Here is a 56,085-nt window from a genome sequence, read left to right as displayed (position 1 = left end):
CTGACAGCGGAACAAATCGGGCCGGACTTCCCCGAAGAATACAAGGAAAAGATCCTGTCTATCCGCCGGTCGCAGGCGGTTTGGCTGCGCGCGCATCTTGGTCGTGAATTTGTTCCGGTTACGCCCGATCAATACATCCCAAGGCTGACTGTGGTCGAAAACGCGATTTATGGTCGGGTATCGGCGATGGCTGGTGCCTATGCCGAAGCGATCGAAAACATCGTCGCCGACGCGCTGATTGCGCATGGGTTGCGACAGCGTGTTGCGGCGATCACCTATGACTTGCCCACCGGGTTGGGAGGGGCAAATCTGCCGACGGTGTTTCAGGAACGGGCTGCGTTTAGCAGGGCAGGGATCAAACGGCCTGACATTCTGATCATGGACCACGTGCTGGCCAGCCACGATTCTGCAAGTCGCTTAAGCACCCGCGAAAGGTTGCGCGAACTGCTGCCGAAATCGACGATGATCTTCATGGAAGACAGTTTTGCCCATCCCGAGGCCTATGACCTCTATATCGAGATCCATGACGGGCGGATTGACGGTATTGCCCGATCAGCGTTTGAGAACGACGATGAGTCAAACGATCTGAGTCGCAAGCTGACCCTGATCGGATCGACCGACCTGTTCGGGCAACTCGATGCCCGCAACCAGCGACTGCTGGCCTATAGCGCGCAATGGTATGAAGCGGGCGAAGGGCAGCACGTATTCTCGCACGATCAAGCGGCTGACGCGGTTTACCTGTGTCTGGAAGGCCACGCCGAACTGCGCTGGCCCGAAGCCCAACCTGGGTCGGTACCGATATCCCATGTCGCGCCGGGCCGATTGATCGGTGATCTGGCCGTGATCACTCGTGACAAACGCAGTCTGGATCTGGTCGCCACCGAACCTACAACGTTCCTTCGGATCGGAGCCGAGGAATTCCGCGCGGTGATTGAAAGCGACGCAACCGTTGCGGTTCAGTTGCTGGAAAGCGTCGCAATGCATCTGACAGGTGCCGCGGAATTGTTGCAGATGGCGCAGGTGAATCTGGCCGACTATGCCGACCCGGATGCCGGCCCGATTTCGCTTGAGACGTTCGGAGAGCAGGTGAATGACTAGACGCGCCTATGACTGGCACGAAGTTCTGGTCGCCCCGGCCCGAGCGTACCCGCAGCTTTGGCGGCTGATCAGTGGGCTGATCCTGATCGGGATCATCACACTGGGTCTGAACGCCAGTCTGATTGCGGCCTTGACGTCGATGATGCCGATGGAATGGGTCATCGGTCTGGAAACAGGCAGCAAACCGGGCCAACTGCTGGTCCTGTTGATGGCTTTCGGGTTTGTCACCATTGCGGTGGCGGTTGCCGCCCGCAACCTGCAACACAGAACGTTTCAGAGCGTTATCGGGCCATATGGGTTGGCGTTGCGGCAGTTCTGGCGCGTGTTCTGGCGTTTACTTGCGCTGATGGTCGCTGTGTTCCTGTTGCCGCCCTATGGCATGGACGACCCGATGGAACCCAACCTGTCGGTGGCCGTCTGGTTGATGCTGCTGCCGTTGTCGCTTGGGGCGTTGCTGATCCAGACCAGCGCCGAAGAAATTCTGTTTCGCGGGTACATGCAGCAAGCTTTGGCGGCCCGCTTCAGCCACCCGGCGATCTGGATCGGGGTGCCATCTCTACTTTTTGCCTTTGGTCACTACCTTCCGGTTCAGGCCGGGGAAAACGCGGTGATGGTTGCGCTTTGGGCAGGGTTGTTCGGCATGTTGTCGGCGGATCTGACCGCGCGGGCCGGAACGCTTGGCCCGGCGATTGCGGTGCATTTCTTTAACAATCTCATCGCTATCCTTATTGTTTCGGTCCCTGGCAACCTGAGTGGTTTGTCGCTTTTCCTGCTGCCCTACGGCATGGATGACACTGACGTCATGCGCGGCTGGCTGATGGTAGATTTCGCAATGATGGTGGTTTGCTGGCTTGTTGCGCGGCTTGCTCTACGCCGTTGATTGCAATTGTGGCTGCACAGGCTTATCTGAGCCACGACAAACCACGTTTGCCTGAGGCTTTTTATGAACTGGATCACCAACTACGTCCGGCCCCGGATCAATTCGATCTTCTCCCGCCGCGAGGTACCTGAAAACCTTTGGCAGAAGTGCGATGAATGCGGCACGATGTTGTTTCACCGTGAGCTGAAAGACAACCTGAACGTCTGCACCAGCTGCGGCCACCATATGGCGATCAGCCCCCGGGACCGGGTCGAAGCGCTTTTTGATGGCGGCATTTATGCCGAAATCAGCGTGCCCGAGCCTTTGGCAGATCCGCTCCATTTCCGGGATCAGAAGAAATATCCGGACCGGATGAAGACGGCGCAGAAAAACACCGGCGAAAAAGAGGCTATGCTTGTCGCCACCGGGGAAATCGGGCGCACCCCCATCGTGGTCGCGTGTCAGGATTTTTCGTTCATGGGCGGCTCCATGGGCATGTATGTCGGCAACGCAATCATCGCCGCCGCCGAAGAAGCGGTTAAACTGAAGCGACCGATGGTCCTGTTCTCTGCTGCCGGTGGTGCACGCATGCAGGAAGGCATCCTGTCGCTTATGCAGATGCCGCGCACAACTGTGGCCGTGCAGATGCTGAAAGAGGCCGGGTTGCCGTATATCGTGGTTCTGACCCATCCCACGACCGGCGGTGTCACGGCGTCTTACGCGATGTTGGGGGACGTCCACATCGCCGAACCCAACGCGCTGATCTGTTTCGCAGGCCCGCGCGTGATTGAGCAAACCATTCGCGAAAAGCTACCCGAAGGGTTCCAGCGCGCCGAGTACCTGCTGGATCACGGGATGCTTGACCGGGTCACGCCGCGCGGCCAGATGCGCGAAGAGCTGATCACCATCACCCGGATGCTGCTGGGCCTGCCGCCTGCGATCCGGGGTGATCTGCCTCCACCTGATCCGACCGAAGAAACGGTGGCCGAACCTGTCGAAAAGACCGCACCTGCAGACCTAGACCCAAAAGCATGAGCGGGCCGACATCGGATGTCATCCTTGAGAGGATGATGGCCCTGCACCCCAAGATCATTGATCTGACGCTGGACCGGGTCTGGCGACTGTTGGAGGCTTTGGACAACCCTCAGAATGACCTGCCGCCGGTGATTCACATTGCCGGAACCAATGGCAAGGGATCGACGCAGGCGATGATCCGTGCCGGGTTGGAAGCCGCCGGGAAGTCCGTGCATGCTTATACCTCGCCGCATCTGGCACGGTTTCACGAACGCATTCGCGTGGCCGGGCAGCTGATTTCTGAACCTGACCTGACAGCGGTTCTGGATGACTGTTATGCGGCCAATGGTGGCGTCGGGATCACCTATTTTGAGATCACCACCTGTGCCGCCTTGTTGGCCTTTGCCCGGACCCCCGCAGATTTCACGTTGTTGGAAGTCGGTCTTGGTGGGCGGCTGGATGCGACCAACGTGATCGACAAGCCCGCGCTGACCATCATCACACCGGTGTCGATCGACCATCAGCAGTTTCTTGGTGATACATTGGAAAAGATCGCCTTCGAGAAAGCCGGGATCATCAAGCGTGGTGTGCCTTGCGTCGTCGGCCCACAGCAAGAGGCTGCGATGGAGGTGATCGAAGATGTTGCTGCCCGTCTTGGCGCGCCGCTGATTGCGCATGGTCAGCAGTGGCACGTAACCGAAGAACGCGGACGCCTGATCTATCAGGACGAAACCGGTCTGTGTGACCCGCCATTGCCAAACTTGCCGGGACCGCACCAAATCCAGAACGCAGGGGCTGCGCTGGCAGCGCTGCGGCATCTGGGTATGGGCGACGTGGCATATGAGGCTGCTGTAGGCAAAGCCGAATGGCCCGCGCGGATGCAGCGCCTGACCTCTGGCACTCTGGCCGAGGCCGCGCCTCAGGCCGAAATCTGGCTGGATGGGGGGCACAATGCCGCCGCTGGAAAGGCCATAGCAGATACACTCACGCGTCTTCCTGAGCGCCCGACCCATCTGATCTGCGGGATGCTGAACACCAAGGACGTCACCGGATACATGCGCCCACTGGCCGGATTGGCCGCGTCGTTGACGGCTGTTTCGATCCCCGGTGAGGCGAATACGTTGCCAGCCGCCGACACCAGCGCGGCGGCCCGTTCCGTTGGCATGACAGCCGGTGAGGCCGAAAGCGTTTCCCAGGCTCTGGCGCGCATCGTTGCGGACGATCCCATGGCCCGGGTGCTGATCTGTGGCTCACTGTACCTGGCCGGCGCGGTGCTGCGCGAAAACGGATAGGCAAAGAGGGGGCACTGCCCCCGATGCCCTGCGGGCCTCTCCCCCGGAGTATTTTCAAAGAGATGATGACAAGCCCCGTCATTCAAGCGGGTAGACAAATGTCGGACCGGATGCGGGGCTGGGGCGAAACCCGAGGTGCGCATAGATGTCCTGAGCGGTTTCGTTTTCGGGGGCCGTGCCCACGGTCATCGCCTTGCATCCCATTTCTTGCCCAATGGCCAGACAGGCCTTGATCAATTGTTTGCCCAACCCTTGACCGCGCCAATCAGGACGGATGAACAGATGGTGCAGGTCCAGTCCTTTCTGGCCAAATTGCAGTCTGTAGCGCGGCAGCAGGGCTGCATATCCGGCCAGTTGGCCATTCCGGTCTTCTGCCACAAGAACCTTTGCCCAAGCTGGGCTACTGAACAGGTCGCGGGAGAGGGCTGCCGGGGTGATAGGCGACGAATCGTCGTGGTGGGCGGCAAGTGCTGCGATCATATCGACCAAAGCGGGCAAGTCGCCAGGAAGTGCGCTGCGTATTTTGGGGAGGGTCATAACGTGTCCTTGAAGGTTGGCCCTCAAAGACAAAAAAAACCGCCCTCAAGGGCGGAGTGTCGGAAATACCTGAAAACCCGCCGTCAATATCGGGTGCTAAAATACCAAGTCTGATGCGCGGCATGGGTCATGGCGCGACGTTAGCGCTGCCAGTGGGGTAGGTCAACTCCCCCAATCTTCGGCTTGCATTTCGCGCAAGCGCGAGGCGGTGCGTTCGAATTCAAATGCGCCGTCACCTTCGACGTAAAGCATCTCGGGCTCGGCGGCGGCGGAACAGATCAGCCGAACTTTTGCCTCGTACAATGCGTCGATCAGCGTAACGAAGCGTTTGGCTTCGTTGAAGTTTGATCGCGACAGGCGCGGGACATCTTCCAGGATCAGAACCTTGACCGCGTCAGCGATGGCGAGGAAATCACCGGGGCCGAGAAATTTGCCGCAGAGATCATAGAAATTGGCGCGGCCCACTCCGTTGCGGAACTGCGGGATGATCACGTCGCGGCCTTTTACCTGTAGCACCAGTTCACTGGCCGGTCCGCCCGTCAGGTGTTCCCACACGATATGGATTTTTTCGCGGGCTTCGGGGCCGATTGGCGTGAAGTAGACCGGGCTGCCCTGCAGGCGATTCTGGCGATAATCCGTAGGGCTGACCAGTTCCCAGACGACAAGCTGTTCCTTGATCAGTTTGATGAAGGGCAGGAACAGCTGTCGGTTCAACCCGTTCTTGTACAGGTCATCCGGCACCCGGTTTGACGTGGTCACGATGACCACTCCGGCCGCAAAAAGTGCCTCGAACAGACGCCCGACGATCATTGCGTCAGTGATGTCTGTGATTTGCATTTCGTCGAACGCCAGCACCCGGACCGACGCGGCCACATCGGCAGCCACCGGGGCAATCGCATCGTCGACTCCGCACTGACGTGCCTCGTGCATTGCGGCATGGATCTCTTGCATGAAAGCGTGGAAATGGACGCGCCGAACCGGTGTGCCTTCAAGCGAGTCGACGAACAGGTCCATCAACATTGATTTGCCCCGACCGACACCGCCCCACAGGTACAGCCCCTTGGGTGGCGGCGGCGCTTTTTTGCGGAACAGGCCGCGCTTCACAGGGGCAGCGGCCAGACCGGAACCGATCCGGTCGAATTCCGGCATGACGGCCTCTTGCGCGTCGTCATGGTACAGGTCGCCAGCGGCGATACGGGCGTGATAAAGGGAGGATGCGTCGCTCATACCGAACGCATAGCGCGGGTGGTCATTGTTGAAAAGTGACTGTGCGATGTGGGCTGGACCAATTCATCAGAATCGCTGACCTATCGCGTCAAAAAAGCTGAATTGACGGTGCATTTTTGAACGCTAGGGTCTGACCTGCGCTGAGAGAGTTTTGTAATGCCCCGTTCCGCTTCTTTGATTTCGCCGATTCTGATTGTTGGCTGCATCATCATCATGGTCAGTTTCGCCGTCCGCGCATCGTTCGGCATGTTTCAGATTCCTGTTGCTGCCGAATTCGGGTGGCCCCGGGCCGAGTTCTCGCTTGCTATCGCGATCCAGAATCTGGCGTGGGGGATCGGGCAGCCGATTTTTGGCGCAATTGCTGAGAAGATTGGTGACCGCAAGGCGATCATTACCGGCGCGATCATCTATGCTGGCGGTATGGTCCTGACCGCTTGGTCGACGACTCCCACGGAACTCCAATTATATGCGTGGTTGGTGGGGTTTGGCATCGCGGGGACCGGATTTGGCGTCGTGCTGGGTGTGGTCGGTCGGGCGTCGTCAGACGAAAACCGGTCGATGTCGCTGGCCATCGTCACGGCAGCGGGCAGCATAGGGCAAGTGGTCGGTGCGCCCACAGCAGAGTGGTTGATGACGTTTCTCAGTTGGCAGGAGACCTTTGTGGTCTTTGCCTTTGTCATCCTTGCGCTTGTGATGGTGGTGCCGTTGTTGCGCGGGCCGAAATTGGCCAACAAGGCCGAACTGGAAGAATCCATGGGCCGGGTTCTGGTCAAGGCGTTCCGCGATCCGTCCTATACGCTGATCTTTCTGGGGTTCTTCAGTTGCGGGTATCAGCTGGGATTCATCACCGCGCATTTCCCGGCCTTCGTGACCGAGATGTGTGGACCGATCGAGCCGGGCAGCGCGTTGTACAGTATCGGCGTGACGACCACGTCGGCGTTGGGGGCGATGTCCATTGCCCTGATCGGTCTGGCCAATATCGCGGGCACGCTTACGGCGGGATGGGCGGGTAAATATTACTCCAAGAAATACTTGCTGGCGGGCATCTATGTTGCCCGGACCGTCGTTGCCGCCGCGTTTATCCTTTTGCCGATCACGCCGCTTTCCGTGATCCTTTTCTCGATTGCGATGGGGTCGCTCTGGCTGGCGACTGTGCCGCTGACTTCAGGGTTGGTCGCGCATATTTACGGGTTGCGTTACATGGGCACGCTGTACGGTATCGTGTTTCTGAGCCACCAGATTGGCGGGTTCCTTGGGGTCTGGCTTGGCGGGCGCATGTATGACGTATTCGGCGACTACACGATGGTCTGGTGGATTGGCGTCGGAGTTGGGGCGTTCAGCGCGCTGGTTCACCTGCCGATCAGAGAAGTACCGTTAGGCCAGAGGGCAGCGACAGTACGGGCTTAGATCGGCCCGTCCAGCAACGCCTGCCGCATCGCGTCCAGAACGTCGTCAGTGTGCGAATAGGTCAGGGCATGACCGGCCCCGTCAATCACTTCATGGCGGGCACTGCGGCTCCACTCCGCCATCTTGCCCATCGCGCTCAGCGGGATCACCGAATCGTCGCGTCCCCAGATCGCCAGAACCGGGATGCCAGCCCGGTGGATGGTTCGATGCTCTTGTTCAAGCGCTTCGGTTAATATCCCACGCATGCTGGACAGAACTGCAGGAATGTACCCTCGAAATGACATTTCCCGAAGGATCAAGTCTGTGATCCCCGGAACCGAGCTGGGTTGATCCCGGTCGGCCAGCAGAGTCTTGCGGTGCGTGCGTGGAAAGAACGCCAGCATCAGCCAGTCTCCCACAATGGGCACGCGCACAATGAACCGCGTCAAACCCTGGAAGGTTTTTCCTATGCCGGCAGGTGCAATCAAAACCAATTGGCGTATCCGATCGGGGTGCACGGCTGCAAAGGCTGTTGAGATGGCACCGCCCATGGAATACCCGATCAGGGTCACGTCGTCGCCGACCTCTTGATCGGCCAGCAGATCTTCCAGCTGTTGCAGGAAGAACGCCTTGTCCTGACGCCCGGGGACGCGATCCGAATATCCACGCCCATACAGATCATAAGTCAGGACACGGTATCCCATCAGAACCAAGCCCTTGGTCATCCCCTGCCAGACAAAAGACGGCGTGGTCAGACCGTGCACACAGACGGCCACCGGCCCTCGCGTTCCGCCCGACCAAGTGTAATGCGTGACGCCCTGGGACAGTTCGGCAAATTCGCCATCTGCGTCGCGTCTTTTGTCCGCGTTCATTTTCCGGCGCGCGGCTTCAGCGACGTAGGGGGCCGCGATCAGCAGCAGAAACAACAACGGGATCAGATAGTTCATTGCACAGCGGTCCAGCGATCAAGGATATACCGGCTGGTCATCAGGTCCAGATGTGCGCCGCCACCATTTTTGAACAGTGTGATGTCGTCATTGCTTTGGGTTTGGAACGCGGCCATGTCATAGTAATCAGCCAGCACGTCGGACCGTGTGATCGCGCCGGTTTCAAGCGGGATCTTCAGCTCTCCGATGTGATCAAGCGTGGTGTCAAAACTGTCGGCGTAGATCTTTGAACGTTGAAGGGCGGTATCGTCAGCCTCGCGCATGTCCGGGCGATAGGCACCAATCATGTTCAGATGCTGACCTGGCTTCAACCAGTCGCCCTTGATGACGGGCTCGGTCGACATGGTGGCGCTCACGATGATGTCTGCTGCCCCTACTGCAGTTTCCAGATCGGGGGCAGGGGTCACATGACTGAATTCGGCGGCCAATGCGTCGGCCTTTGACATGGTGCGGTTCCAGATTGAAAAGCGCGCATCGGGAAACCCGGCGGAAAAGGCTTCGATCAGCGACCGACCGACTGTACCAGCCCCGACGATCAGGATCTGTTTGCTGTCCGGGCGGGCCAGTCGTCGCGCGGCCAAAAGGCTGTCCCCTGCCGTTTTCCATTTGGTGACCAAGTGAAAGTCGATCAAACCCGAGATTGTGCCGTCCTGATCAGAGAAAAGCGACACCGATCCGTTGATCATCGGCTGGCCCGCCTTGGGATTGTCCGGAAAGATCGTCGCGGTTTTCACCGCCAGCCCCAGCCCGTCGATCCAGGCCGATCGCGACAACATAGTGTCAGCACCGCGATACAGGAACGTATCGCCGATTTCGGCTTTTGGCAGCGTATGCCCGACCGCCAAGGTGTCGGTCAGCTCGATCCAGTCAAGCAGGGCTTCGCCTTCGGCAAAGGGTATGAACGGTATCGTCATTTGGCTTCCTCATGCGTCAGAATGCCCTCGGCCACCAACCGGTCGGCCCATCCCTGGGGGCCATCAAACAAATGCGTCTGCCAGCCCCGCTTGTTCGCAGTTTCGATATTGTCCGCGCGATCATCGGCAAAAAGCAAGGCTTGCGGCAAGAATCCGCAATCGGCCTCGACCGCTTCGTAAATGTCGTGATCGGGTTTCGCCATTTTCATGTGTCCCGAGATGTATTGCGTGTCGAAGCCGTGCAGAAAAGGATAGTGTTCGTCCGCCGCGAAGGCAAAGTTCTGAATTCCGAAATTTGAAAGTGCCAGAACCGGCACGCCCTTGGCCCGCAATGCTGTCAGCAGACGCACCGAGTGCGGGATCGCAGGCGAGGCCATTTCGATCCAGTTGTCGTGCCACATCCTGATTTCGTCGCGCCAGTCGGGGTATTTTTCGGCGAAGTCATAGATCGTATCGCGAAAACCTGCGCCCCGATCGATCTTGTCGTTCATGCCGTGCAGGTCGATTTCAGCGAACATGGCCCGGCGACGATCCTCGCCGATTGCCTTGTCGTAGTACCGTTCCGGCTGCCATTCGATCAGAACGTTGCCAATGTCAAAAACAATTGCTTCAGGTCGCATGTCTGCTCCGCTTATGGTTCAGAGGCTTTAGCTTTATGTCAAATCTTCGGTAACCAATTCGTTTCAGGTCGTCATTTTTTGGCGGCGGCTCTCAGTTCGCGCTCTAGCGAGTCCAGAAAACGGGATCGGTCGGCCTTTGAAAAGGCTTTTCCGCCGCCGCCCTGTCCAAGCGGGTTGGCAGCGCGCAGGTCTGCCATCAGATCGCGCATCGCCAGCTGCTGTCCGATGTTACCTTCGGTAAAGGCATCACCTGTGTGCCGCAGAACACGCGCGCCCGCTTCGATACAGCGCGCGGCAAGTGGAATATCGGCGGTGACGACCACGTCGCCGGGGCCGCAGCGGTCTGCGATCCACATATCGGCCACGTCAGCGCCATCGGCGACGATCACGTTTTCGACTAGCGGATTCTGCGACGGTCGCAAACCGCCATTGCTGACGACATACATCTTCAGCTTGTGCCGCGTCGCTACACGCTCGGCCTCGCCCCGAACGGGGCAGGCGTCGGCATCAATGAAAAGCGCGGGCATCTGCAATCAGCTCCAAAGCGCCTCGGCATGGAAGGTGACGTGATCTTCCATAAAGGTCGAGATGAAGAAATAGCTGTGATCATACCCCGGTTGCAGCCGCAGAATGGCCTGTTGGCGGCGTTCGGCGACAGCGGCAGCCAATGCTTCAGGCTTGAGCAAGTCAAGAAACTGGTCGTTGGTGCCGGTATCGATCAGAATGGGGCCGTCAAAACCCTTGTCGCGCATCAGCAATGACGAGTCATGTTTGGCCCAAGCGGCTTCGTCATCGCCCAGATAGGCCGTCAATTGCTTGCGCCCCCAATCAGACGCGGTTGGGTTAGAAATCGGAGCAAATGCTGACACCGACCGGAAGCGTCCCGGCAGGTTCATTGCCATAGTCAACGCGCCGTGCCCCCCCATCGAGTGTCCCGTGATCGATTGACGGTCCATGTCGAGCGCGAATTTGTCCGCCAGCAACGCGGGCAGTTCATCGACCATATAATCCCACATCTGGAAATGCGGTGCCCACGGGGATTGCGTGGCATTCACATAGAACCCAGCGCCCTGACCCAGATCATAAGCTTCATCATCGGCGACGTCTTCGCCTCTTGGCGACGTGTCGGGAAACACCAAAGCAATGCCCTGTTCGGCGGCCCAGGCCTGAGCGCCCGCTTTGACCATCGCGTTTTCATGGGTACAGGTCAGGCCAGACAGGTACCAAAGCACTGGCACTGGGCCATCCTGCGCCTCTTGCGGCATAAAAAGACCAAAGGTCATGTCACACTGGCAGGCTGAGGAGCGGTGTCGATAGACGCCTTGCGTGCCGCCGAATGACTTGTTTTCCGAAAGGGTTTCCATGTCGCGTCTCCGTGTGAATCTGGCTTATGGCTAGCGGGCAGTCGCACGCGCGTCCAGAGTTGGTTTTTGAAATTATCCGGCCATGACCCAGGCGATGACCGGGGGAACAGTCAGGATCGACGCCGCCGTCGACAAAAGGATAGCCGCTGACACGCGATGCGGGGCGACGCCATAGTGTTGCGCCAGCATATACACGTTCCCCGCCACGGGCAGAGCCGAAGCCGCCACCGCAACTGCGGCAGAAAACGGATCGACCGGGAATAGCAGGAACACACCAATCGCCACAAAGAACGGATGCAGGATCAACTTGCAGGTCGATAGCCACACGGCGATCTGCACACGCTCAGCGGATTTGCTGGCCAGTGACGCACCGATGGCAAACAGCGCACCCGGCGTGGCCGCGCCGCCCAAAATAGTCAGGAAGTCATTCAATGGATCGGGGATCGGCAGAGAAAGCGCGGACCAGAGAATGCCGGCTGAGATCGATACGATCATCGGGTTTTTCAACAGACCCAGCCCGATCATCCGCAGCGTTCCAAGGCTCAAACGACCATCCCGGCTGCCGTTCATCAGGATGACGATCAGGGAAGAAAACACCACAAGATCCACGGTCAGCACCAGCATGACTGGTCCAATCGCGGCCTCTCCGAACAGGGCGGCCAGCATGGGCAGCCCCAGAAAGCCCACATTGCCAATGGCCGCGCATTGGGCTTCGACAGCGACGGTTTGTGTGTCCAGCCCACGCATGAACCCGACCAGCGTGGCGATGCCATAAACGGTTGCGGTGCCCCAAAGATACGCGGCCACCAGTCGTCCGTTGTAAATTTCTTCAAATGGCAGGTTGGCCGAAAACCGGAACAACATAGCCGACAGCGGAAAGAAGAAGACGAATTTGGTCAGATAGGCGGTTGCGTCCTCAGGAAAGAACCGTGTGCGCCCGGCGCCATAGCCAAGGCCGATGATTGCGAAAAAGGGCAGGGTTCTCAGGAAAATCTCGACCATACCCTAGGGGGTATCTCTAGCTTGCTGGGCATTCAAGCAATCACAGACTTTGGCGGGTTATTTCCGATAGAGACGGGGGTCGGGCATTGTGAAACGCTGTCATAACTGAACTGTCTGGTTTATATTCAGTTTTTGTCAGTGTTGGAGAATCTATGAAGCAGAGCAGGGACATCATCCGCAAGGGTCGAAAGTTCGATCAAGTCCTTGCCGGGGCGCGCGAAATCTTTCTTGTGGACGGGTTCGAAGGTGCCAGCGTGGATGATATTGCCAAAGCGGCGGCGGTTTCAAAAGCGACGCTGTACAGCTATTTCCCAGACAAACGTCAGCTTTTTATGGAAGTGGCGCGGAACGAATGCGATCTTATGGCGGCGCGCGCCATGCATATCGTCGACGATGATATGCCTGTTCGGGATATTCTGCTCAGCACGGCACGTGAACTAACGGCCTTTTTAATATCGGATTTTGCGCAGGCCATTTTCCGGGTCTGCGTGGCCGAGCGTGACCGGTTTCCTGAATTGGGCCACGCCTTCTATGAATGTGGACCGGCAATGGGGCAGCAGCGGATTAGCGAGTTTCTGACCTGTGCGGTCGAGCGCGGTCAACTGGTGATCAAAGACATCCCCATGGCCGCCGAGCAGTTCGCTGAGCTTTGCAAAGTCAAACTGTGGACCCGCGCCGCATTTGGCGTGCAGACCAGTTTCACCGCGGAAGAAATAGAAGACGTCGCACAGAATGCAGTTGAGACCTTTATGGCGCGCTACGGACGCTAGTCTGTGCGGCGGACCAGCAACTGGTTTCCAGCGCCGCGCTTGGTCTCAAACACTTTGAGGGCCGCAATCAGGTCCGACAGTTTGCGCTGGCCATAGCTGCGGGTGTCGAAATCGGGATTTGCGGCTATGATCCGCTGACCGATCTCTCCCAAGGTAAACCACTCATCTTCCTGATTGATCGAATCCATTGCTTTGAAAACAAGGTTTCTGGCTTCGCGCATTTTGCCTTCTGAAATCTTTCGTTCAGCGGGGGCTGTTTTTGAGCTGCCCTTTTCCGGATCCGGCGACGTGTTTTCGCTCTGAGCGATGTTTTCGAGAAAGATGAACCGCTTGCATGCCTTGCGAAACGCATCGGGCGTTTTCATCTGCCCCATACCGAACACGTCGAGCCCCTGTTCGCGGATCCGGCTGGCCAAACGCGTGAAATCGCTGTCCGAACTGACCAGAACAAACCCGTCGAACCGGCCCGAATGCAGCAGGTCCATGGCATCAATAACCAGCGCGATATCACTGGCATTCTTGCCCACGGTATTGGCGGGCTGGTGGTGGGGGACAAGGCCGAATTCGGCCTGCACCTTGTTCCATCCCGCCATTTGCTGGCTTGAAAAATCGCCATAACAGCGCCGAACCGACGCTTCGCCCAAAGTGGCGATCTCATCGAAGATCGCCTTTACGTATTTGGGTGACGTATTGTCAGCGTCGATCAGAACGGCAAGCAGAGGCGCAGGGTTTGACACTTAGTAAACCACCACTGACCGGATCGACTCACCTGCGTGCATCAGATCGAAGCCTTTGTTTATGTCTTCAAGCGACAGGGTATGGGTGATCATCGGATCGATCTCGATCTTCCCATCCATGTACCAGTCGACGATTTTCGGCACGTCGGTGCGACCGCGTGCGCCACCAAACGCTGTGCCGCGCCAACTGCGGCCCGTGACCAGCTGGAACGGGCGGGTCGAAATTTCGGCCCCTGCAGGCGCCACGCCGATGATGATCGATTCACCCCAACCCTTGTGCGCCGCTTCCAGCGCGGTGCGCATCACGCCGACATTTCCGGTGGCGTCAAAGGTGTAATCCGCGCCGCCTTTGGTCAGGTCGACCAGATGAGACACAAGATCGCCGTCGACCTCGGCCGGGTTCACGAAATCGGTCATGCCGAACCGTTCGGCCATTGGTTTTTTGTCCGGGTTCAGGTCGACGCCAACAATCTGGTCCGCACCAGCCATTCGCAGGCCTTGAAGCACGTTTAGGCCAATGCCGCCCAGACCGAAGACGATGCAACGCGATCCGATTTCGACCTTGGCTGTGTTGATCACAGCGCCGATCCCGGTGGTAACGCCGCAGCCGATATAACAAACCTTGTCGAAAGGTGCGTCCGGGTGGATCTTTGCCAGCGCGATTTCCGGCAGGACTGTGTGGTTCGCGAAGGTCGAACAGCCCATGTAATGCAGGATCGGCGTGCCATCCAGCATCGAGAAACGAGAGGTTCCGTCGGGCATCACGCCCTGGCCCTGGGTCGTCCGGATCGCTTGACACAGGTTGGTCTTGGGGTTCAGGCAGTATTCGCATTCACGACATTCAGGTGTGTAAAGCGGAATGACATGATCGCCGGGTTTCAGCGATGTCACGCCGGGGCCAACCTCAAGCACGACACCCGCGCCTTCATGGCCCAAAATCGCCGGGAACATGCCTTCGGGGTCGGCGCCGGACAGGGTGAATTCATCCGTATGACAGATGCCGGTGGCCTTGATTTCGACCAGAACTTCGCCAGCCTTCGGACCGTCAAGGTTCACTTCCATGATTTCAAGGGGTTTTCCGGCCTCAAGGGCCACGGCAGCACGTGTACGCATGGACAATTTCTCCCAGTAGAACTTTTCTGACCGTGCGGGAAATGATCGGTGTTTTCAACTGGCTTCTGAGTGTCATATGCTTTTTTGCAGGCGGATTTGGACCGCGGGTGGACGAAAGGGTCGGGTGATGAGATTCGGTATCATGGCAGCGTTTATGATCTGCGCGGCTGCAGCTTGTTCTGCAGATGAAGACACTTGTGGTGCCGGGGCACTAAGCCCGTTGCTGAACCAACCTCTGGATCAGGTCGAAGGTCAACTGCCTGAACAAGCGCGCATCCTTCCACCTGACAGCGTCATGACGCAGGATTTTCGCCCCGACCGCGTGAACGTCGATCTGGATGAGGATGGCGTGATTATCCGGCTCTGGTGCGGGTGATACGTCAGGGCGGTTTGCGGAACGTGTCGTGGCAGGCCAGGCAGGCGTTCACCATCTCGGGTAATGTCTGACGCAGGCCGTTCAGGTTACCGGTGCGCAGGCGGCGCGCTGCCTGACGTGCGGATTTGGCGCGCAGGCTGAACGTTTCCCAATATACCCAGATGTCATCGCTTGCATTGGACAGCGGGTCTTCATGCGGTTTGCGAAAACGGCGTGGAATATCGCGAAGGGCGCGGGTCAAGGCCCGGCGGGATGATCGCGCCCGCGTTTCATCGAACAGGATGCGTCCGGCCATCATGTCAACCAGCGGTGCAAGCGCGGCCTTGGCCATGTTCATGGTTGCCATGCGTTTCAGGACGCCGGGGTGTTCGACCTTTTCCTGATCCTGGGCCATCGCGGGCAGTGCGATCAGGAGTAAAAGCCATGCCGCAACAGTTTTGCCCCGAGCCGAACGCAGCCACGGCTCTCGACTCCCGACGTGATTCCAAGATATGGAACGAAAAGAGAACATTATGTTGCCCAACCTATGTCCAACCGCCGTATCCTTTCGCTCTGGTTTCCGCGCCTTGGTGCCGAACGCCTGATCCGCACCGACCGCGGATTGGTCGAAGGGCCATTGGCCGTGGTTGCAGAACAGTCCAACATGCAGGTTATCACCGCGTTAAATTCGCAAGCGCAGGCTGCCGGGTTGCAGGTGGGCCAGCCGGTGCGCGATGCGCACGCCATGTGCGCGGCTCTGGTCACACGTCCGCGCAATGCCCCGGCTGAGGCCGCATTTCTGACCGTGCTCAGGCGGTGGGCGGGTAAGTTCAGCCCCTGGGTGGCCGAAGATGCCCCTGACGGGCTGATCGTCGATCTGACGGGGTGTACGCATCTGTTCGGTGGTGAAGAGGCGCTTTTGGGCGTGATCGAGGATGATTGCGCCGACATGGGGTTAAGCACCCGGATGGGCATCGCCGACACGCTGGGCGCGGCCTGGGCGCTGGCGCGTTATGCGGGGCAGCAGGCCGGATCTGACCGTAACGGCGACATGATCGATCAGGAAGCACGCGCTACCCGGTCACGAGCTGGCAAACGGCGACACTGGACCAAGGGCGGCGGTCCCCCGGCGTCTGTTGCCGCGACGCGTGGGCTGGCCCGAATTGCGCCGCCCGGTCAGGCGCACGGTGCGCTGGGGGGACTTCCTGTGGCGGCGCTCCGGCTGGAAGCGGACACGGTGGCCCAGCTTAACCGGTTGGGGCTCAGGCGTGTCGGCGATTTGCTGGGCCAACCGCGCGCCGCGTTGGCCCGCCGCTTTGGCAAGGGGTTGGTGTTGCGACTGGATCAGGCGATGGGCAGTGCGCCCGAACCGGTGTCCCCCGCACGTCCATTCAGCCATTTTGCCGTGCGTATGACCCTGCCCGAACCCATCGGGCTAAAGGATGATTTGCTGGCCGGGATCGACCGGATGCTGCCACGGTTGTGTGCGTTGCTGGAAGACAAGGGCCGCGGTGCCCGCACACTGAAGTTTGAGGCGCATCGCACCGATCAGGTGACCGAGGTGATGCAGATCGGTCTGGCCCGGCCCAGCTTTGATCCGCACCGCATCCGCCCGCTGCTGGACCTGAAGCTGGACCAGATCGACGCCGGGTTTGGCATTGATATGCTGCGGATCGAGGCGATACAGACCGAACCTGTTCACGCAAAGACCGCCGTGGGGCATCTGAAAGCAGGCGAAGCGGTACGCGATCGGCTGGCCGGGAACACAGCGCTGGACGATCTGACCGCCAGACTGGGCGCACGGGTCGGGATGGAGGCGATCACCCGCCGTCACCCATCCTCAAGCCATATCCCCGAGAAAACCGCCCAGACGCTTGCTGCCGCCTGGTCCGACCCCGCCCCCTCATGGGATCTGCCAGCGACGCCCCGTCCGCTGTTGATGTGGCCCGCTGAACCGGTGATGACCGACGACACACCTGGACTGCCAGCCCGGTTTCGCTGGCGTGGGCGTGACTGGCAACTGGCCGAAGGACGGGGGCCGGAACGTATCGCGCCCGAATGGTGGCTGGATGATCCGGGGTGGCGCAGCGGAGTGCGCGATTATTGGATCGTGAACACGCAGGATGGCGACCGGTTGTGGCTGTTCTATGCCCATGGGGGGGCATTGTCGTCGGGCTGGTTCTGTCAGGGGCGCTTTGCCTGAGTCAAAAATCACCCAACGACCGGGCATCGAGGCCATTTGAACCGCACCGGGCTTGATTTGCGCGGCAAATGGCGCAACTCTCACTTCATGAACATCGAAACGCCCAGCCCGTTTCCAAACGCCCAGATCCCGACGCAGGTGGCCTTCGACCGCCGCGAGCTTGGCGTTATCCTCTCGGTTTATGGCCGCATGGTCGCTGCTGGTGAATGGCGCGACTATGGCATTTCCTGTCTGCGGGATGTGGCGATCTTTTCGATCTTTCGACGTACCGCCGAGCATCCGATTTATCGGATCGAGAAACGCCCCAAATTGCGCCAGAAACAGGGGCAGTTCATGGTGGTCGCCATGGACGGGCAGATCCTGAAGCGTGGCAATGACCTGAAAACCGTTTTGCGGGTGTTGGAACGCAAGTTGATCCGCGCGGTCGACTGACGCTGCTCAGAAACGTCTGAATCCCGTCACCTGCCCGAATTCCTTTGCATTGATGCGTTCAACGGCGCTGTCCAGCGGTTCGACCGCGACACGCATATGGTGCGCGTTGGCATGGATCAGGCGGTGCCGGTCCAGCATCATGCCCACATGTCCCTTCCAGAACACCAGATCGCCGCGTTGCAGGTCTGTACGGCTGTCGACCGGGGTGCCGATACGGGCCTGCAGATCACTGTCGCGCGGGCAGCTGCGATCAGCGGCATAAAAAGCCATCTGAACAAGGCCCGAACAGTCGATGCCAAACCCGGTGTTGCCGCCCCACAGGTACGGGGTGCCCAGGAAAAGTTCAGCGATATCTGCCGGGTCGTGTGCGCTCCAGGACAGTGGGGCAAGGTGCTGGCGGGCCATGAAGCCGCCGCCCTCAAGCGCCAGAAAATCGCCTTCGGCACCTGTGACGGTGACTTCGGAAAAGAAGCTCAACGTCTCTGTCTCGGGGGCTTTGATATCGGGTTTTGAATAGATGTGGCCGGATCGGATGCAAACCCGGTGGGTCGCTTCCGGCAACGCGGTCACGGCGGCCTGAGGCAGATAGCCGACATAGCCATCGACGGGGTCGACGCCAAAGGCCCAGCCATCGCGCATTTCCAGCACCCGAAACGACCAGCCGTGCAGCATCTGCTTGTCACGCGCCCCTTTGGGGGTCTCACAAAGGTCAACCACAGGGCTGGCGATCCGTATCAGCGTGCCGTCGGTTGTCGGTACAGACACATCAACAGTCCCAGACTTTAGGGCGATGTGGCTGTTGGCAGGGTGGAACCGGCGATCAGTCATAGTCCCACCAATCCGGGCAGCGCGTCCAAAACAGCCCGCGCGCCCTGACCCGCTCCGCCTTTGGAGCGAGCCGGGGCCTTGGTCGGGTTCCAACCATAGACATCGAAGTGCATGTAGCGCGACTGACCGACAAAGCGGCGCAGGAACAGGGCGGCGGTTATTGACCCCGCGAACCCTCCACTGGGTGCGTTGTCCAGGTCGGCGATGCCGGGCTCGATCATCGTTTCATAGGGGGCATGGAAGGGCAGCCGCCAAACCGGATCGGCAACGCGTGTAGAAGACCGTGTCAGCGCCGCAGCCGCATCTTCGTCATCGGTATAGAATGGTGCAAGGTCAGGGCCGACGGCGACCCGTGCCGCGCCGGTCAGCGTGGCCATAGAGAGGATCAAGTCTGGGGTGTCCTCGGCCGCCAGGGCCAAAGCATCGGCCAGAACCAGACGACCCTCGGCATCCGTGTTGTTGATTTCGACCGTCAGACCATTGCGCGCGGTCAAGATATCGCCGGGACGGAATGCGTTACCTGAAACCGCGTTTTCGACAGCCGGGATCAGCACCCGCAACTGTAAAGGCAGCTTCAAGGCCATAATCATGCTGGCCAGCCCCAATACGGTCGCAGCCCCGCCCATGTCCTTTTTCATCAATCCCATGGACGCGCCCGGTTTCAGATTCAGTCCACCGGTGTCGAAACACACGCCTTTACCGACCAAGGTCAGCGTTGGCCCGGCACTGCCCCAACGCATGTCGATCAGGCGCGGTGTGCGGGGTGAGGCCCGCCCAACAGCGTGGATCATCGGTAAGTTCTGCTGAAGCAGCGCATCGCCTTCGATTGTCAAAATGGCGGCGCCATGCTGGGTGGCGAGGTCGCGTGCAGCGGCCTCTAACTCATCCGGGCCCATGTCGGACGACGGCGTATTGATCAGGTCGCGAGTCAACATTTCAGCAGCCGCCATCGCCTCGATCTGGGCAACAACAATGCCGTCGGGGGCCATCAACTGACGGAGCGGGGCGGATTGGGCGCGGTAGCGATCAAAGCTGTAGCCGGTCAATAGCCAGCCAAGGCTTTCGGTCGCCAGTTCATCATTCGGCAGGCCAGACGCAATCTGGTACGTTCCTTCCGGAAGCTTTTCCACCGCACCGGCCAGCGCGAATCGCCCGCGTGCCCGCTGACGTGCATCGCCATAGCCAGCCAGCGCCATCATCGGCGTGCCGTCCGGATCAGGTACGATCAGGGCCTGGCCCTGCGCACCTTTGAAACCGTTTGCCCTGACCCAGGCTTTGACCCTGTCGGGCTGTCCGGCCAGCCACGGATCGAATGCATCAGTGGCGAGGACATGAACCGGGATGGCATCGCTTGATGGCGCAGCAAAAGTCAGGGGCATGGACACTCTCTATGTTTTTCCCAAAACGAGCTTGCAGACTAGCCGTCCCGCCGCCACCTGCAACCCGTCAGAGCGAAAGATCCCGCTGATCCCAGACCGCCGTCAGAGACTTTTCGCCGATCCGGATCAGGCGGTACAGCGTCGCCGCCACCGCAGATCGATCGTCTGACCGCAAGGCCTGACCAACATCGTCAGCCACGCGTGCCAGTGCCGTCATCCCGATTTGATCTGCAATTGCAATCAGGGATCTGGCGCATTTTGACAGTTCCGAGTAATTGTCGGCCCGCCACGCCCGCTCGCAATGCGACAAGCGCACGGCGAGTTCCTCGATCGCGCGACAGACCACGTCTTCGGCCCCGGCATCGCCGAGTTGGCGATACAGTTCGCCCAGTTTGTCCGGATTCAGTCGGACGGTTTCATCCTGATCAAGCGTCAATACTTGTGCCACCACGGTCACCCCAAAACTAACGCCCCCACAGCGCACCGCCATATTTGCTGCGACAGGTTTGCAAAAGGTTGCGATTGTTCTGCCAAGTCTCTCGAAATTTCCGACAATGCGCGCTATCTGTCCAACCCGGTGACACCAATCGGGGAACAAGTCATGGAAACAGCCAAACCTTTGCCCGCCTACCTGGTCCAGCGTTATCAGGGTTGGAAGGCGACAACATACTCAGAGAACAAGGTTTGGTACCGACGCCTGGCCAACGAAGGTCAGCGTCCACGCGCCATGGTGATTTCGTGCTGCGACAGCCGGGTCCATGTCACATCCATTTTCGGTGCCGATCAGGGTGAGTTCTTTATCCATCGGAATATCGCCAACCTTGTGCCGCCTTATGAACCGGACGGGGATCATCACGGTACCAGTGCTGCGATCGAATATGCGGTTACCGCCCTTAAGGTGGCCCACCTGATTGTGCTGGGGCATTCCCAGTGTGGTGGCGTCCAGGGGTGTATCGACATGTGCAAGGGCAACGCGCCGCAGCTGGAAGAAAAAGAAAGCTTCGTGGGGCGTTGGATGGATATCCTGCGTCCGAAATACGATCTGGTGTCGGGCATCGAAGATGCTGAACAGCAGGCCCGTCAGTTTGAAAAGCAGGCCATCGTGACCTCGCTTGAGAACCTGATGAGCTTTCCGTTCATAACCTCGGCGGTCGAAACCGGAGATCTGAGCTTGCACGGTCTGTGGACCGATATCGGCGAAGGTGGATTGCAGTATTTCGACGCAGAAACCAGCGGGTTCAAAAACGTCTGATCGCATTTTACATTGGAGTGGTGGCCGGGGCTTTGGTCCCGGTCACGTCCTGTGCCAAAACCTTTAGAATTGAAGGATTTTGGTGTGCTGATCCGGCAAAACGCCAAAGGCGCGCTTACTTTGTACGAAATTTTGGCCCTTTCGGACGATTTCGTCAGCACATTGTTTCTGGATGCTGACAGATCGGCCGGTAGCGAATATGACTTCAAGACGGCGCAGCATGGTGGAGGTTTTGCGGTCAGCGAAGACTCCCCGCTCTATCCGGAAAGGGCTTAGGGCATCAGTTGCTGAAGCCCTTTATTTCAGCACCTTGTCCTCGGGCCAACTCAGCTGTGTCCTCAGATCAATCACCTTGGTTTCGCCCGGGGCGACCGTGATATCCCACGCCAGAACGCCGTGCATGTCGTCTACGTTTTCTTCATCCGGCGGCGGCGACGCCTGCCAGTCGATCACCAGATCGTCCTGTTCCGAATAGGGCACATTGTCGAGAACGCGGACATCATAGGTTTCTGTGCTCGACAGGTTTTCGATCTCAAGTCGACGATGTTTGCGCTGTTCATTGGACTTTGTGAACAAACCGGTTTCGCCTTCACCAGCCTCGACATTGATAGCGCTCAGACGCAGCTCTTGTATCGGGCCAAAGGGGATGTCGGCCTCACCACCGGCGGGGATGGCTGGCATTTGCCATTCTCCGACAAATACACCGTCCACGAACTGGAGCGAGGTTTCCGAAGCAAGGATGTGCTCAGCCGACGTGTTTTTAACCGTCGCAATGAGAAAGGCCATGTCATCGCGTGATGGCACGGCAATGGCCCTAGTCTTTGCCTGCAAAGGCACTTCGTCCAGACCCAGCTTCATGAAATCGGAGCCTGACGCCATCGTGACCGGATTGGGATAAACATAGGTCACGCCCGGCCCGTCCAGCAGTGTGCCAGCGACGATCGCAGGGGATTCGACAACGGGTTCAGCCGCCAATGCACCATAGCTTTCGGCATCAGATTTGAGGCTTCGTGGCGGTGCGGGGTCTTCGATCCGGCGGCGTTGCGGATACAGTCGGCGGGGTTCGATCTGTCCGGATGGCTCAAGAGTCGACATTGCCAGCCTGATATCGGCCCAGGTTTCGCCGGTGTTTTGCATCGCAAGCGCACTGCGGAGAAGCTGGACACGGGGATCGCCGTCGGTTGACAGCCGAGCGTCATAAACAGGCATCCAGCGGGAGCCCCAATCGCTGAGGTAGGACAGCGTCACCGCCCCGGTCGAGGGCTGATCAGACGTCACGTCGACGATAATCGCCATCCGATCCCGGTCATCACCTGACACAGCTTGCAAAGCCTCTTGCGCCAGTGCCAAAGCAACCTGCAGATCCTTCAGATCGCGGGCCGCTTCCCGGGCGCGAATGTCGGATTGTATGATGATTTCATTGGCGCTTAGCGCGCCGCGGGCCACAAGATCAGATACCTCGGACAAGGCCTCTGGCGCGGCTGACGTAATTGACTCGCCACTACCCAACCGGCCCAGAAACTCTAACTGCATTCGCGCGGCGTCCCCTTCGGCGCGGGCACGGCGGACGTTATCCTGAACCGTCTCAATCTGGCTTTCGATCTGTGCCACGCGATCCTTTGCGGCCACAACATCGGCGCGGTCCGGGAGGCCCTCGGGCGGGGCATAGGACTGGCGGAATGTGACTGGCCCGCTTCGGGCACCATCAACACGGACCCGGATGCTAAGCGGGTCATCGACCTGCGGCAGGTCCCGCAGCACCAGTCGGTGGGTGCCTTGGGGGACGCTAAACTCGGCCTTACGGGTCAAAGCGGCCCCTTCAGGGTACAGCGTAACATCGGTTACCGTGCTGGACAGCACGAAGTCATCGGCCCATGCGGCCATGGGAAGGCAAAACAAAAGACAAAGCGGGCTGCGCATCAGAGCCTCCGGTCAATCAAAAATACCAGGTTGAGCCTGCACAGGCCCGCCGAAAAAACAAGAGGCGCCCGAAATGGGGCGCCTCTGAGAGAACTCTTGCCGAAAAGTCGGGTCAGCCCTTTTTCAGAACCTCACGGCCCAGCAATTCTGCGATCTGCACTGCGTTCAGCGCCGCGCCCTTGCGCAGGTTGTCGCTGACGCACCACAGGTTCAGACCGTTGTCGATGGTGCTGTCCTGACGGATGCGGCTGATGAACGTGGCAAAGTCGCCAACGCATTCAACAGGGGTAACGTATCCACCGTCTTCGCGTTTATCGATCACCATCACACCCGGCGCTTCGCGCAGGATGTCGCGGGCTTCGTCTTCGTCCAGAAAATCTTCGGTTTCGATGTTCACTGCTTCAGAATGACCAACAAAGACCGGGACCCGAACGCAGGTGGCCGTGACCTTGATCGACGGATCAATGATCTTCTTGGTTTCGGCCACCATCTTCCATTCTTCTTTGGTGGTGCCGTCTTCCATGAAGACATCGATATGCGGGATCACGTTGAACGCGATCTGCTTGGTGAACTTTGTGGGTGGCTTGTCGTCGGTGGGGTTGTAGATCGACTTGGTCTGATCCCACAGCTCGTCAATACCCTCTTTGCCGGCACCGGACACAGACTGATAGGTGCTGACGACAACACGCTTGATCGTCGCGCGATCATGTAGCGGCTTCAGCGCCACAACCATCTGTGCGGTTGAGCAGTTCGGGTTGGCAATAATGTTCTTCTTGGCATAGCCATGCACCGCTTGCGGGTTCACTTCCGGAACGATCAGCGGAATGTCCGGATCGTACCGATAGAGCGAGCTGTTATCGATCACGACACAGCCAACTGCGGCCGCCTTGGGGGCGTATTTTTTGGTTGCTTCCGATCCCACGGCGAACAGCGCAATGTCCCATCCGGTAAAGTCGAACGTGTCCAGGTCCTGGGTTTTCAGTGTTTTTTCGCCAAAGCTGACCTCTGTACCGATCGACTTTCGGCTGGCCAGTACAGCCAGTTCATCGACCGGAAAATGGCGCTCGGCCAGGATGTTCAGCATTTCGCGACCCACGTTGCCCGTGGCGCCGACGACGGCGACTCGATAACCCATTTCTGTTTCTCCAAATCTCCCGGTCCTGTGACCGGCGGCGGTTCCATACAGCGAAACCCAATGCGAGGGAAGGGCAGAGTCAGTCCAGGCTGTCGCGGCTGAACATATAGATCACGGTACCCACCAGCAGAAGCAGGGCAAGAAACCCGAAAATCGCCGAATACCCTGCAACGGCGGACGTATCGGCATAAGCTGTGTGGATGCGACCGGTGGCAAGTTGGCCCAGACCGACCCCACCAATTCCGAACAGATTCATCAGTGTCACACCGCGCCCGACCAGATGCGGTGGGAAAAAGGCCCGGCCATGGGCGATGATCACCGGGAAGTAGCCACCAAAAAAGCCGATCAGAGCGCAAAGGGCGATAGACAAAGCTGCGCTGTGGTCGATCAACAGAACCAGAGCCAACAAGGCTATGACCGAGGCGATACCACCGCCTGCAACCAGCCATTTCCGCGTTCCCAGAATCCAGTCTAGCGGACCGTAGGACAATGTTCCCGCGATCATCGATGCCCCCATGATCAGTGTGGCCTGACCGATCTGCCCGGTGTCCAGCGCAAAAACGTCGGACAGATATGGTCCGATCCACAGCCCCCGGATAGACCCGGACGGGAGATAGTTCACCAGCATTAGCGGCAGGATCAGCCACATCACCGGCATGCGCAGCAAACTCAGAACCGACCCTTTTTCCGTGTGATCCGCCTGGTCCGGGTCCTGAACGGTCAGGAAGATACCAGCGGCCACCATGGCAGACATCACCGACAACCCGGCCAATGTACCACGCCAGCCGAACCAGTCGGCGGCCAGGGCGGTGGGGTACGAGGCGATCAGGTTCCCGACCGACCCGACGCCCAGCATTAACGCGGCCAGCGTGGCAAACCGGGCTGGCGGATACTCTCGTGCAAAGATGTAATATGACGCCATCAGAACCGGCGCACACCCGATCCCGATCAGGAACATCGCGGCGTGAATGTGAAACGGTGTGGTCGCCAGCGCGAACAGCGCCGCACCACCTGCGCCCCCGACCAGAAGCAGAACTGACGCGGTCCGGCGCGGACCGATCTTGTCCAACGCCCAGCCGACGGGCAATTGCATCAGGGCAAAGGACAGAAACCACATGCCTGATGCAACAGCTAGAACCTCTGGCCCGGCACCGGTATCGGTTTCCATCGGTCCGGCAAGCACCGCCAGAAACGCACGGAAAAACTGGCTTAGAACATAGGCCAGGCACAAGACGATCAATCCGGCATTCATTTTCGGGGTCCCGCGCTTGTTGCTCAGCGATGGGTGGCATGTCGCGGTCCGGTGCACAAGTGCGTGTGATTTGGTTTCATTTTTGGAAGGCGCAGGGCGGACGGTCTAGGTGGCCCTGACATGAGATTACAGGACACCCCACCGATGTTTGACGACGACAACGCGAATTTTTATGACAGCTTGCCCCGTGTTCAGGATTTTTCCCTGATCGCCGCAAAGCAAGGTTTTTCCCCTTTGCCTGCTGGGTGGGTGATCGGCACGGCTGACATTGTGGCGTCCACGACCGAGATCGAGCGGGGCCGATACAAGACAATCAACATGATCGGGGCGTCGATCATTGCGGCCATGACCAACGCCATGAAGGATCGGGATTTTCCGTTCGTGTTTGGCGGCGACGGGGCCAGCTTTGCTGTGCCGGCCAGTCATCGGCAGGTCGCGCATGAGGTCTTGGCGACCCTGCGCCGTTGGGTCGCCACGGAATTCGGGTTGGAATTGCGCGCGGCGCTGGTTTCGGTCGAAGACATTCGCGCCAACGGACTGGATGTTCAGGTCGCGCGCTATGCGGCCTCTGCCGGGGTGGACTATGCGATGTTTTCCGGTGGCGGTCTGGCTTGGGCCGAGGCTGCCATGAAGGCCGGGAAAATCTGTGTTGACCCCGCCCAGCCGGGCACTTTGCCGGACCTTGAGGGCCTGTCGTGCCGCTGGTCAAACGTCCGCGCCCGCAATGGCCGGATCCTGTCTCTGGTGGTTCAACCCGTGCCCGGGGCCGATGAAATCGCCGTGTCGGACATCTTGCGTGGGGTCGCCGATATCGCTGCCAGCTTGGCGCGGGATGGCCACCCGGTTCCAGCATCCGGGCCGGGAGTCGCGTGGCCGCCGCCGGGCCTGAACCTTGAAGCGCGGGCCTCACGCGGGCGCGCGGCCCTGCTGAAACGCCAGATCCAGTTGCTGGCGGGCAACCTGCTCGCTTGGGGGTTTTTCAGAACAGGACTGAAGGCGGGTGATTTCGATCCGGTTCACTACAAATACATGGTCGGCCAGAACACCGACTTTCGCAAACTGGATGACGGATTGAAAATGACGCTGGATTGCGACGACCAGACCGCAGAGCGGATCGAAACCTATCTGGCTGCAGCGCGGATCGCGGGTCTTGTCCGGTTTGGGCTGTTTGCGCAGGACGAAGCGATGCTGACCTGTTTTGTGCCATCCGTCACAGAAGACACACATGTGCATTTTGTTGACGGCGCGTCGGGCGGGTATGCCAGCGCCGCTGCGCTTTTGGCGTGACGGTTACTTGCCGTGTCTCAGCCGTCCGACCACACCGGTTGGAAAGAAATAGACGCTCAGGATGAACAGCACGCCCAACCACAACAACCAGCGATCCGCGCTCAGCAAATCCGGAAGAACCGGCAGACCTTCGAACATTCCAGACGCGGCGCCCATCAGGTTTTGCAGGTAATTCTGTGCGATCACGAACAAGGTTGCCCCGATCACCGCGCCATACATCGTTCCCATGCCGCCGATCACAACCATCAGCAGGATGTCGATCATGATCTCCATGCTAAGCGACGTGTCCGGCCCCACATAGCGCAGCCAGACAGCATACAGCGACCCGGCCAACGCGGCCGCCGCCGCCGAAAGACAAGTCGCAGCGACCCGATAATAGACCACGCGGTACCCGATGGCTTCGGCGCGGAAATCATTCTCGCGAATGGCCTGCAGCACCCGGCCAAACGGTGAATTCACCACCCGCAGCATCAGCAGGAACAGGATCAAGGCTCCGAAAAACACGAAATAATATGCTAGCAGTTTTCCGTTCAACTTCACGCCCATGAACCGGTCGCCAAACTTGAACGCAGGCCCCAACTCGCGCGGGATCTTGAAGGTCAGCCCGTCTTCGCCGCCGGTCAGGCCGGACATCTGGCTGACCAGAACGGCCACGGCCGAGGCCACGGCAAGTGTGATCATGGCAAAGAAAATTGCCCTGACCCGCAGAGAAAACAGCCCGATCAAAAGCGCCAAAGCTGCCGCCAACACGGCACCTGCCGTCGCGCCAACGAAAATGGCGTCAAACCCGCGCCCCATGTGGGTCGAGGCCAGCGCCACACCATAGGCCCCGATGCCAAAGAACATGGTGTGGGCAAAGCTGACGATCCCGCCATAGCCCAGCAGCAGGTCATAGCTGGCCACCAGAACGATAAAGATACAGATCCGCGCCGCTGTATCCACGGTGCGCACGCCGGGAAACAGGAACGGTGCCAGCGCAAGGCAGATCAATATCGCCAGAAGGATCAGCGCCAACACACGCGAACGCGGCAGATCGCCGGACAGAACAGTTGCCATCATTTCGCTTTCACCACTGGGATCATGCCCATCGGGCGCCACATCAGGATTGCGACCATCAGGCCGATGTTGGAAATCAACGCCGCCTTGGGCTCAAGAAACGCGACATAGTTTTGCAAAAGCCCCACCAGAAGCGCACCGATAAAGCAGCCTTCGACACTGCCCAGACCGCCGATAATCACCACAATAAAGATCAGGATCATCGCCTGATTGCCCATATGCGCCGTGATCACCTCTTGATAGAGCCCCCACATCACGCCGCCCAGTCCGGCCAGTGCCGAACCCGCGATAAAGACCCCGACAAAGATCATGCGCAATCTGTACCCCAGCGCTTCGACCATTTCGCCGTTCTGCACGCCCGCCCGCACGATCAACCCGATCTTGGTGCGCCGCAAAACCCAGCGCATCGCGGCAAACACGACCAGTCCGACAACCACGGCCACCAGCCGGTACTTCTCCAACGCCGCCCCGGCAAAGGTGATCGCACCCTTCAGGGCTTCGGGCCGGTTGATGTAAATCTCTTCGGGTCCCCACAACACGATGATCAACTGTTCGACCACGATCAGCCCGCCCATGGTGACAAGGATCTGCTTCAGGTGATGACCGTAAACCGGCATCACGATGACCTTTTCAAAGGCCCATCCCATTGCGCCCGTCGCAATCATTGCGCCGATGACCGCCACCAATAAGGCAACAAGGTTCAGCCCCAACGACGGGGCATCCGTCATATGCCCCAGCATCAGCAGCACTGACACGCCAACAAACGCTCCGACCGACACGAATGCGCCATGGCCAAAGTTGATCACGTCCATCAATCCGAACACCAGCGTTAGCCCCGAGGCCATGATGAAGATCATCATGCCCATTGCCAGCCCGGACACCGTCAGCGTCAACCAGCTTGAGGTCGACGGGATCGCAAGAAACCCCAGCACCACCAGCATCGGAACCAGCAGAACCGGCATCCACGGGCCGATCCGATGCGCAAAAGAGGCCTGCGCCATCTTGGGCGCATGTTCGGGCGCTATCGACATCCCGGTCCTCCTGCTTCTTTCTTGTTAAAAATACCCATAATCCGTCCTCTCAACCCGCGCCTCAATGAGCGTCCAGGCTCAACCCCATCAACTGCTCTTGCAGAGCGGCATTGGTCGCCAGTTCCGCCATCTGCCCGGACCAGATCATGCGCCCGTCATCCATGACGTTCGCGGTGTCGCCCAAAGCCTTGGCGACGGCGAAATTCTGTTCGACAAGCAGGATCGACGCGCCTTGTTCCTTCAGGTCCTTCAGCGCACGGGCCATCGTGGTGATGATCGCGGGTGCGAGCCCCTTGGTCGGCTCGTCGATCAGGTACAGCTTGCGGTCTTCGATCATTACCCGGGCAATCGACAGCATCTGTTTTTGCCCGCCCGACAGGGTGCCGGCCTCGGATTTCCAGAACGTCTTGAGCGGTGGAAAGATCGTGAAAACCCAGTCCAGCCGGGCGCTGTCAATTGGGCCTGACACGGCGGCGAGCACCATGTTTTCTTCCACGGTCAGGTCGGCAAAGACCCCCATATCCTCGGGTACGAACCCCAATCCCGCGCGCGCAATGGCAGGCGTCGGTTTTCTGGTGATGTCTTCGCCGTCAAACGTGACCGTGCCTTTATGCGCCCGCCAGTGACCAATCACCGTGCGAAGGGTCGTCGTCTTGCCGACACCATTACGGCCCAGCAGCATGGTGACGGCGCCGCGCGGAACCTCAAGATCGACGCCTTGCAGAATGTGATATTGCGCGATGTTCGTATAAACACCGTCAAGGCGCAGGATCGGGTCAGACATCTTCCAGCTCCCGGCCCATATAGGCCTCTTGCACCACGTCCGACGCCATGACCGTTGCAGGGTCCCCATCAGCGGCAAGTGCGCCGTTGTGCAAGACGATGATCCGGTCGGCGAGCTTGGCAATCACGTCCATCTTGTGTTCGACCAGCAGGATGGTGCGGTCCGAATGTGCCTTCAGATCGGCGATCAGGTCCAGCACGACAGGGGCTTCGTCAACGCTCATACCCGCAGTGGGTTCGTCGAACATGTAAACGGCGGGGCCCAGTGCGATCAAAAGCGCGACTTCCAGCTTTCGCTGATCACCATGACTAAGTTCGGACACAACCTGTGCGGCCTGATCCAGCAACCGAACACGGGACAGGATCTGTTCGGCGGCTTGCGTCAGTTCGGTGTGCTTGCTGGCCATGGACCACAGGTTGAACCCCTGATCGGCCTTGGATTGTGCCACCAGCCGAACGTTTTCCAGCACGCTGAGGTTCGGGAACAGGCTGGTCAACTGAAAGGCCCGGCCAATGCCGGCCCGCGTGCGCTGGGCGACAGAGCGCCCTGTAATCTCTTGTCCGCGCAGAAAGACCGAACCGGATGTCGCCGGGATCTGGCCCGAGATCAGGTTGAAATAGGTGGTTTTGCCCGCGCCGTTGGGGCCGACAATCGCAGTCAGCTCACCGGCGTTGAAGGCGCAAGTGACTGCATCAACCGCGACATGGCCGCCAAACCGTACGGTCAGATCTGAAGTGCTGAGAATGGGGGGTGTCATCGGGTCCACATCTGCTTGGACGATGCCCCGCATCCACCGGACCGGGGCAGGGATGCCGGGCGCTGATCGCGCCCGGCTTTCGGGTTATTTGTTGCGAACCGGGATCGGCAGATCATCGATTGTCAGTTCACGCACCAGTTCGGGGATCGCCCATTCGACGCTGTCATCGACCTTGATCTTGAAGTGATACATGGACTGCATCGCCTGATGATCGTCGGCGCGGAATTTCATCATGCCCTTGGGCGTCATCCATTCCATGCCTTCCATCGCTTCGATCAGGGCGTCGGTCTCGGTAGAGCCGGCCTTTTTGATCGCCTCGACCACGGCCATACCAGCGGCCATGCCCCCTGCGGTGAAGAAATCAGGCGGGGTGCCGAAGCGGTCCTGATGCGTCGCGACCAGCCAGTCGTTCACGTCATTCTTGGGGATGTCGTAGTAGTAATACGTTGCCCCCTCCATGCCCGGAAACGCCTTATAGGCTTTTAGCGCAGCAAGGATGTTGCCGCCCGTGGCGATTTCGATGCCAAACCGTGATGGGTCCATCGCCTGAACCTTGCTCATCGGGTTGCCGCCACCGGCCCAGATGATGAACAGACGCTTTTCGCCATCCAGATCCTTCATGGCGTTGAAGATGCGCTCTGCTGAAGCAGTAAAGTCTGTGGTGTCAGTCGGGGCGTATTCTTCGTGGACGATGCCCGATCCGGCGCCTTCCAGCGCCTCGCGGAACGCCGCGATACCGTCACGACCAAAGGCATAATCCTGCGCCAAGGTCGCGATGTGGACGTTTTCACCGGCCAGCGCGATGGCATTTGCCACCGCGTCCTGCGATGAATTGCGCCCGGTGCGGAAGATATAGCGGTTCCAGTTCTTGCCAGTGATCGAGTCGGCCACGGCAGGTTCGACGATCAGCAGCTTTTCGTATTCTTCGGCAACTGGCAGCATCGCCAGTGCGACGCCCGAACTGACCGGACCGATGGCCAGGTCGACTTCGTCATCGCCATAGGCCTCTTCCAGCAAAGCTTTGCCGTTTTCCGGCTTCAGCTGGGTGTCTTTTTCAATCACGACGATCTTTTCGCCATCGATCTCCATGGTGCCGCCGGTGGCGTATTCCAGCCCCAGCATCAGCCCGTCGTGGGACTGTTTTGCATAGGCCTCGTAGGGGCCTGTCTTGCCATAGACATGGGCGATTTTGATATCAGCATATGCACTGGTGGCCAGCGCAAGCGCCGACACCATGCTCGCAACAAACATGCGGTTCACGGTAACCCTCCCTGATGATGCGCTTTGGGGATTTCGGTGCGCTCGTACCGAATGCCTTCAGGCTATCGGGTTGGGGTCGGACGGGTCAATTGAGTGGAAATACGCAGTTTTTGATCTGACGTCTTTCCTCAGGCGTCTTTCCAGCGTTTGGCCAGCGCGCGGGCGCTGCGGGCCAGAAGTACAACGTCGATGCCGACGGCCAGAAACTGAGCGCCCATGTCGTAATAGCCCTGGGTCGATTCCTCGGTGATACCCAACAGCCCGGGGGCCTTGCCGGCGGCCTTGATGCGTGCAACGGCATCGGCGATGACTTCTTGCACCTCGGGTGTGGCGGCGTTGCCTTTGAACCCCATGTCGGTCGACAGGTCAGCGGGGCCGATGAACACGCCATCAATGCCGTCGATTTTCAGGATGTCGTCCAGCGCTGCAATGCCAGCGCGGCTTTCGACCTGAACCAGAAGGCAGGTCTGATCGTCTGCCGTGGCGACATAGTCGGCGACGGCCCCGAACCCGGTTGCGCGGGCGGCTGCGGCACCGACGCCGCGGGTGCCGAAGGGCGGGTATTTCATCGCCCGGACAAGCTCTTGCGCCTGCTCAGCGCTGTCGACCATGGGGACCAGAACGGTCTGCGCCCCGGCGTCCAGCACCTGTTTGATCATCCATGTTTCGCCCACCGGAATCCGCACGACCGGGTGCGATGGGCTGGCGGACAAGGCCATCAGTTGATCGCGGATCGAACGGATATCATTGGGGCCGTGTTCGCCATCTATCACCAGCCAATCGAACCCGGCCGAGCCCATAATCTCGGCGGTGATCGCTTCGCCAAAGCTCATCCAGCAGCCGATTTGACGGTCACCGCGCGCAAGCGCCTGTTTGAAGGTATTCGTGGGGGCAGACATGGTGGGCTTCCTTTACGCGAATGCGATCTGAACAGATCCGAACGGGCCGAAATCGGCGTCGAACTGGGACCCGGCTGGGGCTTCTATGGGGCGGACGAATGATCCCGACAGGACGATATCTCCTGCGTCAATCGATTGTCCATATTCGGCCATGCGTCTGGCCAGCCAAAGCACCGAGGTGACAGGATCGTTCAGAACTCCGGCACCCAGACCGGTTTCTTCGACGATGCCGTTGCGGGTCACGATGGCCGGAACCCAACGCAGGTCAAACGCCTCGACCGCGTGTTTCCCATCCCCCAGAACGACACCGGCATTGGCGGCGTTGTCGCTGATCGTATCGGTGATAATCCGGGCCTTGCCCGTGTCAGGGTCGGCGCGCAGAATGCGGGTATCGAGGATTTCCAGTGAGGGCGCGACATAGTCTGTGGCGGCCAGGACGTCATCGCGGGTGCAGTGTGCGCCGGCCAACGGGGCCTTCATGACAAACGCAATCTCGGCCTCGACCCGGGGCTGGATGAACCGGCCCGCAGGGATCTTCGAGCCGTTTGGAAAGGCCATGTCGTCAAGTAAAACGCCGCTGTCAGGCGTATCGATCTTAAGCGCGTCCTGCATGGCACGGCTGGTCAGGCCGATCTTCCAGCCGATCTTGTGCCGCCCTGCCGTCTTTTTGCGTTCGACCAGAGCGGCCTGAACGGCATAGGCGTCAGCCATCGTCATGCCGGGATATTTCAGAGACAAAAGACCGGTTTGTGTCCCGTTCATGTCGGCCTGATACAGCGCTTCAGCGGCCTCGGTGATCTGATCGGGTGTCATGTTTCGTCCTTCACCGTGTTGACAAGCTTGCCGATGCCGGTCGCTTCGACCTCGATGACGTCGCCGGGCACCAAAAACCGGGGCGGATCAAAGCGCGCGCCTGCGCCGGTTGGAGTGCCTGTCACAATGATGTCGCCAGGAACAAGCGTCGTAAAGGTCGAGATGTATTCGATCTGCCGCCGGATCGGGAACAACATCCGCCCGGTGCGATCATCTTGCCGTAGTTCCCCGTTCACCTTCGTGGTCAGGCGCACATCGTCCAGTTGCGCGGGCGAGGTGAAAGGAACCAGCCACGGGCCAATTGCGCCCGAACTGTCCCAGTTCTTGCCTTGCGTCACATTGAACTTGGCATGGCGCACCCAGTCGCGCAGAGTGCCTTCGTTGCACAGCGTCACGGCGGCGATGTGGTCATAGGCCTTGTCCTGCGATATGCGCCGCCCGCCTTTGCCGATGACGATGGCAATTTCGCCCTCGTAATCCAGTTGTGGAGTTTCCGGGGGCCGGATCAGCGGGCGGTCATGCCCGGTGAACGACCGCGGGAACCGGATGAACAGGGACATGTTGGGCGGCGCGTCCTGTCCGTCTTTGTATTCGGCGTTGCGGTCGGGGAAATTGACTCCCACACAAATGATCTTTTCCGGGCCGGGGATCGGGATTTCATACTGAAATGTGCCGGTTGGGTGGGTGACCGGTTTGCCTTCGGCGGCAACCGCAAGATCATACAGCGCACCCGCCTCGATGACTTCGCGAAGGGTGGGCCATTGGGGAAACGCGGGCGACAGGGCGATCATGCCTTCGTCTGTCACCGCACCAAAAAAGGTTTCACCACCGGCAGAGTAGGTTGCAATACGGGTCATCAGGTCAGTCCTTCTGCGATTTCGGTGATCACGTCATAGGACATCATGACATCCTGTTCGGTGGTTTCAAACTGCCCCGCCTGAAAGCGGATGACCAGCTGCCCGTCGACGCGGGTCTGGGTGAGATAAATCCGCCCGTCATCGTTGATTGCGTTGACCAGACGCAGGTTGAGATCATCCAGATCCGTGCCTTCGCGCAGGTACCGGAAGGTAAACAGCGACCACATTGGTGGCGTGACAATCTCGATATCGGGGTGCGCGGCCAGCTTTTCATGCAGTTGGTTGGACCATTTGACATGGTTGCGCAGGCGTTCGCGCAACCCTTCCAGCCCATAGGCCCGGATCAGGAACCACAATTTCAGCGCGCGAAAGCGGCGGCCCAGCGGGATCGACCATTCGGAATAGTTGATGATGCCTTCGGCACCATGGGTTTTGAGGTATTCCGGGCTGATCGCGAGCGTTTTGACCAGATCGTCGGGGTTTTTCAGGAAATGTGCAGAACAATCGAACTGGGCGCCCAGCCATTTGTGCGGATTGAAGACAATGCTGTCAGCCTCTTCCACACCTTCCCAGTAATGCCGCATCTCGGGGCAGATCATCGCGCTGCCAGCCCACGCGGCGTCGACATGGGTGTAAAGCCCGTGTTTCTTTGCGACGGCCAGGCATTCGGCCACCGGATCTGTGGCACCGGTGCCGGTGCCGCCCACACACAGGATCACGCCAGCCGGAGTCAGGCCTGCGGCGATGTCAGCCTCAATCGCAGCGTCCAGAGCTTGCGGATCCATGCCGCGCCAGTCGCCTTTGATCGGTATGCGGATAAGGTTGTCCTGTCCGATGCCGGAAATCCAGATCGCCCGATCGATCGAGGTGTGCACCTCGGACGAGGCATAGATGCGTAGCGGGGTTTGTCCGGGCAGGCCCTGGGTGTTTCCGGTCCAGTTCAGCGCTTTTTCCCGCATCGTCAGAACGGCGGCCAGGGTCGCGGATGACGCACTGTCCTGAATGACGCCTGCGAAGGGGTCGGGCAGGCCAAGCGATTGGCGCAGCCAGTCCATCATCCGGGTTTCCATCTCGGTCGCTGCGGGCGAGGTTTGCCACAACATGCATTGCGGCGAGATCGCCGAGACAAGGAATTCGGCCAGAACCGATGGGGCGGCAGCGTTCGAGTTGAAATACGCAAAGAAGCGCGGGTGTTGCCAATGGGTGATGCCGGGCATCACGATCTCTTCGAAGTCCTGAAACACTTGTTCCATATCTTCGGGGGATTCCGGTGGGGTGGCCGGAAGGGCGTTCAGAACCTCACCCGGTTTTGTCTGCGCGCGCACAGGGCGATCGCCGACAGTTTTGTGATAGTCCTGCGCCCAGTCGGCGACGCGGCGACCCCAAGGGGCGAATTCATCCCAGTTCATGTGACCTGTCCTTTCGAGGGGGTCAGGGCGCGATGATCGGCTGCGCCGTCATCTTGCTTTCAGTGGTGTCAGCGCCCTCAAAAGTGGATCCTTCTTCGAACCAACTGCGCGGGGCAGGGGCGCCCCAGAGGGTTTGGCGTTGCGGGTCATCCAAGGCCCAGCGGATCGGTTCAAGATCGGGATCAACGGTTTGATAGTCCGAGCAGTAGATCTCGATCCGGTGGCCGTCGGGGTCCCGTACATAAAGGAAAAACGCGTTCGATATCCCGTGACGCCCGGGGCCGCGTTCGATGTTGGTGACATAGCCGGTGGTTGCCATCAGGTCGCACAGGTCAATGATGTTGAGCGGCGTGGGCACCCAGAAGGCACTGTGATGCAATCGCGGGCCGGTGCCATTGGTAAAGGCCACGTCGTGCACGCCGCCCTTACGGTGCATCCAAGCGGCCCAGACCTTACCGCTTTCGTCATCTTCAGTGTATTCAGTGACACGGAACCCGATTTCGTTATAAAACGCGACGCTGGCATCCACATCGGCAGAGAACATGTTGAAATGGTCGATGCGGAGCGGTTTCACACCGTTATACAGTTTGTATTTCTGGTGGATGGGCGGGAGTCGATCCATCTTGACGTAAAATTCCAGCGGGATGCCCCATGGGTCGCGGGTGCGAAAGGCGCGCCCCATGAAAGGGCGTTCCACCCATTCGACGGGCAAAGATTTTTCGTCGAAAAATCTCGCGGCGGCGTCGAGGTCGCTGTCATCGAACAGCTTGAACCCCAAAGCGCCAACCTCGGCCTTGTCGGCCTGAACCAGACAAATGCAATGGTGGCCGCGCTCTTCCATGGCCCGAAGGTAGATCCGGATATCGTCTTCGTCGGTGACTTGCAGGCCCAACGTATCAACATAGAACGCCCGCGAGGCGGACAGATCGGTTACGCAGTATTCGACGTGGCTGAGCCGAACGATGTTGAAGGGCGGGTACAGGTTTGGGGCGGGAATGGGCATGGGGGCTCCTGTTTACTGGACCGGGAAGATCACGTTGGTCTGACCGGTGCCGGAACTTGGGAAATACTCGGTCATAACCTCGCATTTTGCATCGTATGTGTCCCATCCCAGGGCACCATACAGCATGGCGGTGTCATGCATTGACCCTTCGCCACAACAATGTCCGGCATATTCGCCCAGCATCTTGAGGAAGGTGGCATGGTCGCCGTTCTTCCACATCTCAAGCACATGCAAATCGACCTGACGGTTGAACTCGGATGAAATTGTAAAGGTGCCGTTGTTGGCGGCATAGTCCTTATTGGCCCAGATCTTGTGGCTTAAGCTGCCACTGGCAACCAGCAGGACTTTCTCGTCACTCAGTTCGACAGCCTCGCGGATGGCTTCGCCAACGATACGGCTTTCGTCGTGGTCATGCACCGTGGCCCATGCGGCCACGGACACCACTTTCATGTCGTGCTCGCGGCTCATGAACCGCATCGGAACAAGCGTTCCGTATTCCAGTTCAAGACTGTCCAGATGGTGGCACAAGGTGTAGGCACCCTTGTCGGATGCGGCTTTGGCAATCGCGTCGCCTAATTCGGGGTTGCCATCGTAGGCATAGGGCAGATCCTGAATGAACTGTGGGAATTCGTTGGAGGTGAACAACCCCTCGAACCGCTTGTTGGCATTGATGTGGAACCCGGCGTTGATCACCCAGTGGGTGTCGCAGATGACCGCGGTTGTGGCACCAAGTGCCTTGGCGCGCCGTGCGATTTCACGGTGGCCGTCGATGGCGGGCTGGCGTTTGCCTTTGACCGGGCCGTCCTGTTCCGACATCAACATCGTCGGAACATGGGTCATTTTTGCAGCGAGGACGATTTCTCCCATTGGAGCCTCCTTTGGAGATGTCGGGGGTGAGGGGCCAGCCCCTCACACTCCCCGGGATATTTGACGCAAGAGGATAAAGGCAGGCGGTGTCAGGCCCCAAGCCTCGTGATCTTGTGCTGACCGGTGGCGAAGCCGATGTGTTTTTGTTCCATGTAGAATTCGAACGACCAGTCGCCACCGTCGCGCCCGATACCGCTGGATTTCACGCCGCCGAATGGGGTTGGCAGGTGGCGCACGTTCTCGGAGTTCACCCAGATCATCCCGGCTTCGAGTTTGTCGGTAAAGCGCAGGGCGCGCGTCAGGTCGTTGGTCCAGACATATCCGGTCAGGCCGTAAGCGGTGTCATTGGCCATTTCGAGCGCGTCTTCTTCGGTGCTGAAGGGAATCGACGTCAGGACGGGTCCAAAAATTTCTTCCTGAGCGATGCGCATCTTGTTGGTGGCATTGGTGAAGAGGGTCGGGCGGACGAAAAAGCCTCTGTCGCCGACTTTGACGCCACCAGCGGCCACGGTGGCCCCGTCCTGTTTCGCGATGTCGAAGTACGAGGTCACCTTGTCATAGTGCTCCTGAGTGACAAGCGGGCCGATTTCGGTCGCCGGATCCAGCGGGTGGCCGACCTTGATGTTGTTGACACGTTCGACCAGCCTGGCTTCGAAGGCTTCGCGGATGGTGTCCTGCACCAATAGCCGCGAGGACGATGTGCAGCGTTCGCCGTTGATCGAGTAAATCATGAAGATCACGGCGTCCAAGGCGCGCTCCAGATCGGCGTCGTCAAAGACAATGACCGGGTTCTTGCCGCCAAGTTCCAGATGCATCCTTTTGAGCGTGTCGGCGCCCTGTTTGGTGATAATGCTTCCGGTGCGGCTTTCGCCAACAAAAGCGATGGCCTTGATCTTGGGGTGTTCGGTCAGGGCTTTGCCGGCGTCTTCGCCGAACCCGTTGACGGTGTTCAGGACGCCGGGCGGCAAACCGGCCTCTTCGGCGATTTCGACCAGAAGGCGCGCGGTCAGGGGGGATGCCTCGGCGGGTTTGTGAACCACTGTGCAGCCCGAGGCCAACGCCGGGGCGATCTTCCATGTCGACAGCATGAACGGTGTGTTCCACGGGGTGATGACACCCACCGGGCCGATTGGCACGCGGGTGGTGATGTTCATCAAGGTGGGGGATTTCAGATGCTGGCCGTCGCGGGCCTGCACGACCTGATCGGCGAAATAGCGGAAGTTTTCCGCGCCGCGCAGCGCGGCCTTGGACATGAACCGCAAGGCCTGGCCCGTATCCCAGCATTCGCACAGGGCGATTTCTTCGGCGCGGTCTTCGATGGCCTCGGCGACATTCAGCAGGATCTTGCGGCGTTGGGTGGCAGGCATATCGCGCCAGGCCGGGAACGCATCGGCAGCGGCCCAGGCGGCGGCGTCGATATCGTCGGCGGTGCCATGGGCCACGTCGCAGATCACTGTTTTGTCGACCGGGGACAGGGTTTGGAACACGCCGCCCGAGCCCGGACGGTCCTGCCCTGCGATGCGGTTGGGGATACCGGTTTCCTTGAAACGGGTCAGATGGCCAGTCAGCTTCTCGATGTTTTGATCAAGTGCGGTCATTTACGTCTCCAAATGGTCCCGGATGGTTCCGGTCTTGGGCGAAAGATCTGGGTCGATGTCGCGCATTTCAAACGACAGAGCGAGTGAGCGGGTCGCCATCACCGGTTCGACGAACCTGCGAGCGGCTTCAAAGATGTGGTTTGTGGCGGCCCGTTTTGTGTCGATGTCACGACCGCCGCGCAGCCGCAGGGACATATCGATAAAACCGTGGTGATCGGCCCCGTCGGCTATGGACACATGATCGGCCCGATGCGCGCGCACCCGAATGCCGGGCAAAGGCAGGGCGCCGGTTTCGATCATGGCGACACGCAAAGCATCGCAGAGGGCAGGCATATCGAGCCAGTGTTCTACGTTTGGCGAATAGTCGATGATCAGATGCGCCAAGGTCTCCTCCCTCTGGCTTGTATAGTTAACATGTGTAGCAAAGTGAATCTGCTGCGTCAAGCCCTGATAAACGATCATGGATTGCCATCCCGCGCGACCGGCGGCACACTTAGGGGATGACCAGTAAATATGTATCCACGTCTAGATCCCTTCCAATCACCCTGCTTCGCGCGCGGGAAAAGGTTATGGGGCCGATCCGCGCCATGCTAAGCGATGTCGGCATCACCGAACAGCAATGGCGGGTTCTACGCGTTCTGCAGGAAGGCGGCGCGATGGAGCCGACCCGAATTGCCGACGAGGCCTGCCTTTTATTGCCCAGCTTGACTCGAATCCTTCAAAAGCTGGAGGAAAAAGACATGATCGCGCGGCGTCCGGATCAGGAGGATCGCCGCAAGCAGATTGTTCGGATCACGGACAAGGGTAACGATGTGATTTATGCAAACCTGGAAACCAGCATTGCGCTGATGGAGGGTGTTCGCGACCGAATGGGGCCGGATCGATACGACGCATTGCTGGACCTTTTGAACGAACTTGATGCGACCGCGCCGGACACATCGTCCTGATGAGCGGGCTTTGCCAGCAATTATGCACAAAAAATAGGCGAATCGCGTCGTTTTCTGCCGAAAATGGAACGGTCGGGGTGCTGATCTCTCACATCCGGCAAGATGCGGTGATTGGATGGGTCGACTTAACAAGGGTGGGGCGATGACTGAGACCCGGCAAATGTTTGACGAAATGTATGGGTTTAGCGACACCGCCCGCGAACCATATGCGAATTACGCGGACTGGATCGCGTTGGAGGAGTTTGCCAACCTCAAACGTAAATCCGCGCAGGCCGAAAAGCTGTTTCGGCTGACCGGGATCACGTTCAACGTGTACGGCGTAGAAGAGGAGACCGAGCGGTTGATCCCGTTCGACCTTGTGCCGCGGATCATTGCCGCCAAGGAATGGCAGACCCTGTCACGCGGGATCGAACAGCGGGTGCGCGCCATCAATGCGTTCCTGCACGACATCTATCACCGGCAGGAAATCCTTAAGGCAGGCCGCGTTCCGGTCGAAATGATTGCCCAGAACGAAGCCTTTCTGCCACAGATGATCGGCGTATCTCCGCCGGGAAATATCTATACTCATATCGTGGGTACCGATCTGGTGCGCACGGGTGAGAACGAATTTTTCGTACTGGAGGACAACGCAAGAACCCCGTCTGGCGTATCCTACATGTTGGAAAACCGGGAAACCATGCTGCACATGTTCCCTGAGTTGTTCAATCGCAACAAGGTGCGCAGCGTCAGCCAGTACCCGCGCAGCCTGCGCCGCTCACTTGCTGCATGTCGTCCGACTTGCAGCAGCGACCATCCCGTGGTCGCCGTGTTGACGCCGGGCATCTTTAATTCGGCCTATTACGAACATGCCTTTCTTGCCGATCAGATGGGGGTGGAACTGGTCGAAGGCCATGATTTGCGCGTGGTCGATGGACGCGTCGCGATGCGAACGACGCGTGGCTATCAGGCGATTGACGTCCTGTATCGCCGGGTTGACGACGAATTCCTTGATCCGCTGAACTTCAATCCGGACAGCATGCTGGGCGTGCCGGGCCTTATGGATGTCTACCGTGCCGGAGGGATAACCATCGCCAATGCGCCCGGAACCGGGATCGCGGATGACAAGGCGATCTATTCCTACATGCCTGAGATCGTCGAATTTTATACCGGCGAAAAACCGATCCTGAAGAACGTCCCGACCCATCGGTGCTCCGAGCCTGATGCGTTGGCCTATGTGCTGGATAATCTGGCCGAGTTGGTCGTGAAAGAGGTGCACGGATCGGGCGGATACGGGATGCTGGTCGGGCCCACCGCCAGTAAAAAGGAAATCGCGGCGTTCCGCGAAAAGTTGAAGGCGCGGCCCGACAACTATATCGCGCAACCCACTTTGTCGCTGTCAACGGTACCGATCTTGACCAAGGCCGGTCTGGCGCCGCGCCATGTCGATCTGCGACCCTTTGCGCTCGCTTCGCCCAACGGGGTCGAGATCATTCCCGGCGGGCTGACCCGGGTGGCGCTGAAAAAAGGGTCTTTGGTCGTGAACTCGTCGCAGGGCGGCGGGACCAAAGACACCTGGGTGCTGGAGGACTAAGGGATGCTGGGAAAAACAGCCGGTGGCGTCTTTTGGATGCTTCGATACATGGAGCGCAGCGAAAATACAGCGCGAATGATCGATGCGGGACTGCGGATTTCGCTGACCCGCTCGGGCGCTGCCGATGGTGAATGGACGTCGATCCTGACCGCGCTGGGCGTGATCAATGCCTATAACGCCAACTATGAAACCGTTGATGGGCCGCGCGTTATCAACTTTCTGCTGCGCGACAAGGCCAACCATAACAGCGTGATTTCGGCAGTCGAAGCGGCGCGTACAAATGCGCGAATGGTGCGCACGGCGCTGACCCGCGAAGTGTGGGAAGCCGTGAACGAATGCTGGATGGACCTGAGCGAGCTTCTGGCCAGGCCGATCAATCAACAGGATTTGCCGGATATATTAAGCACGATCCGCAAGCACAGTGCCTTTGTCCGGGGGACTTTGGCGGGCACTATGGTGCGCAACGACATTTACAATTTCGCGCGGGTGGGAACGTTTTTTGAACGGGCCGACAATGTCGCCCGCATCATGGACGTGAAATACTATATCCTGCTGCCATCGATCCTGCATGTCGGCAGCGCGACGGACAATGTTCAGTGGGAATCAATCCTGCGGTCGACCTCGGCAAGTCGTGCCTATCAGACCTTGCATGAAAACGAACACAATCCGCGCGACATCGCGCGCTTCCTGATCCTGGATCACCGCCTGCCGCGGTCGCTGGCCTTCTGCTACAGGAAAATCCAAAGAAACCTGCAGCATATCGCCGATGATTACGGGCAGCTTGCGCCCTGCAACGGTTTGGTGAATGGGATTTGTCAGAAATTCGACAACACGTCGATTGATCTCATCTTCGACTATGGCCTGCATGAATTCATAACCGATTTCCTGATCGAAAGTCAGTCTCTTGGTCGGCAGATTGAAGTCGACTTCCGGTTCAGCGAGTGACGAAAACATGCGACTGAAGATATCCCATACGACGTCCTATCACTATGATGCACCGGTGCCCTATGCCTTGCAGCAGCTGCGTCTGAGGCCCAAGTCGCGCGCCGAACAAACGGTTCTGTCGTGGGACCTGTCCGTCGAAAACGGGCACCAGCAACTGAGTTTTGAGGATGAACACGCCAATACGGTTGACTTGATCAGTTTCGAACCCGGTGTCAGCAATATTACCGTGCATTGTGAAGGCGAGGTCGAGGTCACTGACACAAATGGCGTGGTCGGCAAGCATTCGGGCTATGTCCCGCTGTGGTTATTCAAACGGGCGACGCCATTGACCCGGGCGGGGTCGCAGCTTCGCGCGTTGGCCGCGTCGCTGGAGCGGACGGAAAACGACCTGAGCGACCTTCACGCTCTGTCTGCGCTGGTACTTGAGCGTTTGCCATATTCAACGCAGCAGGAAAGCGCTGAGTTAAGTGCCGAGCAGGCGCTGAACGTCGGACATGGAGTGTGTCAGGACCATGCGCATGTGTTCATCGCGGCAGCCAGGCATCTGGATTTTCCCGCACGCTATGTCAGCGGGTACCTGATGATGAATGATCGGGTCGATCAGGATGCAAGCCACGCTTGGGCGGAAGTGCATGTTGACGGGCTGGGCTGGGTTGGTTTTGACATTTCGAACGCCATGTCTCCCGATGCGCGCTATGTCCGTGTGGCAACCGCACTGGACTATCACGGGGCGGCGCCGGTCTCAGGTATGCGGTTTGGCGCAGCGTCCGAGGCCCTGAACGTCAAATTGCAGGTTGAGCAGCGGCAGGAATAAGATACACCGAACCGAATCCCGGCGATGCGACGGGGACGGAAGAACAGGCAGTCAAAAATGACGTATTGCGTTGGTATGCTCCTTGACCGGGGTTTGGTTTTCATGTCGGACACCCGGACAAATGCCGGGATCGACAATATCGCGACCGCCAGAAAGATGCACACCTGGGAGGTTCCGGGCGAACGGGTCATCACGCTGATGACTGCCGGAAACCTGGCCACCACGCAGACCGTTATCGGCCTGATCGACGAACGCACAAAAGCACCCGAAGACCGGTCGCCCTCGATCCTCGAGGCACCATCGATGTTCCAGATCGCGCGCGCCGTTGGGCGCACCCTGAAAGAGGTCATTGCTGACAACGCCGAAGGTGGCGCACAGGCCTCTGCCGCGACTTTTGGCGCAACGATGATCCTTGGCGGGCAGATCAATGGCAGCGAACCGCGCCTGTTCCTGATCTATCCCGAAGGCAACTTTATCGAGGCCAGTGCAGACAATCCATTCTTCCAGATCGGCGAAGCCAAATACGGCAAGCCGATCCTGGTGCGCGCCTATGACCCTGCAATGAGTTTTGAGTCGGCGATCAAGCTGCTGCTGGTCAGCTTCGACAGCACGATCAAGGCCAACCTCTCGGTCGGCCTTCCGCTGGATTACACGACTTACGAACAGGATTCGTTCCACTTTGGCCAACAAGGGCGGATCACGGCGGATGACCCCTATTATCAAACCGTGTCGAACGGCTGGGGTGAAGCATTGAAAACGGCCTTTAGTCATCTGCCGGATTTTTCATTCGAAACCCGCTAGACGCGCGATCCGACGGTCGTCCTGTCCGCACCATACTCCTAATGGTTCCAAGCATTCGGGGATGCCAAGAAACCGACTTGCGAGTGTGATCTGGTTAACTGAACTCGCCCGGCCTTTCCGGCAAACTCCTTCCTGACAGCGTTCTCAGAAGAACGCTGCGTTTCGCTGGCGACAAGCGTGAAACGACCTTCTGCGCTTTAAGCCAGCTTTGTATGGGAAGGATGTATTATGTATAAATTTGTGATCACTGCCTGCCTGGCCGTCTCCCTGTCAGGCGCGGCTTCGGCCGCCGAATTGAAGGGCGCGGACATTGTCGCCGTGCTAAGCGGCAAAACATATGCTTGTGAAAACAAGGCCAAAGACAAGCAAATGAAAATGGTATTTCCTAAGCTGAATCCTGCGACACAGGAAATTCCTTACACCTATACGCTTGATGGTAAGACCAAGAGCGGTGCGTATGTATTTCGCAACAACGGTGCGAAACTGGTTAGCAAAGGGTCCAGTCAGACGCGTCGGGTGATGCAGACCTCGGCCAATTCGGTTCAGATTATCGGGCGCTCGGGCCAGTATTGGTTATGCATCGAATCGTAAATCTTACGATCTGAGCGCGGGTTCGTCCGATTTGGAAACTTTGCGGTTCAGGACGCGTGTTCATGGTGAAACAAGGTTGCCTGTCCCCCCGCCGACGTCCGCGGCGGGGGTCTTGGATAGCTTGCGTTGATCAGTACAGGGCCACCGGGTTGATGATCATCTGCACGGTGCCGCGAATCCGGGCTTGGCCCAGCACGAACATGAACTCGCTGACGCCTTCACGCAGCACGGGGCCGGTGTTCATAGTTTCCAGCAGGTAGACACCATTTTTCTTCAGCGCGATGACATGGCCATAGAACGCGCCATCTCCGGGTGCAGGCGGTACAGGTTCGACACCCCATGTATCCGCGCCGACGGCCATCACGTCCATATCGGTAAGATATGTCATCCCGGCCACGTTCAGACCGGGTTCGCCTGAAACCCAGGCATTGGGGTCACTGTCCAGCATGTTTTCGGTCCAACCGGTGTGGAAAAGAACGATATCGCCTTTGCCAATGCTGACACCCTGCGCATCGGCGGCGGCCTTGATTTCATCCGGGCCGAAATGGTCACCAGCGGCAAGGAAGTCTTTTCCGGCTTGCTTTGCCATGTCGAGAACCACAGCTCGACCGACCAATGGTGGGATATTGTGAACACCTAGCTTTTTCAGCCCAGTAATGGCTGCGAAGTCCTTTTCATCGTTACAGTTGTAATACAATCCAGATTCGCCCAGATGCCCCAGCCCGTCGATCTGTGATCCGATGCCAACCCATGTCTGGATGATGTCGTCGTTATACACACCGGGATAGCCAAACTGGTCCAGTTTCTGCCCGCCCTGCTGGTTGGGTTGCACAACTTGCAGGCTTAGCGACCGGGGCGGAAAGGCCGGAGTGTTGGAATCGATGACGATACCCAAAGGCAGGGATTTGCCCTGTTTGATCAGCTTTGCAGCCATCAGGGTGTTTTCCGGGGTCACCAGATTGGCCGAGCCAATTTCGTCATCCGCGCCCCATTTGGATGGTGCACAATCTGCGGCGAACACGGATGTGGCTGACATGGAAAGGGCGCAGGCGATGCCTGCGATATATGTAGTCTTCAATGTTTGTTCCTCCCAAAACTAACGACCCGAAATGACGTCTCTCGGGTCGAATGGTGAAAGCGTAACACTGAATCACCCGTTGGTTGTGCGATTCTTTTTCGGCGGTGAACCGGTGGATCGCCTTGTGTTTGGCGTCGGGTCGGTTGCGCTGACAGCCGCACTGACGCATGAAAGGCTGCGGTAGGTCACGTGTTCGGGGCGGAGGACGAATTGGCAGATAGACCAAAGCTTTGGCTGCATGTGGGGCCGGCGAAAACCGGGACGACGTCGATTCAGACAACGTTCTTTGAGAATTGCAGCACATTGACAGCCCATGGTCTGTGTTATCCCGGCGTGCCCGAGAACCGGTTTTCAAACGCCCGTTACGCCCACCATTTCCTTGCCCGTGCAGCAGCAGAGGGGGATATGGCGTTTGTTGAGACGTATTTGAGCGGTTTGCCAGAGATGCCCGATACCGTGATCAGTTCCGAAGGCCTGTATCGCAGTTTCGCAAATCATGGTGAGGCCCTGGTAAATCTGCTGGACCGGTACTTCAGGACAACCGTGATTTATTATGCGCGCGAGCCGGTTGCCCGGGCAAATTCCATGGCGCAGCAGTTCTTGAAAACAGGTAAGGCGTCATTGGCCGAACTGAACGAAAACCCGCCACGGGTGCCCGCTCGTAAAGAATTGCAAAGACTGTCGGGCTTGTTCGGGGAAGATAGGCTGAGTGTTCGTGTCTTTGGTACCGACCAGTTCGAGGGGGGCGATCTTGTCACCGATTTCTGCGCAGCTATTGCGCATCCTGAACTGGCCGCTCATTTGCGGCGCGTGCGTTTGAACGAATCTATTTCGATGGAGACGGCTGAGAAAATCGATCAATACCGGCGCAAGACCGGGGATACCGGCGTGATCCGCCCGCGGGACGACAGGTTTCGCACCGGCAATACGCGGTTTTCCCTATCGGATAGCGCCATCGGCATTGTACGTGCGCGCGCTGCCAGAGACATCGAATGGTTGGCGCAAACCTATGGAATTCACTTTTGACACCGGATTGCCTGGCAACCTAGTCCGGCTTGCAGGTCTCGGGATAGGCTGCCGCAAACGCAGGAACAGTGCTGCACGCCGTTTCGACACTCAGCAGGCGTGGCATGTCGCTGATATCGACCTCCCAACGGCGGGCGTTATAGACTTGGGGCATCAGGCAAATGTCGGCCAGTCCCGGCGTATCACCACAGCAAAACGGGGCCTGATCGAATGATTCCAGCATCGTTTCAAAGGCGAGCAGGCCCGGTCGGATAAAGCGTTGCATCCATTCTTTGCGTGCGCCATCGCGACCGCCTGCGAATTGCTCAGCGGCGACTGCGACGGACAGATTGCAGACCGGATGAACATCGACAGCGATGGAATGGGCCAGCGCCTGTTGCAGGGCCCGTTCGCCTGGCTCTTTGGGCAACAGGCCTAGGCTCCGGGTCTGGTCGAGGTAATCGAGAATGGCCAGTGATTGTGTCAACCGCAACCCGTCGATATCCAGCACCGGGACAAAGCCCTGCGGGTTGCGTGACATATGATCATCGCTGCGGTGTTCGCGTTTGACCAAGTCCACGGGAATGGCGCGATAGTCGCTCCCGGCAAGGTTCAATGCGATGCGCACACGATAGCTCGCCGAGGATCGCCAATAGTCGTAAAGGACTGTGTCACTCATGGATATCCTCCGGTTTTCCATGCGACCCGCTTTGATAAGGCAGCGGCCAGATCACCACTTTAGCAGTGTTTACACGTCCGTCAGTTCTTTCTTGTGCAGCCAGTCCGCGTGCTTGGGCGCGCGTTTGGTTCTGGACCATTCCTCCAACATCTCCCAGCGGACTTCGGCGGCCTTCTTGTTCATCGCGGCCGCGCCCGGGTCGTCATAGGCCAGTTCAACGCGATGTCCGTTTGGATCGAAGAAATAGATCGAATGGAACAGCGAATGATCGGTGACGCCCAGCACCTCGACCCCATTGGCTTCAAGGTGATCTTTGTATTCGATCAGCTCGTCGCGGTCTTCGACCAGAAAGGCGATGTGCTGCACCCATTCCGGGGTGTTGGGATCACGGCCCATGTCCGGTTTGGTTGGCAATTCAAAGAAGGCCAGAACATTGCCGTTTCCGGCATCCAGAAAGACATGCATGTAGGGATCGGGTTCATGCGTCGACGGGACATGGTTCTCGGCAAAGGCCAGCGTGAAATCCATGTTCAGCATCTGCTTGTACCATTCGACCGTCTCTTTCGCGTCTTTGCAGCGATAGGCAACGTGGTGGATCTGTTTGATGTTCATTGGGTGTCCTCCTTCTGGTCAAACGCAGCGGCCTTCAGCGCTTGGGAAAGCACGGCCCGGTCGCCGATATGGTTGGCCAGCACAAGAACCAGACGCGCGTTCAGCGCGTGACTGTCTGCGGTGTCCATTCCGTCGTGCGTATCCAGCAGATCGGCATAGAAATCATCTGCGCCGTCAATGTTCGGGGTCAGGATCAGGTCGGCCATTGGCTTACTCCTTTCCGGTTGCGCGCCGGATCGCGGCGCGGAATTGTAGGTCATCATAGGCCGGGCGGCGGGCGGCGACATGCTGGTCAGGCCGGATCAGGTAGACCGCGCTCTCGCAATCGCCCAGATACCGGTCCTTCAGCAGCAATGTCGGGTCATCCTTGACCGACAGTGCAAGCCGCTCGACCGTTATCCCGTCTTCTTCAATCAGATCCGGCGCGTCCGCGTCGATGGTCAAAAGCGTGAACCGATCACCCAACCTAGGCAGGAGATACCCACCGGGCAGCTCCACATCCGGGCAAGGTGAACCGGGCCGGGTCCGGTTTGGGCCAGCCAATGCGTCGGATGAGTTCAGCGGAGATCCGTCATAGGTGCATGGCACGCTCAGACGGCCTGCGTTGACCAGTGGCCGGGCAAATTCATAAGCCTCGGCAAGGTTCAGGACCGAGTCGCGGAACAAGCGGCTGATCTCAGACTTCGGGGTGATGAAGTCGGTCGAGCGGGATGAGTTCAGGATGTTTTCCTCAGCGCCGTGAATACGTTCGTTGTCATAACTGTCCAGCAGGCTTTCGGGGGCCTTGCCGTCCATGACCAGCTTCAGCTTCCAGCACAAATTGTCAGAGTCCTGCAGGCCCGAATTTGCCCCGCGTGCCCCAAAGGGCGAGACCTGATGCGCGCTGTCGCCAGCAAAGATCACCCGGTCATGGCGGAACTGCTCCATCCGGCGACACTGGAAGGTATAGATCGACACCCACTCAAGTTCGAATTCAACGTCATCGCCCAGCATTTCCTTGAGGCGCGGGATGACGTTTTCAGGGCGCTTTTCGCGCTCTTTGTCGATGTCCCAACCCAATTGAAGATCAATGCGCCAGACGCCGTCAGGCTGCTTGTGCAACAGGGCAGACTGGCCCCGGTTAAAGGGCGGGTCGAACCAGAACCAGCGTTCGGTCGGGAAATCGGCGTCCATGACCACGTCAGCGATCAGGAAGTTGTCTTCGAACACGCGGCCGACAAAATCTTTGCCCAGCATCGCACGCAAGGTCGAATTGGCCCCGTCACAGGCGATCAGCCAATCGGCTTCGATATTATAACTGCCTTCGGGTGTGTCGATCTCAAGCGCGACATGGTCAGGGTGCGTGCCGATGGCCGATACCTTGTTTCGGCCACGGATCTCGATTTTCTTACCCTCGGCCTGCAATTCGCGGACCCGCGCCACAAGGTATTCTTCGAGATAGTATTGCTGAAGGTTGATAAAGGCAGGGCGTTGGTGCCCGTCCTCGGGCAGCAGGTCAAAGGAATAGACTTCGCGTTCGTCAAAGAACACCTTGCCCAGATCCCATTCGACGCCCTTGTCGACCATGGGTTGGCCACAGCCCAACCGGTCAAGGATCTCAAGTGGACGCTTGGCGAAACAGATCGCACGGCTGCCAAAGCTGACCTTGTCATTATCATCGACGATCACAACATCGACGTCATGCTGGGCAAGGTCGATGGCGGCAGCAAGGCCTACGGGGCCTGCCCCCACAATCACGACCTGATGGCGTACCGGCACTTGGGCGTCCTCGTCCGGGCCGTGGCTATACGGATAGAGCGGCGTTTCGAAAATCTTGTTCATGGTTTCCTCCCCAAGGCTCGGGCGCAGACTGGCGCAGGTCTTGCTGGCTCCGGCGGTCGACCGCCGGAGGTATTAGGATCAGTGTCTCAGATTTCGGTTTGCTGCGTCACGATCTGGATCAAGAAAGCACGCGGCGCCGAAAACCGGGTTGCTCAACCCTGCAACTGGTCCCACATGTCCAGATCGCGCGCAGCGGTCCAGATGCGGGGGGTGTCGATGCCACGGGCCTCGTCATAGGCGCGTGCTACATTGAACGGCAGGCAATGTTCATAGATCGCATATTCAGAAAACTTGGGGTCGCATTCTTCGCGAACGGCGTCCCATGCTTCTTTCAGACTGCCACCGCGTGCGGCGACTTTGGCGGCGGGGCGATAGGTGCTGTCGACAAAATCACGGGTGTTGGTGATGGCGGCGTTGACCATGTCTTTACCGACCAGGGCATCGCCCCGACCCGGTGCAATGGCATCGACATCATAGGCCGCGATGTTGTCCAGGGTCGTGCCCCAGTCGCCGAAATGCCCGTCGCCGCAATAGCAGGCCGAGTGGTATTCGACGATGTCACCGGTAAACATCACGTTCTGGTCCGGCACATGGATCACCGCGTCACCCGCCGTGTGGGCGCGCCCGATCTGGCGGATATCGACCCGACGGGTGCCCAGATAGACGGTCATCGAGTCGCTGAAGGTCGTTGTCGGGAAGGTCAGGCCAGGGATCGATTCATGACCTTCGAACAAGCGCGGGAAGCGCTGGAATTCGCTGTCCCAGTCTTCTTGTCCGCGTTCCACCACCATCGCGCGGGCGGCATCGGACATGATGATCTGGTTTGCGCCATAAGCACTGGCGCCCAGCACGCGTACGGCGTGGTAATGCGTCAGGACAACGTGGCTGATTGGCTTGTCCGTGACTGAGCGCACACATTCGATGACCTTGTTGGCCAGACGCGGCGTGGCCTGTGCTTCGATGATCATGACGCTGTCATCGCCGATGATGACCCCTGAGTTCGGGTCACCTTCTGCAGTAAAGGCATAAAGGCCCTCACCGATCTCATCGAAGGTGATCTTCTTTTCGCTCATGTCCCCCTGGGACGCGAATGCTTTTGCCATTGTGTGTTCCTTTCGATGCCGGGCGAGGTGTCGGACCCCGGAGCCTCCGGCGGGAGTATTTTTAAAGAGAAGAAGCGGTTAGCGTTGATATGGATCTTCCAGGGCGGGCAAGAGTTTGCCCACGCAGTCGCCGAATCCAATGGTATAGCCATCGCCACGTGCCGCGCCGTTCAAGGTCAATGTATCGCCATCTTCGATAAATGTGCGGGTTTCACCGGTATCAAGCGTGATCGGTTCTTTCCCGCCCCAGCTGAGTTCCAGAAGTGAACCGCGTTCTGGCTTGGTGGGGCCAGAAATTGTTCCAGAGCCCAGCAGGTCACCTGCATTCATCGGGCAGCCCGAGGTCGAATGATGCGCCAGTTGCTGTCCGGCGGAATAGTACATCTGATTGTAGTTCGTACGCGACAGGGCCGTTGCGGGTTTGCCTTCTGGCGCCAATGTTATGTCCAGATCAATGTCATACAGCATTGGGCCGCAGTCTTTGAGGTGGTCCAACAGTTCGAACTCACGCTCGGGCGTGTCACAGCGGAACGGTTCCAGCGCGGCCTTGGTCACGATCCATGGGCTGATAGTTGTGGCGGTCGCTTTTGCCTGAAACGGGCCGAGTGGCTGGTATTCCCACGCTTGAATGTCGCGCGCCGACCAGTCGTTCAGCAGGACATAGCCAAAGATGTTGTCATCAGCCTCTTGCACGGTGATTGGCCCGTCGGAGGAAACGCCGACAATTGCACCCATTTCAAGTTCTATATCGAAACGGGCACAAGGCGCGAAACGCGGCTTGTCGTCATTTGGCCCTTTCAACTGACCCCAGGGGCGGCGGATATCGGTGCCCGACACGACGACGGATGAGGCGCGGCCATTATACCCTATCGGGATATGCAGCCAGTTCGGCGGCAGCGCGTTTTCAGGGCCACGGAACAGCGAGCCGACGTTGAAGGCATGGTTCCGTCCCGCGTAGAAGTCGGTGTATTCGATCACGTCGATGGGCATTGCCATTTTGGCACCGGCCATTGGAACCAAATAGGGCGTCAAAGCGGCCTGCTGGTCCGATCCTTCGGCCAGGGCAGCGGTCAGTGTGGCGCGAAAGCCTGCCCAGACCTGCGGTCCGAGGTCCATGAAGTCGTTCCAGACACCGGTCATGAAGACGTAATCTTCCGGAAGATCGATCAGGCTGTCTTCTTCCATCCGTGTGACATCAAGGATTTGGTCACCGATAGCGACGCCGCAATGGCGTTCGTCATCAGTTGCCAGGAAAACGCCATATGGCAGGTTGTTCAATGGAAACGGGCAGTCGGGTGTATTGGCCGACGCGACCCAGGATTTTTTCAGTGGCATGGTTTCTCCCAAGCTTTGTGTCTTGCGCAACCCAAGATTTTTCGACGAAAAATCTCAGATACGGATAGGTTCACCTATTTCTTACCCGGTGTTCCGTCGAATTTCTTTTCAATGTCCGTCCAGCAATCAATGTAGTCATCCTGCAACGGCGCCTCTTTCGCGGCAAAGGCCGTCAGGTGCTGCGGGAAGCGGGTTTCGAACATGAAGGACATGGTGTTTTCCAGCTTTTCCGGTCCGAGGTTCGAATTCGACGCGCCCTCGAAGGCGTTCTTGTCAGGCCCGTGCGGCAACATCATGTTGTGCAGGCTCATCCCGCCGGGGACGAACCCTTTTGGTTTAGCGTCATACTGACCATAAATGTTGCCCATCAGTTCGGACATAATGTTTTTATGATACCAAGGCGGGCGGAAGGTGTTTTCAGCCACCATCCAGCGTTCGCGGAACAGCACAAAGTCGATGTTTGCGGTGCCCGGTACGCCCGATGGGGCAGTAAGGACTGTAAAGATCGACGGATCGGGATGGTCGAACAGGATCGCGCCAACCGGGCAATAGGTGCGCAGGTCGTATTTGTAGGGCGCGTAGTTGCCGTGCCATGCGACCACGTCCAGAGGCGACTGCCCGATCTTGGTCGTGTGAAACTGACCGCACCATTTGACGGTCACGGTTGACGGGACTTCGCGGTCTTCGAAAGCGGCGACAGGGGCTTTGAAGTCACGTGGGTTGGCCATGCAGTTGGCGCCGATCGGTCCGCGGCCCGGCAATTCGAACTTCTGACCATAGTTTTCGCAGACGAAGCCGCGTGCAGGCCCGTCGAGAACCTCAACCCGGTACACCAGTCCGCGTGGAAGAATGGCGATTTCGCGGGGTTCAAGGTCGATGACCCCCAGTTCGGTCGCAAACCTCAGCCGGCCTTCTTGCGGGACGACCAGCAGCTCTGAATCGGCAGAGAAGAAATAGGCATCCTTCATCGATTCGGTGACCAGATAGATATGGGCCGCCATACCGACCTGGGTGTTCACATCCCCGGCGGTGGTCATGGTGCGCATGCCGGTCAGCCATGTCAGGCCTTCGTCTGAATGCGGCACCGGATCCCAGCGATATTGACCCAGAGACGTGACATCGGGATCGACGCACGGCGCGGATTTCCACAGCGGAAGGTCGATTTTTTCATAACGGTGCGAGTGTTTTACGCTGGGTCGGATGCGATAGGTCCAGGTGCGTTCGGGCGGGTCGGCGGTAAAAGCTGTGCCGCTGAGTTGTTCGCCATACAGGCCATAATTGGCCTTTTGCGGGCTATTCATGCCGTCTGGCAGGGCACCGGGCAGGGCCTCGGTCTCAAAGTCGTTTCCAAAGCCGGGCATATAGCCTTCGGTGATCCCCATCGGGGTTGTTGCTTGCACCATCTGGTGCGGATCGGTCTGACGATTCATGGCGCGGTCCTCCTTGGTCGTGCTTGCGGGATAATAGTTGATTTTGTAACTAACAAGGATGGGAGAGGTGAAATGACACAAAAAGATGAGTTCGATCTGCAGAATTTTTTGCCCTACCTTCTGAATCAGGCGGCCGAGGAAAGCTCTTATGCGTTTCAGCGGGTCTATAAGGATCGCTATGGGATGCTCCGGAACGAGTGGCGCGTTCTGTTCCATCTTGGGCGTTATGGTCAAATGACCGCGAAAGAGATCGGTGAACGCGCCAAATTGCACAAAACCAAAATCAGCCGTGCAGTGGGCAAGCTGGAACAGCGGCGTTATTTGCTGCGGACCCGCGATGAGGCCGATCGCCGGTCCGAGATCCTGTCACTGACGCCCGCTGGTCAGACGGTATACAAAGATCTGCGTGAGACCGCACAGGGGTATGATGCGAAACTGTCGGCCATGTTCCCGACCGGCGAGGCGGCGTTGCTGCGTGGTATGTTGCGGCGGTTGTCCGGAATCGACTGATCTTTTCTGGTAAACCGCTCTGCGCGATCCCACATGTGTAGGGCCATTTCAGGAGTTTCGAATGTCATCGACCCAAAACAATCCCGACGCTTCAGTGCAATTGGGCCAATGGCTTACAGAACAAGGATTGGCCGGGGTTGCTCAAACCGAGCTTCTGGAAGGGTATTGCGTGCAATTATGTGATCTCGGCATCCCGCTGATGCGGTTCCATGTGGCGCAAAGCCTGAACCACCCGAATTATAACGGATCTGGCTATAGCTGGGTCCGGGATGGCACCGCGCTTCAGGAGAATTACGAACATACCGACGCGCCGCCCGATCAATGGCTGCAAAGCCCGCTGTATTCTTTGATGCACAGCGGTGGCGGAGAGTTGCGCGAACGTATGATCGACAGCAATGAGCCAAGCCACTTTCCAATACTGAATGACTTGCACCAGTCCGGAGCGACGGATTATTTTGCTGCAGGTGTGGCGTTCGATATCGGGTGTGAACAGCTGACACAGTTGAATGCCCCGGCAACGAACGGTGTGCTCGTGTCCTGGACCAGCGACTCTCCCAACGGATTTGACGACGCGCATTTGGACCTTTTGCGCCAAACGTTGCCGAATTTGGGACTGGCGCTGAAAGCGCATGGCAACCGGCAAATGGCGCAGGATCTGCTGGGTGTCTATCTTGGTCGGGATGCAGGACGACGGGTTCTTTCGGGTGAGATCCGGCGCGGATCACTCCAAGAAATCGATGCGGTGATCTGGAACTTTGACCTGCAGGGGTTCACCAGCCTGGCCGAGCGGATTTCGGGGCCGGATATGATTTCGTTGCTGAATGACTATCTGGCTGTTGCAGTCGATGTCATTCAGGACGGAGGCGGCAACATCCTGAAGTTCATGGGGGATGGGCTGCTTGCGATTTTCGATGTTGGCGAGATTGACGAAGACACGCGCGCTGCGCTTGCCTCGATCGAAGTTCTGGAACAGCGGATGGCCGAAAAGAATGCCGAGCGTGCCGCCGCCGGGCTTCCGGTGACCGACTTCACTCTGGCACTGCACGCCGGCGAGATCCTGTATGGAAACATCGGCGGCGAATCGCGGCTGGATTTCACAGTGATCGGTCCGGTCGTCAATCAGACCGCACGGATATCCGGAATGCATCGGGGGCTGGAGCAGCGGATCATCTTGTCAGAAGAGGTTTATCGCGCTGCGCAACCGACCGATTACAACCTGATTTCGCTTGGGCGATACATGCTGCGTGGCGTGGCGGAGCCAAAAGAACTGTACACTTTTCGCAGTGTTTAGAACGAAACGTCGACACCGGGCAGGTTCAGCGCCTTCATCATGTCGCGCAATTCCTGGCGTGCGGCGATGTTCGAAATATTCAGTTGCTTGACCCCGATATCCTTGAGGTCCAGCAAGGTTAGACCGCGCGGGAACAGTTCGCGAAAGATGACGCGTTCGGAAAACCCAGAGGCCACCCGAAACCCGATCCGGCGCGACAGGGTGTCCAACGCGCGCTCCATCTTTTCCTTGTTGACCATTCGCTGGGCACCAACCCGGTTGCGGATCACCACCCAATCGATCGGTTTCAGCCCGGC

The 56,085-nt window shown here is 58.7% G+C and carries 60 protein-coding genes (2 of these 60 running past the window's edge); 21 read left to right on the top strand and 39 right to left on the bottom strand.

Translation table 11 applies throughout. The annotated features are described in order from the left end of the window. The 4 genes from FOY56_RS12950 to FOY56_RS12935 form a co-directional block, all read left to right on the top strand. Positions 1-1,098, top strand: the 3' end of a protein-coding gene (locus FOY56_RS12950; protein WP_146346263.1) for an ABC transporter transmembrane domain-containing protein. The gene continues 2,016 nt to the left of window position 1, outside the view; the window shows 1,098 of its 3,114 coding nt (coding positions 2,017-3,114); the start codon falls outside the window, past its left edge; it ends in the stop codon at positions 1,096-1,098. Then, positions 1,091-1,978 carry a CPBP family intramembrane glutamic endopeptidase gene (locus FOY56_RS12945; protein WP_146346262.1) on the top strand — a complete coding sequence of 296 codons (888 nt, stop codon included), beginning with the start codon at positions 1,091-1,093 and terminating at the stop codon, positions 1,976-1,978. Before FOY56_RS12950 ends, FOY56_RS12945 begins: the two co-directional genes overlap by 8 nt. A gap of 63 nt (positions 1,979-2,041) precedes the next feature. Continuing rightward, positions 2,042-2,992, top strand: a complete 951-nt coding sequence (gene accD, locus FOY56_RS12940; RefSeq protein ID WP_146346261.1) for an acetyl-CoA carboxylase, carboxyltransferase subunit beta — start codon at positions 2,042-2,044, stop codon at positions 2,990-2,992. Beyond that, positions 2,989-4,263: a bifunctional folylpolyglutamate synthase/dihydrofolate synthase gene (locus FOY56_RS12935; protein WP_146346260.1), complete on the top strand. Its 1,275-nt coding sequence runs from the start codon at positions 2,989-2,991 to the stop codon at positions 4,261-4,263. Before accD ends, FOY56_RS12935 begins: the two co-directional genes overlap by 4 nt. Positions 4,264-4,341: 78 nt before the next feature. On the opposite strand, the gene FOY56_RS12930 is transcribed toward FOY56_RS12935, so the two are convergent. Both FOY56_RS12930 and zapE read right to left on the bottom strand, forming a co-directional pair. Then, positions 4,342-4,800, bottom strand: coding sequence for a GNAT family N-acetyltransferase (locus FOY56_RS12930; RefSeq protein WP_146346259.1), 459 nt, complete (start codon positions 4,798-4,800; stop codon positions 4,342-4,344). A gap of 162 nt (positions 4,801-4,962) precedes the next feature. Then, a complete protein-coding gene (gene zapE / locus FOY56_RS12925) occupies positions 4,963-6,027 on the bottom strand; it encodes a cell division protein ZapE (RefSeq protein ID WP_146346258.1) in 1,065 nt (354 codons plus the stop codon). Between the two features lie 156 nt (positions 6,028-6,183). Here zapE and FOY56_RS12920 point away from each other — a divergent pair, with 156 nt between their 5' ends. Further along, a complete protein-coding gene (locus FOY56_RS12920; RefSeq protein ID WP_146346257.1) occupies positions 6,184-7,434 on the top strand; it encodes an MFS transporter in 1,251 nt (416 codons plus the stop codon). Here FOY56_RS12920 and FOY56_RS12915 read toward each other — a convergent pair. From FOY56_RS12915 to FOY56_RS12890, 6 genes are all read right to left on the bottom strand, one after another. Beyond that, positions 7,431-8,360 carry an alpha/beta fold hydrolase gene (locus tag FOY56_RS12915; RefSeq protein ID WP_186766328.1) on the bottom strand — a complete coding sequence of 310 codons (930 nt, stop codon included), beginning with the start codon at positions 8,358-8,360 and terminating at the stop codon, positions 7,431-7,433. The two genes, FOY56_RS12920 and FOY56_RS12915, sit on opposite strands and share 4 nt — an antisense overlap. Continuing rightward, complete coding sequence (locus FOY56_RS12910) at positions 8,357-9,274, bottom strand: ornithine cyclodeaminase family protein (protein WP_146346256.1); 918 nt, start codon at positions 9,272-9,274, stop codon at positions 8,357-8,359. The genes FOY56_RS12915 and FOY56_RS12910 overlap by 4 nt, the downstream gene beginning before the upstream one ends. Next, positions 9,271-9,894, bottom strand: a complete 624-nt coding sequence (locus tag FOY56_RS12905) for an HAD family hydrolase (RefSeq protein ID WP_146346255.1) — start codon at positions 9,892-9,894, stop codon at positions 9,271-9,273. Before FOY56_RS12905 ends, FOY56_RS12910 begins: the two co-directional genes overlap by 4 nt. 71 nt (positions 9,895-9,965) lie before the next feature. Further along, entirely contained in the window at positions 9,966-10,421 is a 456-nt protein-coding gene (locus tag FOY56_RS12900; RefSeq protein ID WP_146346254.1) for a YaiI/YqxD family protein, read from the bottom strand. 6 nt (positions 10,422-10,427) lie between these two features. Further along, a complete protein-coding gene (gene fghA, locus FOY56_RS12895) occupies positions 10,428-11,258 on the bottom strand; it encodes an S-formylglutathione hydrolase (RefSeq protein ID WP_146346253.1) in 831 nt (276 codons plus the stop codon). 72 nt (positions 11,259-11,330) lie between these two features. Then, entirely contained in the window at positions 11,331-12,260 is a 930-nt protein-coding gene (locus FOY56_RS12890; protein ID WP_146346252.1) for an AEC family transporter, read from the bottom strand. A 152-nt stretch (positions 12,261-12,412) separates the two neighbouring features. Between FOY56_RS12890 and FOY56_RS12885 the strand changes: the two genes are divergently transcribed. Further along, complete coding sequence (locus FOY56_RS12885) at positions 12,413-13,030, top strand: TetR/AcrR family transcriptional regulator (protein ID WP_146346251.1); 618 nt, start codon at positions 12,413-12,415, stop codon at positions 13,028-13,030. On the opposite strand, the gene FOY56_RS12880 is transcribed toward FOY56_RS12885, so the two are convergent. Next, positions 13,027-13,767: an NYN domain-containing protein gene (locus FOY56_RS12880; protein ID WP_146346250.1), complete on the bottom strand. Its 741-nt coding sequence runs from the start codon at positions 13,765-13,767 to the stop codon at positions 13,027-13,029. The genes FOY56_RS12885 and FOY56_RS12880 overlap by 4 nt on opposite strands. Then, a complete protein-coding gene (locus FOY56_RS12875) occupies positions 13,768-14,880 on the bottom strand; it encodes an S-(hydroxymethyl)glutathione dehydrogenase/class III alcohol dehydrogenase (protein ID WP_146346249.1) in 1,113 nt (370 codons plus the stop codon). A 127-nt stretch (positions 14,881-15,007) separates the two neighbouring features. Between FOY56_RS12875 and FOY56_RS12870 the strand changes: the two genes are divergently transcribed. Next, entirely contained in the window at positions 15,008-15,256 is a 249-nt protein-coding gene (locus FOY56_RS12870; RefSeq protein ID WP_146346248.1) for an I78 family peptidase inhibitor, read from the top strand. A 4-nt stretch (positions 15,257-15,260) separates the two neighbouring features. Here the strand turns inward: FOY56_RS12870 and FOY56_RS12865 are convergent, their stop codons facing one another. Beyond that, complete coding sequence (locus FOY56_RS12865; protein ID WP_186766327.1) at positions 15,261-15,650, bottom strand: c-type cytochrome; 390 nt, start codon at positions 15,648-15,650, stop codon at positions 15,261-15,263. A 132-nt stretch (positions 15,651-15,782) separates the two neighbouring features. Here FOY56_RS12865 and FOY56_RS12860 point away from each other — a divergent pair, with 132 nt between their 5' ends. Both FOY56_RS12860 and FOY56_RS12855 read left to right on the top strand, forming a co-directional pair. Then, on the top strand, positions 15,783-17,438 hold the full coding sequence (locus FOY56_RS12860) for a Y-family DNA polymerase (RefSeq protein WP_146346246.1): 1,656 nt from the start codon (positions 15,783-15,785) through the stop codon (positions 17,436-17,438). A gap of 87 nt (positions 17,439-17,525) precedes the next feature. Further along, positions 17,526-17,870, top strand: a complete 345-nt coding sequence (locus FOY56_RS12855) for a DUF2794 domain-containing protein (protein ID WP_146346396.1) — start codon at positions 17,526-17,528, stop codon at positions 17,868-17,870. 6 nt (positions 17,871-17,876) lie between these two features. Here FOY56_RS12855 and FOY56_RS12850 read toward each other — a convergent pair whose 3' ends face one another. From FOY56_RS12850 to FOY56_RS12840, 3 genes are all read right to left on the bottom strand, one after another. After that, positions 17,877-18,698, bottom strand: coding sequence for a C40 family peptidase (locus FOY56_RS12850; protein ID WP_146346245.1), 822 nt, complete (start codon positions 18,696-18,698; stop codon positions 17,877-17,879). After that, positions 18,695-20,077 carry a leucyl aminopeptidase family protein gene (locus FOY56_RS12845; RefSeq protein WP_146346244.1) on the bottom strand — a complete coding sequence of 461 codons (1,383 nt, stop codon included), beginning with the start codon at positions 20,075-20,077 and terminating at the stop codon, positions 18,695-18,697. The genes FOY56_RS12850 and FOY56_RS12845 overlap by 4 nt, the downstream gene beginning before the upstream one ends. A gap of 67 nt (positions 20,078-20,144) precedes the next feature. Then, a complete protein-coding gene (locus FOY56_RS12840; protein ID WP_186766332.1) occupies positions 20,145-20,534 on the bottom strand; it encodes a hypothetical protein in 390 nt (129 codons plus the stop codon). Positions 20,535-20,678: 144 nt separating this feature from the next. Here FOY56_RS12840 and FOY56_RS12835 point away from each other — a divergent pair, with 144 nt between their 5' ends. Both FOY56_RS12835 and FOY56_RS12830 read left to right on the top strand, forming a co-directional pair. Beyond that, a complete protein-coding gene (locus tag FOY56_RS12835) occupies positions 20,679-21,329 on the top strand; it encodes a carbonic anhydrase (RefSeq protein WP_146346243.1) in 651 nt (216 codons plus the stop codon). An 84-nt stretch (positions 21,330-21,413) separates the two neighbouring features. Next, the gene (locus tag FOY56_RS12830; protein WP_146346242.1) at positions 21,414-21,605 is read left to right on the top strand and encodes a hypothetical protein; all 192 of its coding nucleotides are present in this window, start codon (positions 21,414-21,416) and stop codon (positions 21,603-21,605) included. 21 nt (positions 21,606-21,626) lie between these two features. On the opposite strand, the gene FOY56_RS12825 is transcribed toward FOY56_RS12830, so the two are convergent. From FOY56_RS12825 to FOY56_RS12815, 3 genes are all read right to left on the bottom strand, one after another. Then, positions 21,627-23,249: a mucoidy inhibitor MuiA family protein gene (locus FOY56_RS12825; protein WP_146346241.1), complete on the bottom strand. Its 1,623-nt coding sequence runs from the start codon at positions 23,247-23,249 to the stop codon at positions 21,627-21,629. 112 nt (positions 23,250-23,361) lie between these two features. Beyond that, positions 23,362-24,384 carry an aspartate-semialdehyde dehydrogenase gene (locus FOY56_RS12820; RefSeq protein WP_146346240.1) on the bottom strand — a complete coding sequence of 341 codons (1,023 nt, stop codon included), beginning with the start codon at positions 24,382-24,384 and terminating at the stop codon, positions 23,362-23,364. Positions 24,385-24,463: 79 nt separating this feature from the next. Beyond that, a complete protein-coding gene (locus FOY56_RS12815) occupies positions 24,464-25,636 on the bottom strand; it encodes an MFS transporter (protein WP_146346239.1) in 1,173 nt (390 codons plus the stop codon). Between the two features lie 144 nt (positions 25,637-25,780). On the opposite strand from FOY56_RS12815, the gene FOY56_RS12810 reads away from it, so the two are divergent. Next, a complete protein-coding gene (locus FOY56_RS12810) occupies positions 25,781-26,923 on the top strand; it encodes a DUF3095 domain-containing protein (RefSeq protein WP_146346238.1) in 1,143 nt (380 codons plus the stop codon). Positions 26,924-26,926: 3 nt separating this feature from the next. On the opposite strand, the gene FOY56_RS12805 is transcribed toward FOY56_RS12810, so the two are convergent. The 13 genes from FOY56_RS12805 to FOY56_RS12745 all read right to left on the bottom strand — a co-directional run bounded on the left by FOY56_RS12805 (position 26,927) and on the right by FOY56_RS12745 (position 39,641). Then, positions 26,927-27,982 carry a branched-chain amino acid ABC transporter permease gene (locus FOY56_RS12805; protein WP_146346237.1) on the bottom strand — a complete coding sequence of 352 codons (1,056 nt, stop codon included), beginning with the start codon at positions 27,980-27,982 and terminating at the stop codon, positions 26,927-26,929. Beyond that, a complete protein-coding gene (locus FOY56_RS12800; RefSeq protein ID WP_146346236.1) occupies positions 27,979-29,010 on the bottom strand; it encodes a branched-chain amino acid ABC transporter permease in 1,032 nt (343 codons plus the stop codon). Before FOY56_RS12800 ends, FOY56_RS12805 begins: the two co-directional genes overlap by 4 nt. A 61-nt stretch (positions 29,011-29,071) precedes the next feature. Continuing rightward, entirely contained in the window at positions 29,072-29,794 is a 723-nt protein-coding gene (locus tag FOY56_RS12795) for an ABC transporter ATP-binding protein (protein WP_146346235.1), read from the bottom strand. Further along, a complete protein-coding gene (locus tag FOY56_RS12790) occupies positions 29,787-30,551 on the bottom strand; it encodes an ABC transporter ATP-binding protein (protein ID WP_146346234.1) in 765 nt (254 codons plus the stop codon). The genes FOY56_RS12795 and FOY56_RS12790 overlap by 8 nt, the downstream gene beginning before the upstream one ends. An 84-nt stretch (positions 30,552-30,635) precedes the next feature. Continuing rightward, on the bottom strand, positions 30,636-31,802 hold the full coding sequence (locus tag FOY56_RS12785) for a substrate-binding domain-containing protein (protein ID WP_425468367.1): 1,167 nt from the start codon (positions 31,800-31,802) through the stop codon (positions 30,636-30,638). A 137-nt stretch (positions 31,803-31,939) separates the two neighbouring features. Then, complete coding sequence (locus FOY56_RS12780; protein WP_146346232.1) at positions 31,940-32,710, bottom strand: HpcH/HpaI aldolase family protein; 771 nt, start codon at positions 32,708-32,710, stop codon at positions 31,940-31,942. A gap of 12 nt (positions 32,711-32,722) precedes the next feature. Beyond that, positions 32,723-33,523, bottom strand: coding sequence for a 2-oxo-hept-4-ene-1,7-dioate hydratase (gene hpaH, locus FOY56_RS12775; protein ID WP_146346231.1), 801 nt, complete (start codon positions 33,521-33,523; stop codon positions 32,723-32,725). Then, the gene (locus FOY56_RS12770; RefSeq protein WP_146346230.1) at positions 33,520-34,380 is read right to left on the bottom strand and encodes a fumarylacetoacetate hydrolase family protein; all 861 of its coding nucleotides are present in this window, start codon (positions 34,378-34,380) and stop codon (positions 33,520-33,522) included. The genes hpaH and FOY56_RS12770 overlap by 4 nt, the downstream gene beginning before the upstream one ends. Then, complete coding sequence (locus tag FOY56_RS12765; protein ID WP_146346229.1) at positions 34,380-35,789, bottom strand: pyridoxal phosphate-dependent decarboxylase family protein; 1,410 nt, start codon at positions 35,787-35,789, stop codon at positions 34,380-34,382. The genes FOY56_RS12770 and FOY56_RS12765 overlap by 1 nt, the downstream gene beginning before the upstream one ends. Before the next feature lie 22 nt (positions 35,790-35,811). Beyond that, a complete protein-coding gene (gene hpaD / locus FOY56_RS12760) occupies positions 35,812-36,792 on the bottom strand; it encodes a 3,4-dihydroxyphenylacetate 2,3-dioxygenase (RefSeq protein WP_146346228.1) in 981 nt (326 codons plus the stop codon). Positions 36,793-36,804: 12 nt separating this feature from the next. Then, entirely contained in the window at positions 36,805-37,659 is an 855-nt protein-coding gene (hpaD, locus tag FOY56_RS12755) for a 3,4-dihydroxyphenylacetate 2,3-dioxygenase (RefSeq protein ID WP_146346227.1), read from the bottom strand. A gap of 89 nt (positions 37,660-37,748) precedes the next feature. Continuing rightward, positions 37,749-39,257, bottom strand: a complete 1,509-nt coding sequence (hpaE, locus tag FOY56_RS12750) for a 5-carboxymethyl-2-hydroxymuconate semialdehyde dehydrogenase (protein WP_146346226.1) — start codon at positions 39,255-39,257, stop codon at positions 37,749-37,751. Continuing rightward, positions 39,258-39,641, bottom strand: coding sequence for a 5-carboxymethyl-2-hydroxymuconate Delta-isomerase (locus FOY56_RS12745; protein ID WP_146346225.1), 384 nt, complete (start codon positions 39,639-39,641; stop codon positions 39,258-39,260). Between the two features lie 116 nt (positions 39,642-39,757). Here FOY56_RS12745 and hpaR point away from each other — a divergent pair, with 116 nt between their 5' ends. The 6 genes from hpaR to FOY56_RS12715 all read left to right on the top strand — a co-directional run bounded on the left by hpaR (position 39,758) and on the right by FOY56_RS12715 (position 44,925). Beyond that, complete coding sequence (hpaR, locus tag FOY56_RS12740) at positions 39,758-40,204, top strand: homoprotocatechuate degradation operon regulator HpaR (RefSeq protein WP_146346224.1); 447 nt, start codon at positions 39,758-39,760, stop codon at positions 40,202-40,204. Positions 40,205-40,346: 142 nt separating this feature from the next. Next, entirely contained in the window at positions 40,347-41,774 is a 1,428-nt protein-coding gene (locus tag FOY56_RS12735; RefSeq protein ID WP_186766326.1) for a circularly permuted type 2 ATP-grasp protein, read from the top strand. A gap of 3 nt (positions 41,775-41,777) precedes the next feature. After that, entirely contained in the window at positions 41,778-42,719 is a 942-nt protein-coding gene (locus FOY56_RS12730; RefSeq protein ID WP_146346223.1) for an alpha-E domain-containing protein, read from the top strand. Positions 42,720-42,726: 7 nt separating this feature from the next. After that, positions 42,727-43,533 carry a transglutaminase family protein gene (locus FOY56_RS12725; protein WP_146346222.1) on the top strand — a complete coding sequence of 269 codons (807 nt, stop codon included), beginning with the start codon at positions 42,727-42,729 and terminating at the stop codon, positions 43,531-43,533. A 57-nt stretch (positions 43,534-43,590) separates the two neighbouring features. Then, the gene (locus FOY56_RS12720) at positions 43,591-44,334 is read left to right on the top strand and encodes a proteasome-type protease (protein ID WP_146346221.1); all 744 of its coding nucleotides are present in this window, start codon (positions 43,591-43,593) and stop codon (positions 44,332-44,334) included. A gap of 228 nt (positions 44,335-44,562) precedes the next feature. After that, on the top strand, positions 44,563-44,925 hold the full coding sequence (locus FOY56_RS12715) for a hypothetical protein (RefSeq protein ID WP_146346220.1): 363 nt from the start codon (positions 44,563-44,565) through the stop codon (positions 44,923-44,925). Positions 44,926-45,055: 130 nt separating this feature from the next. Here FOY56_RS12715 and FOY56_RS12710 read toward each other — a convergent pair whose 3' ends face one another. Continuing rightward, entirely contained in the window at positions 45,056-46,003 is a 948-nt protein-coding gene (locus FOY56_RS12710; RefSeq protein ID WP_246139478.1) for a cyclase family protein, read from the bottom strand. A gap of 210 nt (positions 46,004-46,213) precedes the next feature. On the opposite strand from FOY56_RS12710, the gene FOY56_RS12705 reads away from it, so the two are divergent. Continuing rightward, positions 46,214-47,029, top strand: coding sequence for a hypothetical protein (locus FOY56_RS12705; RefSeq protein ID WP_146346219.1), 816 nt, complete (start codon positions 46,214-46,216; stop codon positions 47,027-47,029). 19 nt (positions 47,030-47,048) lie between these two features. Here FOY56_RS12705 and maiA read toward each other — a convergent pair whose 3' ends face one another. From maiA to hmgA, 7 genes are all read right to left on the bottom strand, one after another. After that, complete coding sequence (gene maiA / locus FOY56_RS12700) at positions 47,049-47,687, bottom strand: maleylacetoacetate isomerase (RefSeq protein WP_146346218.1); 639 nt, start codon at positions 47,685-47,687, stop codon at positions 47,049-47,051. A 69-nt stretch (positions 47,688-47,756) separates the two neighbouring features. Continuing rightward, positions 47,757-48,299, bottom strand: coding sequence for a VOC family protein (locus FOY56_RS12695; protein WP_146346217.1), 543 nt, complete (start codon positions 48,297-48,299; stop codon positions 47,757-47,759). Further along, positions 48,296-48,505: a DUF2783 domain-containing protein gene (locus FOY56_RS12690; RefSeq protein ID WP_146346216.1), complete on the bottom strand. Its 210-nt coding sequence runs from the start codon at positions 48,503-48,505 to the stop codon at positions 48,296-48,298. Before FOY56_RS12690 ends, FOY56_RS12695 begins: the two co-directional genes overlap by 4 nt. 4 nt (positions 48,506-48,509) lie before the next feature. Next, the gene (locus tag FOY56_RS12685) at positions 48,510-50,120 is read right to left on the bottom strand and encodes an FAD-dependent oxidoreductase (RefSeq protein ID WP_146346215.1); all 1,611 of its coding nucleotides are present in this window, start codon (positions 50,118-50,120) and stop codon (positions 48,510-48,512) included. A 152-nt stretch (positions 50,121-50,272) separates the two neighbouring features. Beyond that, on the bottom strand, positions 50,273-51,223 hold the full coding sequence (locus FOY56_RS12680; RefSeq protein ID WP_146346214.1) for an MBL fold metallo-hydrolase: 951 nt from the start codon (positions 51,221-51,223) through the stop codon (positions 50,273-50,275). A gap of 78 nt (positions 51,224-51,301) precedes the next feature. Then, positions 51,302-52,558, bottom strand: a complete 1,257-nt coding sequence (fahA, locus tag FOY56_RS12675) for a fumarylacetoacetase (protein WP_146346213.1) — start codon at positions 52,556-52,558, stop codon at positions 51,302-51,304. 74 nt (positions 52,559-52,632) lie between these two features. Continuing rightward, on the bottom strand, positions 52,633-53,988 hold the full coding sequence (hmgA, locus tag FOY56_RS12670; protein ID WP_146346212.1) for a homogentisate 1,2-dioxygenase: 1,356 nt from the start codon (positions 53,986-53,988) through the stop codon (positions 52,633-52,635). A 72-nt stretch (positions 53,989-54,060) separates the two neighbouring features. Here hmgA and FOY56_RS12665 point away from each other — a divergent pair, with 72 nt between their 5' ends. Both FOY56_RS12665 and FOY56_RS12660 read left to right on the top strand, forming a co-directional pair. Next, the gene (locus FOY56_RS12665; protein WP_146346211.1) at positions 54,061-54,498 is read left to right on the top strand and encodes a MarR family winged helix-turn-helix transcriptional regulator; all 438 of its coding nucleotides are present in this window, start codon (positions 54,061-54,063) and stop codon (positions 54,496-54,498) included. Positions 54,499-54,559: 61 nt separating this feature from the next. Beyond that, on the top strand, positions 54,560-55,789 hold the full coding sequence (locus FOY56_RS12660) for an adenylate/guanylate cyclase domain-containing protein (RefSeq protein WP_146346210.1): 1,230 nt from the start codon (positions 54,560-54,562) through the stop codon (positions 55,787-55,789). Here the strand turns inward: FOY56_RS12660 and FOY56_RS12655 are convergent. Beyond that, positions 55,786-56,085, bottom strand: partial view of a division plane positioning ATPase MipZ gene (locus FOY56_RS12655; RefSeq protein ID WP_146346209.1) — the end only. The gene runs 510 nt beyond the window's last position; only the last 300 of its 810 coding nucleotides appear in the window; its start codon lies off the right edge, out of view — the gene reads right to left on this strand; its stop codon occupies positions 55,786-55,788. The genes FOY56_RS12660 and FOY56_RS12655 overlap by 4 nt on opposite strands.

Origin of the sequence: Falsiphaeobacter marinintestinus (assembly GCF_007923355.1) — a bacterium.
Taxonomy (GTDB): domain Bacteria; phylum Pseudomonadota; class Alphaproteobacteria; order Rhodobacterales; family Rhodobacteraceae; genus Phaeobacter_A; species Phaeobacter_A marinintestinus.
The sequence above is the reverse complement of the archived record's forward strand: the minus strand, read 5'-3'. Positions and strand labels throughout refer to the sequence as shown.

Coding starts and splice junctions, on each gene's coding strand:
- FOY56_RS12910 (WP_146346256.1), bottom strand. CDS start 9,274: ATGACGATACCGTTCATACCCTTTGCCGAAGGCGAAGCCCTGCTTGAC.
- FOY56_RS12900 (WP_146346254.1), bottom strand. CDS start 10,421: ATGCCCGCGCTTTTCATTGATGCCGACGCCTGCCCCGTTCGGGGCGAG.
- FOY56_RS12825 (WP_146346241.1), bottom strand. CDS start 23,249: ATGCGCAGCCCGCTTTGTCTTTTGTTTTGCCTTCCCATGGCCGCATGG.
- FOY56_RS12855 (WP_146346396.1), top strand. CDS start 17,526: ATGAACATCGAAACGCCCAGCCCGTTTCCAAACGCCCAGATCCCGACG.
- FOY56_RS12680 (WP_146346214.1), bottom strand. CDS start 51,223: ATGGCAAAAGCATTCGCGTCCCAGGGGGACATGAGCGAAAAGAAGATC.
- FOY56_RS12865 (WP_186766327.1), bottom strand. CDS start 15,650: ATGGCCCAGGATCAGGAAAAGGTCGAACACCCCGGCGTCCTGAAACGC.
- FOY56_RS12920 (WP_146346257.1), top strand. CDS start 6,184: ATGCCCCGTTCCGCTTCTTTGATTTCGCCGATTCTGATTGTTGGCTGC.
- FOY56_RS12660 (WP_146346210.1), top strand. CDS start 54,560: ATGTCATCGACCCAAAACAATCCCGACGCTTCAGTGCAATTGGGCCAA.
- maiA (WP_146346218.1), bottom strand. CDS start 47,687: ATGAGTGACACAGTCCTTTACGACTATTGGCGATCCTCGGCGAGCTAT.
- FOY56_RS12875 (WP_146346249.1), bottom strand. CDS start 14,880: ATGCGTACACGTGCTGCCGTGGCCCTTGAGGCCGGAAAACCCCTTGAA.
- FOY56_RS12730 (WP_146346223.1), top strand. CDS start 41,778: ATGCTGGGAAAAACAGCCGGTGGCGTCTTTTGGATGCTTCGATACATG.
- FOY56_RS12715 (WP_146346220.1), top strand. CDS start 44,563: ATGTATAAATTTGTGATCACTGCCTGCCTGGCCGTCTCCCTGTCAGGC.
- FOY56_RS12885 (WP_146346251.1), top strand. CDS start 12,413: ATGAAGCAGAGCAGGGACATCATCCGCAAGGGTCGAAAGTTCGATCAA.
- FOY56_RS12690 (WP_146346216.1), bottom strand. CDS start 48,505: ATGGCCGACCTGATCCTGACCCCGAACATTGACGGCGCAGATGATTTC.
- hpaH (WP_146346231.1), bottom strand. CDS start 33,523: ATGACACCCGATCAGATCACCGAGGCCGCTGAAGCGCTGTATCAGGCC.
- FOY56_RS12800 (WP_146346236.1), bottom strand. CDS start 29,010: ATGTCGATAGCGCCCGAACATGCGCCCAAGATGGCGCAGGCCTCTTTT.
- FOY56_RS12915 (WP_186766328.1), bottom strand. CDS start 8,360: ATGAACTATCTGATCCCGTTGTTGTTTCTGCTGCTGATCGCGGCCCCC.
- FOY56_RS12845 (WP_146346244.1), bottom strand. CDS start 20,077: ATGCCCCTGACTTTTGCTGCGCCATCAAGCGATGCCATCCCGGTTCAT.
- FOY56_RS12905 (WP_146346255.1), bottom strand. CDS start 9,894: ATGCGACCTGAAGCAATTGTTTTTGACATTGGCAACGTTCTGATCGAA.
- FOY56_RS12720 (WP_146346221.1), top strand. CDS start 43,591: ATGACGTATTGCGTTGGTATGCTCCTTGACCGGGGTTTGGTTTTCATG.
- FOY56_RS12735 (WP_186766326.1), top strand. CDS start 40,347: ATGACTGAGACCCGGCAAATGTTTGACGAAATGTATGGGTTTAGCGAC.
- accD (WP_146346261.1), top strand. CDS start 2,042: ATGAACTGGATCACCAACTACGTCCGGCCCCGGATCAATTCGATCTTC.
- FOY56_RS12790 (WP_146346234.1), bottom strand. CDS start 30,551: ATGACACCCCCCATTCTCAGCACTTCAGATCTGACCGTACGGTTTGGC.
- FOY56_RS12770 (WP_146346230.1), bottom strand. CDS start 34,380: ATGACCCGTATTGCAACCTACTCTGCCGGTGGTGAAACCTTTTTTGGT.
- hpaR (WP_146346224.1), top strand. CDS start 39,758: ATGACCAGTAAATATGTATCCACGTCTAGATCCCTTCCAATCACCCTG.
- hpaD (WP_146346228.1), bottom strand. CDS start 36,792: ATGCCCATTCCCGCCCCAAACCTGTACCCGCCCTTCAACATCGTTCGG.
- FOY56_RS12795 (WP_146346235.1), bottom strand. CDS start 29,794: ATGTCTGACCCGATCCTGCGCCTTGACGGTGTTTATACGAACATCGCG.
- hpaE (WP_146346226.1), bottom strand. CDS start 39,257: ATGACCGCACTTGATCAAAACATCGAGAAGCTGACTGGCCATCTGACC.
- FOY56_RS12820 (WP_146346240.1), bottom strand. CDS start 24,384: ATGGGTTATCGAGTCGCCGTCGTCGGCGCCACGGGCAACGTGGGTCGC.
- FOY56_RS12785 (WP_425468367.1), bottom strand. CDS start 31,802: ATGTTTGTTGCGAGCATGGTGTCGGCGCTTGCGCTGGCCACCAGTGCA.
- FOY56_RS12850 (WP_146346245.1), bottom strand. CDS start 18,698: ATGACTGATCGCCGGTTCCACCCTGCCAACAGCCACATCGCCCTAAAG.
- zapE (WP_146346258.1), bottom strand. CDS start 6,027: ATGAGCGACGCATCCTCCCTTTATCACGCCCGTATCGCCGCTGGCGAC.
- FOY56_RS12780 (WP_146346232.1), bottom strand. CDS start 32,710: ATGTCTGCCCCCACGAATACCTTCAAACAGGCGCTTGCGCGCGGTGAC.
- fahA (WP_146346213.1), bottom strand. CDS start 52,558: ATGCCACTGAAAAAATCCTGGGTCGCGTCGGCCAATACACCCGACTGC.
- FOY56_RS12725 (WP_146346222.1), top strand. CDS start 42,727: ATGCGACTGAAGATATCCCATACGACGTCCTATCACTATGATGCACCG.
- FOY56_RS12810 (WP_146346238.1), top strand. CDS start 25,781: ATGTTTGACGACGACAACGCGAATTTTTATGACAGCTTGCCCCGTGTT.
- fghA (WP_146346253.1), bottom strand. CDS start 11,258: ATGGAAACCCTTTCGGAAAACAAGTCATTCGGCGGCACGCAAGGCGTC.
- FOY56_RS12930 (WP_146346259.1), bottom strand. CDS start 4,800: ATGACCCTCCCCAAAATACGCAGCGCACTTCCTGGCGACTTGCCCGCT.
- FOY56_RS12945 (WP_146346262.1), top strand. CDS start 1,091: ATGACTAGACGCGCCTATGACTGGCACGAAGTTCTGGTCGCCCCGGCC.
- hmgA (WP_146346212.1), bottom strand. CDS start 53,988: ATGAATCGTCAGACCGATCCGCACCAGATGGTGCAAGCAACAACCCCG.
- FOY56_RS12835 (WP_146346243.1), top strand. CDS start 20,679: ATGGAAACAGCCAAACCTTTGCCCGCCTACCTGGTCCAGCGTTATCAG.
- FOY56_RS12665 (WP_146346211.1), top strand. CDS start 54,061: ATGACACAAAAAGATGAGTTCGATCTGCAGAATTTTTTGCCCTACCTT.
- FOY56_RS12890 (WP_146346252.1), bottom strand. CDS start 12,260: ATGGTCGAGATTTTCCTGAGAACCCTGCCCTTTTTCGCAATCATCGGC.
- FOY56_RS12860 (WP_146346246.1), top strand. CDS start 15,783: ATGTCCAACCGCCGTATCCTTTCGCTCTGGTTTCCGCGCCTTGGTGCC.
- FOY56_RS12765 (WP_146346229.1), bottom strand. CDS start 35,789: ATGAACTGGGATGAATTCGCCCCTTGGGGTCGCCGCGTCGCCGACTGG.
- FOY56_RS12935 (WP_146346260.1), top strand. CDS start 2,989: ATGAGCGGGCCGACATCGGATGTCATCCTTGAGAGGATGATGGCCCTG.
- FOY56_RS12695 (WP_146346217.1), bottom strand. CDS start 48,299: ATGAACATCAAACAGATCCACCACGTTGCCTATCGCTGCAAAGACGCG.
- FOY56_RS12815 (WP_146346239.1), bottom strand. CDS start 25,636: ATGAATGCCGGATTGATCGTCTTGTGCCTGGCCTATGTTCTAAGCCAG.
- hpaD (WP_146346227.1), bottom strand. CDS start 37,659: ATGGGAGAAATCGTCCTCGCTGCAAAAATGACCCATGTTCCGACGATG.
- FOY56_RS12685 (WP_146346215.1), bottom strand. CDS start 50,120: ATGAACAAGATTTTCGAAACGCCGCTCTATCCGTATAGCCACGGCCCG.
- FOY56_RS12870 (WP_146346248.1), top strand. CDS start 15,008: ATGAGATTCGGTATCATGGCAGCGTTTATGATCTGCGCGGCTGCAGCT.
- FOY56_RS12805 (WP_146346237.1), bottom strand. CDS start 27,982: ATGATGGCAACTGTTCTGTCCGGCGATCTGCCGCGTTCGCGTGTGTTG.